Source organism: Paenibacillus sp. FSL R10-2796, assembly GCF_037965315.1.
Classification (GTDB): Bacteria; Bacillota; Bacilli; order Paenibacillales; family Paenibacillaceae; genus Paenibacillus_AQ; species Paenibacillus_AQ odorifer.
The window spans coordinates 6627849-6684032 of sequence record NZ_CP150178.1 but is presented as its reverse complement, the minus strand read 5'-3'; the positions used below and the strand labels follow the sequence as shown (position 1 = coordinate 6684032).

71 protein-coding genes and 1 other annotated feature (2 of these 72 running past the window's edge) are annotated in these 56184 nt (G+C 45.1%); all 71 genes read left to right on the top strand.

The genetic code is table 11. The features are described 5' to 3' along the window. Nucleotides 1-230, top strand: partial view of a CtsR family transcriptional regulator gene (locus NST58_RS29975; protein ID WP_036680465.1) — the end only. 232 nt of this gene lie to the left of the window's left edge; 230 of the gene's 462 nt are visible here — the last part of the coding sequence; the start codon falls outside the window, past its left edge; it ends in the stop codon at nucleotides 228-230. A 30-nt stretch (nucleotides 231-260) separates the two neighbouring features. Continuing rightward, a complete protein-coding gene (locus NST58_RS29970; protein ID WP_036680467.1) occupies nucleotides 261-785 on the top strand; it encodes a UvrB/UvrC motif-containing protein in 525 nt (174 codons plus the stop codon). Between the two features lie 28 nt (nucleotides 786-813). Then, a complete protein-coding gene (locus tag NST58_RS29965) occupies nucleotides 814-1878 on the top strand; it encodes a protein arginine kinase (RefSeq protein ID WP_076218760.1) in 1065 nt (354 codons plus the stop codon). A gap of 35 nt (nucleotides 1879-1913) precedes the next feature. Beyond that, the gene (clpC, locus tag NST58_RS29960) at nucleotides 1914-4382 is read left to right on the top strand and encodes an ATP-dependent protease ATP-binding subunit ClpC (protein ID WP_036680471.1); all 2469 of its coding nucleotides are present in this window, start codon (nucleotides 1914-1916) and stop codon (nucleotides 4380-4382) included. A gap of 186 nt (nucleotides 4383-4568) precedes the next feature. Then, nucleotides 4569-5936 (top strand): DNA repair protein RadA, encoded by a 1368-nt coding sequence (gene radA / locus NST58_RS29955; protein ID WP_036680472.1) that lies wholly within the window; start codon nucleotides 4569-4571, stop codon nucleotides 5934-5936. Between the two features lie 13 nt (nucleotides 5937-5949). Continuing rightward, entirely contained in the window at nucleotides 5950-7026 is a 1077-nt protein-coding gene (disA, locus tag NST58_RS29950; protein ID WP_036680475.1) for a DNA integrity scanning diadenylate cyclase DisA, read from the top strand. 64 nt (nucleotides 7027-7090) lie between these two features. Further along, nucleotides 7091-7828: a CDP-diacylglycerol--serine O-phosphatidyltransferase gene (gene pssA / locus NST58_RS29945; RefSeq protein WP_339245176.1), complete on the top strand. Its 738-nt coding sequence runs from the start codon at nucleotides 7091-7093 to the stop codon at nucleotides 7826-7828. A 177-nt stretch (nucleotides 7829-8005) separates the two neighbouring features. Then, nucleotides 8006-9094: a PIN/TRAM domain-containing protein gene (locus NST58_RS29940; protein ID WP_036680481.1), complete on the top strand. Its 1089-nt coding sequence runs from the start codon at nucleotides 8006-8008 to the stop codon at nucleotides 9092-9094. Nucleotides 9095-9189: 95 nt separating this feature from the next. Continuing rightward, nucleotides 9190-9888 carry a 2-C-methyl-D-erythritol 4-phosphate cytidylyltransferase gene (gene ispD / locus NST58_RS29935; RefSeq protein ID WP_076218759.1) on the top strand — a complete coding sequence of 233 codons (699 nt, stop codon included), beginning with the start codon at nucleotides 9190-9192 and terminating at the stop codon, nucleotides 9886-9888. Then, on the top strand, nucleotides 9885-10373 hold the full coding sequence (gene ispF, locus NST58_RS29930) for a 2-C-methyl-D-erythritol 2,4-cyclodiphosphate synthase (RefSeq protein ID WP_036680486.1): 489 nt from the start codon (nucleotides 9885-9887) through the stop codon (nucleotides 10371-10373). Before ispD ends, ispF begins: the two co-directional genes overlap by 4 nt. Before the next feature lie 51 nt (nucleotides 10374-10424). After that, entirely contained in the window at nucleotides 10425-11888 is a 1464-nt protein-coding gene (gltX, locus tag NST58_RS29925; protein WP_036680487.1) for a glutamate--tRNA ligase, read from the top strand. A gap of 553 nt (nucleotides 11889-12441) precedes the next feature. Then, complete coding sequence (cysE, locus tag NST58_RS29920) at nucleotides 12442-13134, top strand: serine O-acetyltransferase (protein ID WP_036680489.1); 693 nt, start codon at nucleotides 12442-12444, stop codon at nucleotides 13132-13134. A gap of 49 nt (nucleotides 13135-13183) precedes the next feature. Next, a complete protein-coding gene (gene cysS / locus NST58_RS29915) occupies nucleotides 13184-14590 on the top strand; it encodes a cysteine--tRNA ligase (protein WP_339245173.1) in 1407 nt (468 codons plus the stop codon). Next, the gene (locus tag NST58_RS29910; RefSeq protein ID WP_339245169.1) at nucleotides 14587-15021 is read left to right on the top strand and encodes a ribonuclease III domain-containing protein; all 435 of its coding nucleotides are present in this window, start codon (nucleotides 14587-14589) and stop codon (nucleotides 15019-15021) included. Before cysS ends, NST58_RS29910 begins: the two co-directional genes overlap by 4 nt. 36 nt (nucleotides 15022-15057) lie before the next feature. Beyond that, nucleotides 15058-15822: a 23S rRNA (guanosine(2251)-2'-O)-methyltransferase RlmB gene (gene rlmB / locus NST58_RS29905; protein ID WP_076105935.1), complete on the top strand. Its 765-nt coding sequence runs from the start codon at nucleotides 15058-15060 to the stop codon at nucleotides 15820-15822. Nucleotides 15823-15824: 2 nt separating this feature from the next. Then, nucleotides 15825-16346 carry an NYN domain-containing protein gene (locus NST58_RS29900; RefSeq protein ID WP_036680494.1) on the top strand — a complete coding sequence of 174 codons (522 nt, stop codon included), beginning with the start codon at nucleotides 15825-15827 and terminating at the stop codon, nucleotides 16344-16346. Nucleotides 16347-16504: 158 nt separating this feature from the next. Continuing rightward, entirely contained in the window at nucleotides 16505-17149 is a 645-nt protein-coding gene (gene sigH, locus NST58_RS29895; RefSeq protein ID WP_036680496.1) for an RNA polymerase sporulation sigma factor SigH, read from the top strand. Between the two features lie 391 nt (nucleotides 17150-17540). Further along, nucleotides 17541-17690 (top strand): 50S ribosomal protein L33, encoded by a 150-nt coding sequence (gene rpmG / locus NST58_RS29890; protein ID WP_076099620.1) that lies wholly within the window; start codon nucleotides 17541-17543, stop codon nucleotides 17688-17690. A gap of 20 nt (nucleotides 17691-17710) precedes the next feature. Then, a complete protein-coding gene (gene secE / locus NST58_RS29885) occupies nucleotides 17711-17902 on the top strand; it encodes a preprotein translocase subunit SecE (protein WP_036680497.1) in 192 nt (63 codons plus the stop codon). Nucleotides 17903-17923: 21 nt separating this feature from the next. After that, entirely contained in the window at nucleotides 17924-18457 is a 534-nt protein-coding gene (gene nusG, locus NST58_RS29880) for a transcription termination/antitermination protein NusG (protein WP_036680499.1), read from the top strand. 74 nt (nucleotides 18458-18531) lie between these two features. Next, the gene (gene rplK / locus NST58_RS29875) at nucleotides 18532-18957 is read left to right on the top strand and encodes a 50S ribosomal protein L11 (RefSeq protein WP_036680502.1); all 426 of its coding nucleotides are present in this window, start codon (nucleotides 18532-18534) and stop codon (nucleotides 18955-18957) included. A gap of 82 nt (nucleotides 18958-19039) precedes the next feature. Beyond that, complete coding sequence (rplA, locus tag NST58_RS29870) at nucleotides 19040-19732, top strand: 50S ribosomal protein L1 (protein WP_036680504.1); 693 nt, start codon at nucleotides 19040-19042, stop codon at nucleotides 19730-19732. Nucleotides 19733-19799: 67 nt separating this feature from the next. Next, nucleotides 19800-19952, top strand: a sequence feature (ribosomal protein L10 leader region). Between the two features lie 64 nt (nucleotides 19953-20016). Then, nucleotides 20017-20520 (top strand): 50S ribosomal protein L10, encoded by a 504-nt coding sequence (gene rplJ, locus NST58_RS29865; protein WP_076099619.1) that lies wholly within the window; start codon nucleotides 20017-20019, stop codon nucleotides 20518-20520. 65 nt (nucleotides 20521-20585) lie between these two features. Continuing rightward, on the top strand, nucleotides 20586-20945 hold the full coding sequence (gene rplL, locus NST58_RS29860; protein ID WP_036680508.1) for a 50S ribosomal protein L7/L12: 360 nt from the start codon (nucleotides 20586-20588) through the stop codon (nucleotides 20943-20945). A gap of 111 nt (nucleotides 20946-21056) precedes the next feature. Then, a complete protein-coding gene (locus NST58_RS29855) occupies nucleotides 21057-21656 on the top strand; it encodes a class I SAM-dependent methyltransferase (RefSeq protein ID WP_076186625.1) in 600 nt (199 codons plus the stop codon). 422 nt (nucleotides 21657-22078) lie between these two features. Next, nucleotides 22079-25624 (top strand): DNA-directed RNA polymerase subunit beta, encoded by a 3546-nt coding sequence (rpoB, locus tag NST58_RS29850; protein WP_038573461.1) that lies wholly within the window; start codon nucleotides 22079-22081, stop codon nucleotides 25622-25624. A 116-nt stretch (nucleotides 25625-25740) separates the two neighbouring features. After that, nucleotides 25741-29352: a DNA-directed RNA polymerase subunit beta' gene (gene rpoC, locus NST58_RS29845; protein ID WP_076130019.1), complete on the top strand. Its 3612-nt coding sequence runs from the start codon at nucleotides 25741-25743 to the stop codon at nucleotides 29350-29352. Nucleotides 29353-29532: 180 nt separating this feature from the next. Next, on the top strand, nucleotides 29533-29784 hold the full coding sequence (locus NST58_RS29840; protein WP_038573459.1) for a ribosomal L7Ae/L30e/S12e/Gadd45 family protein: 252 nt from the start codon (nucleotides 29533-29535) through the stop codon (nucleotides 29782-29784). A gap of 133 nt (nucleotides 29785-29917) precedes the next feature. Then, nucleotides 29918-30337 (top strand): 30S ribosomal protein S12, encoded by a 420-nt coding sequence (gene rpsL, locus NST58_RS29835; protein WP_036680518.1) that lies wholly within the window; start codon nucleotides 29918-29920, stop codon nucleotides 30335-30337. Nucleotides 30338-30382: 45 nt separating this feature from the next. Then, on the top strand, nucleotides 30383-30853 hold the full coding sequence (gene rpsG, locus NST58_RS29830; protein WP_036680520.1) for a 30S ribosomal protein S7: 471 nt from the start codon (nucleotides 30383-30385) through the stop codon (nucleotides 30851-30853). Nucleotides 30854-30900: 47 nt separating this feature from the next. Then, nucleotides 30901-32979 (top strand): elongation factor G, encoded by a 2079-nt coding sequence (gene fusA, locus NST58_RS29825; RefSeq protein ID WP_036680521.1) that lies wholly within the window; start codon nucleotides 30901-30903, stop codon nucleotides 32977-32979. A gap of 109 nt (nucleotides 32980-33088) precedes the next feature. Continuing rightward, nucleotides 33089-34279 carry an elongation factor Tu gene (gene tuf / locus NST58_RS29820; protein ID WP_036680523.1) on the top strand — a complete coding sequence of 397 codons (1191 nt, stop codon included), beginning with the start codon at nucleotides 33089-33091 and terminating at the stop codon, nucleotides 34277-34279. Between the two features lie 261 nt (nucleotides 34280-34540). Next, nucleotides 34541-35890, top strand: coding sequence for a globin-coupled sensor protein (locus NST58_RS29815; RefSeq protein ID WP_076130018.1), 1350 nt, complete (start codon nucleotides 34541-34543; stop codon nucleotides 35888-35890). Between the two features lie 225 nt (nucleotides 35891-36115). Next, nucleotides 36116-36424, top strand: a complete 309-nt coding sequence (gene rpsJ, locus NST58_RS29810) for a 30S ribosomal protein S10 (protein WP_017692074.1) — start codon at nucleotides 36116-36118, stop codon at nucleotides 36422-36424. 42 nt (nucleotides 36425-36466) lie between these two features. Further along, nucleotides 36467-37090, top strand: coding sequence for a 50S ribosomal protein L3 (rplC, locus tag NST58_RS29805; RefSeq protein ID WP_036680532.1), 624 nt, complete (start codon nucleotides 36467-36469; stop codon nucleotides 37088-37090). 25 nt (nucleotides 37091-37115) lie between these two features. Then, entirely contained in the window at nucleotides 37116-37739 is a 624-nt protein-coding gene (rplD, locus tag NST58_RS29800; protein ID WP_312149940.1) for a 50S ribosomal protein L4, read from the top strand. Continuing rightward, nucleotides 37739-38032 carry a 50S ribosomal protein L23 gene (gene rplW, locus NST58_RS29795; protein ID WP_036680537.1) on the top strand — a complete coding sequence of 98 codons (294 nt, stop codon included), beginning with the start codon at nucleotides 37739-37741 and terminating at the stop codon, nucleotides 38030-38032. The genes rplD and rplW overlap by 1 nt, the downstream gene beginning before the upstream one ends. A 29-nt stretch (nucleotides 38033-38061) precedes the next feature. After that, nucleotides 38062-38892: a 50S ribosomal protein L2 gene (rplB, locus tag NST58_RS29790; protein ID WP_036680541.1), complete on the top strand. Its 831-nt coding sequence runs from the start codon at nucleotides 38062-38064 to the stop codon at nucleotides 38890-38892. A gap of 76 nt (nucleotides 38893-38968) precedes the next feature. Continuing rightward, nucleotides 38969-39247: a 30S ribosomal protein S19 gene (gene rpsS, locus NST58_RS29785; RefSeq protein ID WP_036652940.1), complete on the top strand. Its 279-nt coding sequence runs from the start codon at nucleotides 38969-38971 to the stop codon at nucleotides 39245-39247. Between the two features lie 33 nt (nucleotides 39248-39280). After that, on the top strand, nucleotides 39281-39613 hold the full coding sequence (gene rplV / locus NST58_RS29780; protein WP_036680546.1) for a 50S ribosomal protein L22: 333 nt from the start codon (nucleotides 39281-39283) through the stop codon (nucleotides 39611-39613). 13 nt (nucleotides 39614-39626) lie between these two features. Further along, nucleotides 39627-40292, top strand: a complete 666-nt coding sequence (rpsC, locus tag NST58_RS29775; protein ID WP_038573452.1) for a 30S ribosomal protein S3 — start codon at nucleotides 39627-39629, stop codon at nucleotides 40290-40292. A gap of 2 nt (nucleotides 40293-40294) precedes the next feature. Further along, nucleotides 40295-40729: a 50S ribosomal protein L16 gene (gene rplP, locus NST58_RS29770; RefSeq protein ID WP_036680552.1), complete on the top strand. Its 435-nt coding sequence runs from the start codon at nucleotides 40295-40297 to the stop codon at nucleotides 40727-40729. Then, nucleotides 40719-40916, top strand: coding sequence for a 50S ribosomal protein L29 (gene rpmC / locus NST58_RS29765; RefSeq protein WP_019908232.1), 198 nt, complete (start codon nucleotides 40719-40721; stop codon nucleotides 40914-40916). The genes rplP and rpmC overlap by 11 nt, the downstream gene beginning before the upstream one ends. A gap of 43 nt (nucleotides 40917-40959) precedes the next feature. Continuing rightward, nucleotides 40960-41226 carry a 30S ribosomal protein S17 gene (rpsQ, locus tag NST58_RS29760; RefSeq protein ID WP_036680554.1) on the top strand — a complete coding sequence of 89 codons (267 nt, stop codon included), beginning with the start codon at nucleotides 40960-40962 and terminating at the stop codon, nucleotides 41224-41226. A gap of 38 nt (nucleotides 41227-41264) precedes the next feature. Next, complete coding sequence (rplN, locus tag NST58_RS29755; RefSeq protein ID WP_036680556.1) at nucleotides 41265-41633, top strand: 50S ribosomal protein L14; 369 nt, start codon at nucleotides 41265-41267, stop codon at nucleotides 41631-41633. A 48-nt stretch (nucleotides 41634-41681) separates the two neighbouring features. After that, nucleotides 41682-42035, top strand: coding sequence for a 50S ribosomal protein L24 (gene rplX / locus NST58_RS29750; protein WP_076099615.1), 354 nt, complete (start codon nucleotides 41682-41684; stop codon nucleotides 42033-42035). Between the two features lie 31 nt (nucleotides 42036-42066). Then, a complete protein-coding gene (gene rplE, locus NST58_RS29745) occupies nucleotides 42067-42609 on the top strand; it encodes a 50S ribosomal protein L5 (RefSeq protein WP_036680558.1) in 543 nt (180 codons plus the stop codon). A gap of 49 nt (nucleotides 42610-42658) precedes the next feature. Further along, nucleotides 42659-42844 (top strand): type Z 30S ribosomal protein S14, encoded by a 186-nt coding sequence (locus tag NST58_RS29740; protein ID WP_013312154.1) that lies wholly within the window; start codon nucleotides 42659-42661, stop codon nucleotides 42842-42844. 32 nt (nucleotides 42845-42876) lie between these two features. After that, nucleotides 42877-43275, top strand: a complete 399-nt coding sequence (gene rpsH / locus NST58_RS29735; protein ID WP_036680560.1) for a 30S ribosomal protein S8 — start codon at nucleotides 42877-42879, stop codon at nucleotides 43273-43275. A 30-nt stretch (nucleotides 43276-43305) separates the two neighbouring features. Next, the gene (rplF, locus tag NST58_RS29730) at nucleotides 43306-43848 is read left to right on the top strand and encodes a 50S ribosomal protein L6 (protein ID WP_036680562.1); all 543 of its coding nucleotides are present in this window, start codon (nucleotides 43306-43308) and stop codon (nucleotides 43846-43848) included. An 84-nt stretch (nucleotides 43849-43932) separates the two neighbouring features. Continuing rightward, nucleotides 43933-44301, top strand: coding sequence for a 50S ribosomal protein L18 (gene rplR / locus NST58_RS29725; protein ID WP_036680564.1), 369 nt, complete (start codon nucleotides 43933-43935; stop codon nucleotides 44299-44301). Nucleotides 44302-44328: 27 nt separating this feature from the next. Beyond that, nucleotides 44329-44826 carry a 30S ribosomal protein S5 gene (gene rpsE, locus NST58_RS29720; RefSeq protein ID WP_036652980.1) on the top strand — a complete coding sequence of 166 codons (498 nt, stop codon included), beginning with the start codon at nucleotides 44329-44331 and terminating at the stop codon, nucleotides 44824-44826. A 14-nt stretch (nucleotides 44827-44840) separates the two neighbouring features. Continuing rightward, entirely contained in the window at nucleotides 44841-45026 is a 186-nt protein-coding gene (rpmD, locus tag NST58_RS29715) for a 50S ribosomal protein L30 (protein WP_036680567.1), read from the top strand. Between the two features lie 40 nt (nucleotides 45027-45066). Continuing rightward, nucleotides 45067-45507 carry a 50S ribosomal protein L15 gene (gene rplO / locus NST58_RS29710; protein WP_036680569.1) on the top strand — a complete coding sequence of 147 codons (441 nt, stop codon included), beginning with the start codon at nucleotides 45067-45069 and terminating at the stop codon, nucleotides 45505-45507. Further along, nucleotides 45507-46805: a preprotein translocase subunit SecY gene (gene secY / locus NST58_RS29705; protein ID WP_076130016.1), complete on the top strand. Its 1299-nt coding sequence runs from the start codon at nucleotides 45507-45509 to the stop codon at nucleotides 46803-46805. The genes rplO and secY overlap by 1 nt, the downstream gene beginning before the upstream one ends. 96 nt (nucleotides 46806-46901) lie before the next feature. After that, nucleotides 46902-47546, top strand: coding sequence for an adenylate kinase (locus NST58_RS29700; protein ID WP_038573451.1), 645 nt, complete (start codon nucleotides 46902-46904; stop codon nucleotides 47544-47546). A gap of 4 nt (nucleotides 47547-47550) precedes the next feature. Continuing rightward, complete coding sequence (gene map / locus NST58_RS29695; RefSeq protein WP_038573450.1) at nucleotides 47551-48303, top strand: type I methionyl aminopeptidase; 753 nt, start codon at nucleotides 47551-47553, stop codon at nucleotides 48301-48303. 11 nt (nucleotides 48304-48314) lie between these two features. Beyond that, nucleotides 48315-48623, top strand: a complete 309-nt coding sequence (locus tag NST58_RS29690) for a KOW domain-containing RNA-binding protein (RefSeq protein WP_036680581.1) — start codon at nucleotides 48315-48317, stop codon at nucleotides 48621-48623. 2 nt (nucleotides 48624-48625) lie between these two features. Then, nucleotides 48626-48841: a translation initiation factor IF-1 gene (infA, locus tag NST58_RS29685; protein ID WP_036652996.1), complete on the top strand. Its 216-nt coding sequence runs from the start codon at nucleotides 48626-48628 to the stop codon at nucleotides 48839-48841. A gap of 53 nt (nucleotides 48842-48894) precedes the next feature. Then, complete coding sequence (gene rpmJ, locus NST58_RS29680; protein WP_003322638.1) at nucleotides 48895-49008, top strand: 50S ribosomal protein L36; 114 nt, start codon at nucleotides 48895-48897, stop codon at nucleotides 49006-49008. 19 nt (nucleotides 49009-49027) lie between these two features. Next, nucleotides 49028-49396, top strand: a complete 369-nt coding sequence (gene rpsM, locus NST58_RS29675; RefSeq protein WP_036680583.1) for a 30S ribosomal protein S13 — start codon at nucleotides 49028-49030, stop codon at nucleotides 49394-49396. A gap of 19 nt (nucleotides 49397-49415) precedes the next feature. Beyond that, entirely contained in the window at nucleotides 49416-49811 is a 396-nt protein-coding gene (rpsK, locus tag NST58_RS29670) for a 30S ribosomal protein S11 (RefSeq protein WP_019908251.1), read from the top strand. A gap of 130 nt (nucleotides 49812-49941) precedes the next feature. Further along, on the top strand, nucleotides 49942-50886 hold the full coding sequence (locus NST58_RS29665) for a DNA-directed RNA polymerase subunit alpha (RefSeq protein ID WP_036680585.1): 945 nt from the start codon (nucleotides 49942-49944) through the stop codon (nucleotides 50884-50886). Nucleotides 50887-50920: 34 nt separating this feature from the next. Next, entirely contained in the window at nucleotides 50921-51286 is a 366-nt protein-coding gene (gene rplQ, locus NST58_RS29660; RefSeq protein ID WP_019908254.1) for a 50S ribosomal protein L17, read from the top strand. A 317-nt stretch (nucleotides 51287-51603) separates the two neighbouring features. Next, entirely contained in the window at nucleotides 51604-52386 is a 783-nt protein-coding gene (gene truA / locus NST58_RS29655; RefSeq protein ID WP_036680587.1) for a tRNA pseudouridine(38-40) synthase TruA, read from the top strand. 229 nt (nucleotides 52387-52615) lie between these two features. After that, nucleotides 52616-53053: a 50S ribosomal protein L13 gene (rplM, locus tag NST58_RS29650; RefSeq protein WP_036680589.1), complete on the top strand. Its 438-nt coding sequence runs from the start codon at nucleotides 52616-52618 to the stop codon at nucleotides 53051-53053. Nucleotides 53054-53073: 20 nt separating this feature from the next. Further along, nucleotides 53074-53466 carry a 30S ribosomal protein S9 gene (rpsI, locus tag NST58_RS29645; RefSeq protein ID WP_025706574.1) on the top strand — a complete coding sequence of 131 codons (393 nt, stop codon included), beginning with the start codon at nucleotides 53074-53076 and terminating at the stop codon, nucleotides 53464-53466. A gap of 196 nt (nucleotides 53467-53662) precedes the next feature. Then, nucleotides 53663-54232, top strand: a complete 570-nt coding sequence (locus NST58_RS29640; RefSeq protein WP_339245163.1) for a matrixin family metalloprotease — start codon at nucleotides 53663-53665, stop codon at nucleotides 54230-54232. 12 nt (nucleotides 54233-54244) lie between these two features. After that, nucleotides 54245-54883 carry a hypothetical protein gene (locus NST58_RS29635; RefSeq protein WP_339245160.1) on the top strand — a complete coding sequence of 213 codons (639 nt, stop codon included), beginning with the start codon at nucleotides 54245-54247 and terminating at the stop codon, nucleotides 54881-54883. A 228-nt stretch (nucleotides 54884-55111) separates the two neighbouring features. Next, nucleotides 55112-55804 carry a phosphoadenylyl-sulfate reductase gene (locus NST58_RS29630; RefSeq protein WP_036680616.1) on the top strand — a complete coding sequence of 231 codons (693 nt, stop codon included), beginning with the start codon at nucleotides 55112-55114 and terminating at the stop codon, nucleotides 55802-55804. Between the two features lie 37 nt (nucleotides 55805-55841). Then, nucleotides 55842-56184: the 5' portion of a sulfate adenylyltransferase gene (sat, locus tag NST58_RS29625; protein ID WP_076305238.1), read on the top strand. Its footprint extends 827 nt past the window's final position; the window shows 343 of its 1170 coding nt (coding positions 1-343); the start codon lies at nucleotides 55842-55844; its stop codon lies off the right edge, out of view.

Here is a 56184-nt window from a genome sequence, read left to right as displayed (position 1 = left end):
ACGTGGCACTGCATGCCCATTTAAACCATACTATAGGTGGCGGGATAGATCAAAACGCTGCCGAAGGGTTGATTTATCAACTGGAGGAAGCTGGTTTTCTAAGCAAGCGTGAGGCGTGTCTTATGCGCGCTGCTGTTTCTCGGGATTGCCTAACGGTTAAGATTCCATATCGGGATGAGATTCGGGCCAAGATTATGAAGGCGATGTTAATCTCTTTGTTAGGCAAATAATTGTCAATCATAAGGGAGGGGCTTTCGCTTATGCAATGTCAGGAATGTGGCGTCAAGCCAGCAACACTCCATTTCACCAAGATCGTGAATGGAGAGAAGACAGAATTTCATATCTGCGAGAGCTGTGCGCGGGAGAAGGGTGAACTGATCCCGGGAACTGCTGGAGGATTCTCCATTCACAGCTTGCTGTCCGGTCTGCTTGATCTTGAAGGGGCCGGTAAGGAAAAGACGGCTGCTACGAAGACTACGCAGAGTCTGCAATGTGAGAATTGTGGAATGACGTACTCGCAGTTTAGCAAATTGGGTCGTTTTGGCTGCAGCTCCTGTTATAAATATTTTAACAGTGCACTGGACCCGCTCTTTAAACGGGTGCATGGCAGCACTTCGCATGTAGGCAAGATTCCTAAACGTGCTGGAGCACAAATTGTGTTCAAGCGGCAAATTGATGAATTGAAGCTGGAATTACAGCAAAGTATCGCACAGGAGGAATTCGAAACTGCGGCAGAGCTGCGGGATCAAATTCGCCAACTTGAAAAAGAAATGGCACAAGAGTAAAGTCTTTGATATATAGGGGGGATATGACATGTCAAGTCTCCGATTTACTGAACAAGCGCTTAGTGATTGGATGCGCTCGGGAGGCAGTCACTCCGAGATTGTAATTAGCAGCCGTATGCGTATTGCACGTAATTTAGAGCATCTTCCATTCCCTATGCTTGCTTCCTTAGAGCAATCGGAAGAAGTATTAGAGCTGCTGGCCCCTGTGTTTCATGGGGAAACTGCTGCCGTATTCGGATCTTTTCAACTGATAAAGCTTGCTGAAGTGAATGAACTGGATAAAAAGGTATTGGTCGAGAAACATCTCATCAGTCCTAATCTGGCTAATGATTCACGTGGCGCAGCTGTGATATTAAATGAAGATGAGTCGGTCAGCATCATGATTAACGAAGAAGACCATCTGCGGATCCAATGTCTGTTCCCGGGTCTTCAGGTAAGAGAAGCATGGGAACGTGCGACAGCCATCGATGATATCTTCGAATCGGCTGTGAATTACGCTTTTGATGATAAAAGAGGATACTTGACCAGTTGTCCCACCAATGTGGGTACAGGGCTGCGTGCCTCAGTAATGCTGCATTTGCCAGCACTAGTAATGACCCAACAGATCAATCGCATATTGTCAGCAGTGAACCAAGTGGGATTGACTGTAAGAGGAATTTATGGTGAGGGCAGCGAAGCAGTAGGGAACATCTTTCAAATTTCCAATCAGATTACTCTCGGTCAAACAGAAAGTGAAATCATCGAGAACCTTCACAGTGTAGTCACCCAGATTATAGAGCATGAACGAAATGCCCGTGAAAGGCTGCTTGTAGATTCCGCTTTAAGAATTACAGACCGAGTGAAAAGATCTTATGGGATTTTGTGTTACGCTGCTCTAATGGAGCTTAAAGAATCCGCACAACGGCTGTCTGATGTGAGACTTGGGGTTGACCTTGGTATACTGGAAGGCCCTTCGATTTCCGTGCTTAATGAGCTTAACGTTAAGACACAGCCAGGATTTCTGCAAAAAATGTTCGGTGACGAGATGAACGCCACTGAACGGGATATGTATCGGGCGAAACTGCTCCGAGAAACACTGGGAACACAACATTAATATAGATATTTATTATTCATGGAGGTGCAGGAGATATGATGTTTGGAAGATTTACGGAACGCGCACAAAAAGTGCTAGCGCTAGCGCAGGAAGAAGCTGTTCGTTTAGGACACAACAATATTGGCACAGAACATATTTTGCTAGGACTTATTCGTGAAGGAGACGGCATTGCTGCTAAAGCATTAATCGCTTTGGGTCTGGGTCTTGAAAAAATCCAGGACGAAGTGGAGACACTGATTGGCAGAGGCCAAGAACAACCTACGAACATTGCTTATACTCCTCGCGCCAAAAAAGTAATCGAGTTGTCGATGGACGAAGCCCGCAAGCTGGGACATACGTATGTCGGCACTGAGCATATTCTGCTAGGACTTATTCGTGAAGGAGAAGGTGTCGCGGCTCGTGTGCTTAATAACCTAGGCATCAGCTTGAACAAAGCTCGTCAGCAAGTGCTTCAGCTTCTGGGAAGCAGCGAGGCTGCATCCAGTCATAGCGGAACACCTGCTAATGTCAGCACACCGACTCTAGACGGTCTAGCACGCGATTTGACGGCTTATGCCAAGGATGGCAACCTGGATCCAGTTATCGGTCGTAGCAAGGAAATTGAACGTGTTATTCAGGTACTGAGCCGCCGGACGAAGAACAACCCGGTGTTGATAGGTGAACCTGGGGTTGGTAAAACAGCTATTGCTGAAGGCTTGGCCCAAAAGATCATTAATAATGAAATTCCAGAAACACTGCGCGACAAACGCGTAATGACGCTCGATATGGGCTCGGTAGTGGCTGGTACTAAATATCGCGGTGAGTTTGAAGACCGCCTCAAGAAAATCATGGATGAGATTCGCCAAGCGGGGAATATCGTACTCTTTATCGATGAGCTTCATACGCTGATCGGTGCTGGTGGCGCAGAAGGTGCTATTGATGCTTCCAACATTCTTAAGCCGGCTTTAGCCCGCGGAGAACTTCAGTGCATCGGTGCGACTACGCTGGATGAATATCGTAAATATATTGAAAAAGATGCAGCTTTGGAGCGCCGTTTCCAACCCATTACGGTGGATCAGCCATCTCCAGAAGAAGCGGTACAAATTCTATTTGGACTTCGCGATCGTTATGAAGCACATCACCGTGTGAAAATTACGGATGAAGCTATCGTGGAAGCTGTAAAGCTGTCTGATCGTTACATTCCGGATCGTTTCCTGCCGGATAAAGCCATTGACCTTATCGATGAAGCAGGGTCTAAAGTAAGGCTTCACTCTTACACTATCCCGCCAAATCTGAAGGAACTAGAAATGCGCTTGGATGATATCCGCAAGGAGAAGGATTCCGCTGTTCAGAGCCAAGAGTTTGAGAAAGCGGCTGCCCTGCGTGATACGGAGCAAAAAATCCGTGAAGAGCTTGATACGACTAAGAACCAGTGGAAAGAAAAACAAGGACGCACCGATTCTGAAGTTACACCTGAAGATATCGCACAGGTTGTTGCAAGCTGGACGGGAATCCCTGTAAGCAAGCTGAAGGAAGAAGAGACCGACCGTCTGCTTAACATGGAAGCTCTGCTGCATGAACGAGTGATTGGTCAGGACGAAGCTGTTAAGGCTGTCAGCCGGGCATTGCGCCGGGCGCGTGCGGGTCTTAAAGATCCGAAACGTCCAATGGGCTCCTTTATCTTCCTCGGTCCTACGGGTGTAGGTAAAACTGAGTTGGCACGTGCGCTTGCTGAAGCCATGTTCGGCGATGAGAATGCGGTCATCCGTATTGATATGTCGGAATACATGGAAAAGCACTCCACGTCCCGTTTAGTTGGTGCCCCTCCTGGATATGTCGGCTATGAAGAAGGCGGCCAATTAACAGAGAAGGTACGTCGTAAACCATACTCGGTAGTACTGCTTGATGAAATTGAAAAAGCACATCCGGAAGTATTCAACATTTTGCTGCAAGTGCTTGAAGATGGTCGCCTTACCGACTCCAAAGGCCGGGTAGTTGACTTCCGCAATACACTTATCATTCTGACCTCTAACGTAGGCGCACAGGCAATCAAGAAGAATTCAACGCTTGGATTCACGGCTGTGCAAGATGCAGGAGCAGAATACGGCAATATGAAGGGCAAGGTTATGGAAGAGCTCAAGAAGAGCTTCCGTCCAGAGTTCTTGAACCGGATCGACGAAATCATCGTCTTCCACTCACTCGATGAGAAACATATCGCTGAGATCGTTACGTTGATGTCTGATGAGCTGCGCAAGCGCCTGCGTGAATATGATGTTGATTTCGTACTCACGGATGCAGCGAAGGCCTTCTTGGCTAAAGAAGGTTATGACCCAGCCTTTGGTGCACGTCCATTGCGCCGGGCAATTCAGAAGCATATTGAGGACCGTCTTTCTGAGGAATTGTTGAGAGGAAATATCCAAAAGGGTGATTCCCTCAATATTGATGAGGTCGGGGGAGAACTTGTGGTGACTAAAGTGGACGCTCCAGTAGCGCCAGCGCTTGAAAAAGAAGTAGAATCCGAATAAAATAAACAAGGCTTTCGCTCCTTATTTATAGAGGAGCGGAAGCTTTTTTTATTGGAAATAGATCAATTTAAAATATACATTTAATGCAAATACCGAATGACCTTTCGTTAAAGGGGTAGAAATGGTAAACTTTCATTAGAAGAAAATGATCCGAATTGTAAACAGTTCGGACCGTAAGGAGAACAAATGGCTAAAGCAAAAACAAAATTTTTTTGCACCGACTGTGGATACGAATCGCCAAAATGGTTCGGGAAATGCCCAGGGTGCCAGGCTTGGAACTCCATGGTGGAGGAAACGGAAAGCGTAGTCAAAACACAGGGAATGAATGCCCCTATTTTTCATAGTAAAGAAAAGGCACAGTCGATCATAAGTATAGAAAGTGACAAGGAACCGCGCATACTGACAGGTATAGGTGAGCTTAACCGTGTTCTCGGTGGGGGGATCGTACCAGGATCGCTGGTACTAGTAGGGGGAGACCCAGGAATCGGTAAATCTACGCTCTTATTACAGACCTCGCACGCCCTTACAACACAGGGATTGCGAGTATTGTATATCTCGGGCGAAGAATCGGTAAGGCAAACTAAGCTGCGCGCGGATCGCCTCGATGCGTTGTCAACGGAGCTTTATGTACTATGTGAGACAAATATGGAAAGCATAGAAGAAGCGATCGAACAAATCCAGCCACAATTTCTTGTCATCGATTCTATTCAGACCGTATTTATGCCAGAAGTAACGAGTGCGCCAGGCAGCGTGACCCAGGTTCGGGAGTGTACGACAAGATTTATGCGTATCGCTAAGATTCGTGGAATTGCAACAGTTCTCGTTGGTCATGTTACCAAGGAAGGGGCTATTGCTGGACCACGGATGCTTGAACATATGGTGGACTGCGTGCTGTATTTTGAGGGTGAGCGGCATCATACGTATAGACTTTTGCGGGCTGTAAAAAACCGCTTTGGCTCTACGAATGAAATCGGCATTTTCGAAATGGGTGAAGCGGGACTTACCGAAGTAGAGAATCCATCGGAGCTCTTTTTATCGGAACGTCCGCTTGGCGTGGCTGGTTCTACTGTGGTGGCAAGTATGGAGGGAACTAGACCTGTGCTTGTAGAACTTCAGGCACTTGTTGCTGCCACCCACTTCCCTTCCCCACGGCGAATGTGCACAGGCATGGATCACCAGCGGATGGCACTTATTATCGCTGTACTCGAGAAACGGATGGGCATGTTCCTGCAAAATCAGGATGCATACCTGAATGTTGCCGGGGGAGTAAAGCTGGATGAACCGGCGATTGATCTAGCTGTAGCTATTAGTATCGCCTCCAGTTTTCGTGATATTTCAACAAAACCTTACGACGTTTTCTTCGGAGAAGTAGGACTTACCGGTGAGGTAAGAGGCGTTTCGCGCGCGGAAATGCGCGTTAAGGAGGCCGCAAAGCTTGGCTTCCGGCGGGTGATTATGCCTGAAAAGAGCATGAAGGGATGGAAGCACCCGCAAGATATCCAGATTATTGGCGTCAGTACCGTAGCAGATGCACTATCGGTCGCGTTAGATTAGGGGGCACAGGGATATGAAAGAATATAACCAATTAGAGAATATGAATGATCTGCTCAGACTGGCGGCACCGGGTACACCTTTTCGGGAAGGTTTGGAGAATGTGCTGCGCGCTAAGACAGGGGCACTTATTGTCGTAGGGTACAGTCCTGAGGTGATGGACGTAGTGGATGGCGGATTCTCCATTAACTGCGATTTTTCGCCCAATTATTTATATGAGCTAGCTAAAATGGACGGAGCTATTATTCTAAGTGAGGATTTAAAGCGTATATTGTATGCTAATACACAACTTATACCGGATTCCTCTATCTCATCCATCGAGACGGGGATCCGTCACCGCACCGCGGAGCGGGTAGCGAAGCAAACGGGTAAGCTGGTGGTTTCCATTTCACAACGCCGCAATATCATCACGCTTTATCAAGGCTCGATACGTTATGCACTCAAAGAGATCGGGGCTATTTTGGCAAAGGCTAACCAAGCGATTCAGACACTCGAGAAGTATAAAGCAGTGCTCACGCAAGGACTGACGAATTTGTCAGCTTCAGAATATGAGGGCATTGTTACCGTTGCTGAAGTAGTGGGCGTTATCCAGCGTGTAGAGATGGTTTTGCGCATAAAAATGGAGATCAAACGCTATATCAACGAATTGGGCAACGAAGGACGCCTGATCAGCATGCAGATGGAAGAACTGGTTGGAAATACAGAGGAAGAAGCATGGCTTCTATACAGAGACTATGCTAAGGAAGAGCAGGAAGATAAAATCCGTGAAATTATCGCCGGTCTCAAACGGATAAGCGATGATGATCTGATGGATGACAACCATATTGCCCGTATACTGGGTTATTCTTCTACGGCAATTACCTCTGAAGAAGTGGTGACTCCACGTGGTTATCGCCTGCTTAACAAAATTCCGCGGCTTCCGAATGTGATCATTCACAATCTGGTGGAGCGGTTTGAAATGCTGCCTAATTTGATGTCCGCAAGCATAGCTGAATTGGATGAAGTGGACGGAATTGGGGAGGTGCGGGCCCGTAATATTCAGGATGGGCTCAAACGTTTACAGAAGCAAGTTCTTATTGACAGGCAAATGTAAATAACATACAATCACGTAATATTGGGGACGTTAAAGGCCAAAGTTAGAAAATTGAGGTGAAGAAATGATACAAAAATCAATTCCGAGTCTTTTTACGATAGGTAATTTGATGCTCGGAATGTTTGGTATCATGATGGCGTTTGACGGTAAGATTAGCATGGCCGCTATCATGGTTATTATTGCTATGCTGTTAGACGGCTTAGATGGTCGAGTAGCTCGCGCTCTAAAATGCGAAAGCGAATTTGGCAAGGAGTTGGACTCCTTATCTGATGTCGTTTCTTTCGGAGTCGCACCGGCCGTTATTTTGTACGTCTCAAGCCTGCAGGATTTGAGCTCTGCATTAGGCTGGACAGTAACTGCGATTTTTCCGGTGTTTGGTGCTTTGCGCTTAGCCCGTTTTAATGTTCGTCCGGGGGTTCCGGGTTATTTTATCGGTTTGCCAATTCCTGCTGCAGGTGGTGTACTGGCCACATTAGCTCTTTTTAATAAAGATGTTTCGGCTCCGTTTATGATCGTTGCTACACTGCTCTTATCCTATTTGATGGTCAGCACTGTTAAATATCCTAATTTCAAAAAGATTGGATTGCCGAAAAAAGCGGTGGTTGGAGCGCCAGTGGTTATTGTTGTTGCAGTGGCTGTAGCTGTAGTGTTCCCAGAGCAAATCGCTAAGCTGATCTTTGTCTTACTTGGAATTTACGCATTATACGGCTTTAAGCAAAATATTGATCGGTTGACTGCCAGACGCCGTCATCGTCGTCGTAGCCGTTCAGAAGATAAAGTGTATCACTCCAAGAACGGTTAATCGGTCCATAAGGTAAGGTAACTGAATAAATTATGACCAAAGGTTTTGTCTTCCCTAGGGGATGGCAAAGCCTTTTTGCATTTCCAGCGCTACCCCAAGTTTATCGTCTTGAAAATTGGAACATACTGGTGAGGAATAGATCCATTTAGGATGAATAAAAAGGAGGTGCGTTAGGTTATGTGGAAAAAAGTGATTTTGTCTTTTGCCTTAATATGTGGTGCTTGGTCAGGTTTTTCGCTATACCATGCGCTCGAAAGAGGATTCCCCAAGGGGATGGAAAAGCTGGGTGAAAGCTTACCTGTAGAAGGAAGCATTTTATTTACGGTGCTGGGTGCCATTATTTTTTTGTTTGCGGGGTCTTTATGCGCGGAATGGGGAGGTTCAAAACTGCGGGAGGCGGTTCACTACTGTTCGCGTATTCCAATGAATGAATTAGCTGCAAGTGCAGCTGGGCTAACAGGGGGGCTTCTGTTATCTCTCCTGTTATACCCTGCAATGATCTGGCTTGGGAAAGCTGGGCAGCTGCTGCAAGTGCCAGCTACGTTAGCTTTTGGATATCTGGGGCTGCGGATCGGTTTGGAGAAAAAAGAGGAGCTTGCTGCGCTGTGGACATCTGGACGCTGGGGCCAAGCGGCTGAGCCGGAAGGCCGCGGGCTTGAGGAACATAAAATCCTCGACACAAGTGTTATTATCGATGGAAGAATCGCTGACATTTGTAAGACGGGATTTATTGAGGGAACCATTGTCATACCTGAATTCGTGCTTGAAGAGCTCCAGCATATTGCTGATTCTTCGGATTTGTTGAAGCGGAACCGGGGACGGCGTGGGCTTGATATACTCAATAAAATTCAAAAAGAGCTTGATGTGAAGGTATTGATCTATGAGGGAGATTTTGAAGAAATCTCTGAGGTTGACAGTAAGTTAGTGAAGTTAGCGAAGGTACTGCAAGGTAAAGTAGTCACTAATGATTTCAACTTAAATAAGGTTTGCGAATTGCAGGGTGTTTCCGTTCTGAATATTAACGATCTGGCGAATGCTGTGAAGCCTGTAGTGCTGCCTGGTGAGGAAATCGTAGTTCAGGTCATTAAGGATGGCAAAGAACATGGGCAAGGGGTAGCCTACTTAGACGATGGAACGATGATTGTTGTAGAAGGCGGACGTGAATATATCGGGACTACGATGGAGGTTCTGGTCACTAGCGTGCTGCAAACTTCGGCTGGCCGAATGATATTTGCTAAGCCAAAACTTTTGGAAAAAGCGCAATAAGTGAAGATAAAGTGTATGGGGACTGTCCTATGGGTTGGAAATGCCCGCCAAACACGTTATGATGGGATTATACGTGAAAGACAGGAGCCAGATTAATGTCAAACAGTGTGGGCGTCGTCATTGTGGCGGCAGGCAGAGGAACGCGAATGGGAACTGCGGAGAGCAAGCAATATTTGTTACTGCAGGGGAAGCCGATTATCGTTCATACGCTGGAGGTATTCCAGCAGCACGAATTGATCTCTGAAATCGTGCTCGTAACCGGTGAAGAGGATATTAAACGCTGCCGGGAATGGATACAGCTCTATAAGCTGGACAAGGTTAAGGCTATAGTAACTGGTGGATCTGAGCGTCAGCATTCCGTACATAAAGGGTTGTTGAAACTTACGACACAGTGGGTAATGGTACATGATGGTGTTCGTCCGTTTGTACAGCCAAATGAAATTGAGGCTTGCTACGAACGAGCGAAGCAGATGGGTGCTTCGGTTCTTGCTGTACCCGTCAAGGATACGATCAAACAGGTGGATAATGAAGGACAAGTACTGTCTACGCCGGATCGGCGAAGTCTGTGGGCGATTCAAACCCCGCAGACTTTTCGTCTTTCTGATTTGCTGGAGGCTTATGCAGCGGCAGAGCGGGATGGCTTTCTGGGCACCGATGACTCCAGCTTGGCGGAGCGTGCGGGGATTCCGGTTTCTGTGGTAGAGGGAAGCTACAGAAATATTAAGATTACGACACCTGATGATTTGGATTATGCAGAATTCACAGAAAGAAACAGGGGAGAGGGACAATCATGATCGCTGTAGGACAAGGATTTGATGTGCATCAGCTGGTAGAGGGCAGGCCTTGTATTATTGGGGGAGTTACGATTCCTTATGAAAAAGGATTGCTTGGGCATTCCGATGCAGATGTGCTGCTGCATGCAGTTAGTGACGCGATTCTAGGCGCACTTGGACTTGGTGATATTGGCAGACATTTTCCGGATACAGATCCAGCTTTTAAGGACGCAGATAGCTTGAAGTTATTAGAAGAGGTATGGGCACTTGCTCGTGAGCGAGGATATAAGCTGGGAAATATTGATTCAACGATTATCGCCCAAAAGCCTAAGATGGCTCCGTACATTCCACAAATGACCGAGATTATCGCACGTGCGCTTAATGCCGACCCGTCCAAGGTGAATGTTAAAGCTACTACAACTGAGCAGCTTGGTTTTGCCGGACGCGGCGAAGGAATTGCCGCACAATCTATTGTCTGTCTACTCCAAGATGTGATATCATCTTGAGATGGTCTAAGTAGTAAATTAAGTTCAACCATATGAAGCGGAGGGAATACAATGACGGATGAAGTCCGGGTGCGTTACGCACCGAGCCCTACGGGACATTTACATATAGGTAACGCCAGAACGGCGCTGTTTAACTATCTGTTCGCCCGTAATAAAGGCGGTAAATTCATTATCAGAATTGAAGATACAGACGTAAAGCGCAATGTCGCTGGTGGTGAAGAGAGCCAGCTTAAGTATTTGAAATGGCTGGGTATGGATTGGGATGAGAGCGTTGATGTGGGCGGAGAGTACGGACCTTATCGTCAGACAGAACGTCTTGACTTATATCGTGTACATTGGCAGGATTTGCTGGACAGAGGTTTGGCTTACCGCTGCTATTGCACAGAGGAAGAGCTGGAAGCGGAACGTGAAGAACAGACTGCTCGCGGAGAAACGCCTCGTTATTCTGGCAAACACCGTGATCTGACTGAAGAGCAACGTTTAGCTTTTGAAGCTGAGGGACGAGTGGCCAGCATTCGCTTCCGTGTGCCAGAAGATCGTACGTATGCGTTTGATGATCTCGTAAAAGGCAGTATTTCTTTTGACACAAAAGAAATGGGTGACTTTGTTATTGTGAAGAAGGACGGAATTCCGACCTATAACTTCGCGGTAGCTGTTGACGATCATCTGATGGCTATTACCCACGTATTGCGTGGAGAAGACCATATTTCCAACACACCCCGCCAGCTTATGATCTATGAAGCGCTTGGCTGGGAGCCACCTTTATTTGGTCACATGACGCTTATTGTTGGCGACAACCACAAGAAGCTCAGCAAACGGGATGAATCCGTTATTCAGTTTATCGAGCAATATGATGAATTGGGTTACTTGCCTGAGGCTCTGGTTAACTTCATTTCTCTGCTTGGCTGGTCTCCAGAGGGAGAAGAAGAGATCTTCAGTAAAGAAGAACTTATTTCTATTTTTGATGCGGACCGTTTGTCCAAAAGCCCGGCTGTGTTCGATAAAAACAAGCTGGCGCATCTGAATAATCATTATATTAAACATGCTGATCCTAAACGGATCTCTGCACTAGCTATTCCGCATTTGCAAAAAGCGGGTAAAATACCTGCTGAGCTGAACGAAGAGCAACAAGCATGGGCGGAAAGCCTTGTCGCGTTGTATCAAGAGCAGATGACTGCAGCTTCTGACATCGTGGCGCTATCGGAACTGTTCTTCCGCAGTCACCTAGAATTAGAAACGGAAGCAGCACAGGTTCTGGCTGAAAGCCAAGTTCCTGAGGTATTGTCTGCTTTTCTGGCTAAGGTTGAAGCCTGTCAGGATTTCAGTGCAAGCAACATGGCTGTTCTGATTAAGGAAGTACAGAAAGAAACAGGTCATAAGGGCAAAGCACTCTTTATGCCAATTCGTGTGGCTCTGACCGGACAAACGCACGGACGTGATCTTAATATAACCATTGCTTTGCTCGGCAAAAACCGGGTCATCGAACGTTTGAAATCACAAATTAAGGGCGCTTAAGGTCGTATTTCATACGACTAAACCCCCTTGTCAGTATCTTGTCTTTTGCGCTAAGATAGAATTATATGATAATAGCTGTGATCAGGAGAAGTACGTCCATTGAAGACAATTGCCAGAGAGAATAACCGAGAAAGGGACACCCTTTCGGGCTGGGAGTTATTCATTTGTCCGGGGCAGAACATGCGCCTGTGAGCTGCACGGTTGAATGACCTTTTTAAGGCTCATTAGATCGCGCCGGGAACGTCGCCGTTAATGATGCCAAGTGGAACGAAGAAATTCTGCCGTTTGTTACAATAGCGGCTCATTTGATTCGTTCAAGCAGAGTGGAACCGCGGTTAAACGTCTCTGCAGCATTATGCTGCAGGGGCGTTTTTTGTCTAAATATAAGCAAAAATAATTTTCATACAATACTCTTTGTCTTATATTTCTACGAGATAACAAACCAAGCGAACACTCACCGCATATGTATGATAAGGATGATGGGCCTGGAGACAATACCTTTCTTGTGTACCTGTAAACAGGAGATAAGGAAGTTAAGAAGAGAGGAACCGTGATGTTTAAGCATATTAAGTCGGACATTCGGGCGGTATTTGATAACGATCCTGCTGCCCGCAGCTGGTTCGAGGTTGTCTTCACATATGCCGGCTTGCACGCCATTTGGGGTCACCGGATCGCCCACTCTTTTTTCAAACGCCGCTGGTATACAATGGCTCGTATGGTTTCGCAGTTTAGCAGATTTATGACTGGTGTTGAGATCCATCCTGGAGCTGTCATCGGAAATAGGCTGTTTATCGACCATGGTATGGGGATTGTTATTGGAGAAACCTGCGAAATCGGTGATGATGTTATAATCTATCAAGGGGTTACGCTTGGAGGAACAGGAAAAGAAAAAGGTAAGCGACATCCCACGGTCGGCAACAATGTAGTTATTGGTTCCGGTGCGAAGGTTTTAGGATCTTTTCGTATTGGTGACAATTCAAATATAGGTTCGAATGCAGTTGTGTTGCGTGAAGTGCCTAACAACAGTACAGTAGTAGGGAATCCAGGTCGTGTGGTAAAACGTAATGGAGAACGGGTATCCGATCGGCTCGATCATACGAAGATGCCTGACCCGCTTGTCGATTCACTGCGGTTTTTGCAGAAAGAAATCGAAGAAATTAGGGAAAAGCTTGGCGCAGAAGATAAACAAAAAACCGCACAGCGGATAGCAGAAGCTCAGCAGTATATTGGTGACTACGAAATTTAAGCATCCCGGTATTAAGGAATCCGGAAGAACAGAAAGGGCTGGAATAAGGATGGCTTTACAAATATATAACACAATGACACGCAGCAAGGAGCAGTTTGTGCCCCAGGAGCCGGGCAAAGTTAAGATGTATGTGTGTGGTCCAACCGTTTATGGATATATGCATATCGGAAATGCTAGACCTATAATTGTTTTTGATATGGTCCGGAATTACTTGGAGCAGTTAGGTAATGAGGTGCGGTATGTTACGAATTTCACGGATGTCGATGATAAACTGATTCGCAAAGCCGAAGAAATGAACACTACTGTAGCAGAGGTAGCGGAAACTTTCATTGCTGCTTACCGTGACGACCTGGAAGGGCTTGGTGTTAAACCGGCAACCTTGAATCCCCGTGTAACGGAAAGCATGGAGCTGATCATTGGATTTATTAAAGAGCTTGAGGAAAAAGGATACGCATACGAAAGCGGCGGCGATGTATATTACCGCACTTCAAAATTTGAAGACTACGGTAAATTATCTCGTCAGAATCTGGATGAGCTGCAGTTTGGTATCCGTGTTGAGGTGGACTCACGTAAGGAAAAACCGGAGGATTTTGTGCTTTGGAAAGCAGCCAAACCTGGTGAAGTGCACTGGAGTAGCCCTTGGGGAGACGGACGTCCCGGCTGGCATATTGAATGCTCGGCTATGGCGCGCGAGTTCTTGGGAGATACGATTGATATCCATGGTGGTGGACAAGATTTGCAGTTCCCGCATCATGAATGTGAATGCGCTCAGACCGAAGCTCTGACTGGTAAACCACTCTCTAATTACTGGATGCATAATGGATTCATCAACATCGGAGACGAGAAAATGTCGAAATCGCTCGGTAATGGCTGGCTTGTAAAAGACATCCGTGAGCGTTTTAAAGCAGGAGCTATCCGCTATTTCATGCTATCGACCCATTACCGTAACCCGCTGAATTTCTCAGAGGATTCTATGACTTCCGCCGAAAAGAGCGTTGAACGGATCATGCTTGCAGAGAGTAACGTTAAACATCGGCTTGAACTCGCTGCTGATGGTGCTCAAGGTGAGGTCAACTCAGAGATTAATGATAAGCTGTCAGCTATAGTGGCCAATTTCCATGCTAGAATGCAGGATGACTTTAATACGCCTGATGCGATCACGGCTATGTTCGATTGGGTGAGCCTGGCAAACCATACGCTTGCGAATAACGAGGCTGCTCCTGCTGATTTTGCTGCATTACTGCAAGCTTTTGGCGAAATGAATGCTGTGCTGCGTTTGACGCCTGAACTAGAAGAGGAAATTGCAAGTGAAGAAGTTGAACGGTTGATCGCCGAGCGGGTTGAAGCTCGTAAGAATAAGAATTGGAGCCGGTCTGACGAGATCCGTGATGAATTAGGCCGCTTGGGCATATTGCTTGAGGATACTCCACAAGGAATGCGGTGGCGTCGTAAATGAGTGAGGAACGCAAGTTTGATAACGGATGGTTTCCTTATGAGCCTTCCAAACCTGCGCGACTACTTTCGCCTATTGTTCTAGCTTATGTAGGAGATGCTATCTATGAGGTGGCTGTTCGCCAGTATTTAGTATCTCTTCCGAATTTGCGTCCGAACCATTTGCATCGTTCTGCTACAGGGCTGGTATCCGCTAAAGCACAGTGTGCGATTCTGAACTTTTTGGAGCCTAGTCTCAAGGAAGAAGAGAAGGATGTCGCCCGTCAGGGAAGAAATGCGAAATCGGGAAGTGTTCCTAAGAATGCGGATGTGCTTGAATACCGTCATGCTACAGCTTTTGAGTGCTTGATTGGTCACTTGTACTACACAGGACAACAGGAGAGAATAGAAGAAATTGTGCACAAGGGTATACAGTTTATGTTGAAACAGCCGTGATAGGCTTTGGCGAAATAGAAAATAGGAGAAGTGAACATGGAAGAAGAATTGAAGACTGAAGAGGAAATATTGGCAGGGAAGCATTCTGTGCTTGAAGCGCTTCGTGCTGGTCGTACATTAAATAAAATTTGGATTGCAGAGACAGCCCAGAAGCATCTGACAGCACCCATCGTTGCCGAAGCCCGGAAAGCGGGAATTGTCATTCAGCATGTGGACAAGCGTAAGCTGGATCAACTGGCACCAGGCGTGCAGCATCAAGGGGTGGTTGCACAAGCAGCACCATTTGCCTATGTTGAAGTGGATGATCTGTTAGCTATAGCAGAAGCCAAAGGAGAACCGGCATTCCTTATTTTGCTTGATGAAATTGAAGATCCTCATAACCTGGGCTCGATTCTGCGGACGGCGGATTGTACTGGAGTACATGGGGTAATCGTACCTAAACGCCGTTCGGCTCAGATAACTGCGACCGTGTCCAAAACATCCGCGGGTGCTGTGGAGTATGTTCCGGTTGCCCGGGTTACAAACCTGGGTCAGACCATTGACCGTCTAAAAGAGCAGGGAGTCTGGGTAGTAGGAACAGACGTGGATACCGATCAGAATCTATACCAATCCGATATTTTCACGGGTCCGGTAGCTGTTGTAATCGGCAATGAGAATAAAGGAATGGGACGCCTGATTCGTGAAAAATGTGATGTACTTCTTAAGCTGCCGATGGCCGGAAAGATCAATTCATTAAATGCCTCTGTCGCCGCAGGAGTCATTATGTATGAAGTGATACGCCGCCGGCAACAGCAGGGATAGCTATGGCCGACTGGCGCGATGTGCTGCTTGTGGATGGATATAACATGATCGGTGGCTGGCCGGAACTTGTGGCACTGTCCCAGATTGGTATGCAGGAAGCACGCGACCGCTTGATGGATTTGCTGGCAGATTACCAGGCTTTCTCTGGACGAAGAGTTATTGCTGTTTTTGATGCATACCGTGTTCCGGGGTTGGGAAGGTCTTTTGTTCAGGGTAAGGTCCAGGTGTACTTCACCAAGGAAAAAGAAACCGCAGATGAATGCATTGAGCGACTGGTTGGGGAATATAGCAATCGGCGCCGGCAGATCTATGTGGCTACGAGTGATTTTATAGAGCAGCATATTATTTTTGCACAAGGTGCATTGCGAATTTCGGCAAGGGAATTGCATCTGGAAATTGAAGAGAATCAGAAACAAGTAAAAAAAGCTATTGAACCTGGCGGTGTCAGTTCTACTCGTCATTCTTTGGAAGACAAACTGCCTCCCGATGTGCGCAGTAAGTTGGAAAAATGGCGCAGACAGTGAGATCGAGGAAGAATCAGGAAATATTTTATTCCAATTTATGCTATTCTAGATTGATTTTGGACAAACTCCGGTTGACGGTGGAAGGTAACATAATATATACTGATCCTATATTTCGCGAAGTAACGATGTGTCTTGCGTTGCAGCCGGGGGGATTCTTGGTGAGTGTCGACCTCAAGGAAATAATGCTGTCTGAGTATGATTTCATAAGTGATGAAGATATTGTCGAGGCTTTCCGTGGTGGCGACAGTGGCGCATTAGAACACTTGATTAATAAATACCGTAACTTTGTACGTGCTAAAGCCCGCTCTTATTTCTTGATCGGGGCAGACCGTGAAGATATTGTACAAGAAGGAATGATTGGTCTATACAAGGCTATTCGTGACTTTAAAGGTGACAAGCTCTCTTCATTCAAGGCTTTTGCTGAGCTCTGCATTACACGACAGATTATAACGGCTATTAAGACGGCCACTCGTCAGAAACATATTCCGCTGAACTCTTATGTTTCCTTGGACAAGCCCATTTATGACGAAGATTCTGATAGAACACTTATGGATGTCATTTGTGGAACACAGGTTCTAGATCCAGAAGAGCTAATTATTAATCAAGAAGAATTCATTGGTCTTGAAGATAAGATGGCGGAGATTCTAAGTGACTTGGAGCGCAAGGTTCTGATGTTGTATTTAGACGGAAGATCCTATCAAGAGATTGCTGAAGATCTTAAGCGGCATGTAAAGTCTATTGATAACGCTCTACAACGAGTAAAAAGGAAATTAGAAAGATATCTAGAAGTACGTGACAATTGATGATATAATGAACAAGAGAGGGCTCGGACATCGAGTTCTTTTTTTTAGTCTTTTTGAAATCACTCGGATAGAATTAGGTGCTTGCACCATAAATTACTATTTGAGCCGATTTTAGTCGTTGCCGTTGAAGGTAGGTTTATACACAGACGGAATACCCCATAATGGTAAGGAAGACAGCGAAGTGTGAGGAAGAGATAGACCCAAAGACAGGGTACGGCCATATGACTACTAAACCCGGAATTACCCAGTGCAGAACGGAATTCTTTCGTTGACACAGACCTTGACATTATGCTAAAGTGTTTTAGGTAGGCCTAAATTCGCGGCTTTTTTTTAGGATCAATATTTGCGTCTTCTAATGTGAATTAGAAGGACGTCTCGGGAGGTGCACATCATGCGGGTAATTATCACTTTGGCTTGTACAAGTTGCAAACAAAGAAACTATGCGACTACCAAAAACAAGCGAAATCACCCCGACCGCATGGAGATGAAGAAATTTTGCAAGTATTGTAACTCGCAAACTCCTCATCGCGAAACCAGATAGTCTGTGGAGGTGTAGTCGGCATGAAACGTAGTTTCAAGTCTATGTTTTCCTTTTTCACTGAGAGCTGGAGTGAACTCAAAAAGGTTCGCTGGCCAAGTCGTAAAGAATTGACCAACTATACATTGATCGTTCTCGGTACGATTGTAGTTGTCGCTATTTACTTCTGGGTTCTGGACATCGGTATTTCCGCTGTGATTGAAGCGATTATTTAGAGAGGTCCCAGGTGGCTTGATATGGAAAAAAGATGGTATGTCGTTCATACCTATTCTGGGTATGAGAATAAGGTCAAAGCCAATTTGGAAAAGCGTGTTGAGTCCATGGGCATGGAAGACAAAATATTCCGCGTTCTTGTTCCTATGGAAGAAGAAATCGTAAACAAAGACGGTAAGAAAAAAACCGTTATGCGTAAAGTTTACCCCGGATATGTTTTGGTGGAAATGGTTCAGACTGATGATTCCTGGTATGTTGTCCGCAATACTCCGGGCGTTACTGGATTTGTTGGTTCGACAGGCTCAGGGTCTAAACCAACAGCTTTGCTTCCGGAAGAGGTAGAACAAATTCTGAAGCATATGGGCATGGTTGAACCTAAAGCGAAGATTGATTTCGAAATCAAGGAATCCGTACGTATTATGGTTGGTCCGTTTGCGAATTTTGTGGGCTCCGTGGAAGAGATTTTGGCTGACAAGAGCAAGATCAAAGTGCATGTTAACATGTTTGGACGGGAAACCCCGCTAGAGTTGGATTTCACTCAAGTGGAGAAAATATAACATAAGCTAGGGTTTCTTGTGGGAGAGCGCTATTGGCGTTCGAAGACCACTATTTTTGCAAGGAGGTGTCACTCATGGCTAAAAAAGTTATTAAAATGGTGAAACTGCAGATTCCTGCAGGGAAAGCGAATCCAGCGCCTCCAGTAGGTCCGGCGTTAGGTCAAGCAGGTGTCAACATCATGGCATTCTGTAAGGAATTTAATGCTCGTACTGCCGACCAGGCTGGCTTGATCATTCCGGTTGAAATTACAGTATTTGAAGACCGTTCCTTTACTTTCATCACTAAAACTCCTCCGGCTGCTGTTCTGCTTCGCATCGCTGCTAAAGTAGAAAAAGGATCCGGCGAACCAAACAAGAAAAAAGTAGCAAAAATCGGCCGCGCTGCGGTACGTGAAATTGCTGAAACAAAAATGCCTGACCTTAACGCTGCAACTGTTGAAGCTGCAATGCGTATGGTTGAAGGTACTGCCCGCAGTATGGGTATCACAATCGAAGACTAGTAGTTTTCGAAGAATCGGTCATTCGTGACCCGCAAGTATGTGGGAGGAATTTCCGCTAACACCACAAAGGAGGAACATTTTCATGGCTAAACATGGTAAGAAATACCAAGAAGCTGCTAAGCTGATCAACAGCGAAGCAACTTACGAGCCTTCAGAAGCTGTAGAGCTTGTGAAAAAGGCAGCGACTGCTAAGTTCGACGAAACCGTTGAAGCAGCAGTTCGTCTGGGTGTAGACCCGCGTAAACAAGACCAAGCAGTTCGTGGTGTTGTTGTCCTGCCTCACGGCACTGGTAAAACACAACGCGTGCTTGTATTTGCAAAAGGTGAAAAAGCGAAAGAGGCTGAAGCTGCTGGCGCTGATTTTGTTGGTGATCAAGACATGATCAACAAAATTCAACAAGGCTGGTTTGAATTTGATGTCTGCGTAGCTACACCTGATATGATGAGTGAAGTCGGTAAACTGGGTCGTCTGCTTGGTGGTAAAGGTCTTATGCCTAACCCTAAAGCTGGCACAGTTACATTCGATGTTTCCAAGGCTGTGCAAGAAATCAAAGCCGGTAAAATCGAATACCGTCTCGACAAAGCAGGTCAAATTCACGCGCCAATCGGCAAAGTGTCCTTTGATGCTGCACAATTGAACGATAACCTTAAAGCTCTTATCGACGCTTTGAACCGTGCGAAACCAGCTGCTGCTAAAGGTGTATACCTTAAAGGCATCTCGATTTCTTCCACAATGGGACCTAGCGCTCGTGTGAACACAACCGTCTTCAGATAATTAAGGGTTGACTCTTTGAGTCAATTTTGATAATCTATAACAGTTGTGAAACTTAAGGTATCAATCTTAACCTTGAATATGCTTACCGTAGACAGTAGGTGCCTTAGTGCTTAATTTCCTACCGAGGTGTTGTGATAGAAACAAGAAGTAACGAGCTCGCTCGTATAACTTTCGTTTTATCAAGCCTTCGTGATTCTGCGGAGGCTTTTCTACTGCCTGCGTAGGAGCGGTGAAGCTTTCCTTGGAAAGAACGCCGACACATAAATTTTCAGGAGGTGTATACATTGGCAAATGCAAAAGTAATTCAAGCAAAACAAGACGCGGTTGACGTCGTTACTGCAAAACTGCAAAACAGTCTTTCGACTGTTGTAGCTGACTACCGTGGATTGAACGTTTCCCAAGTGACTGAACTGCGTAAGCAACTTCGTGAAGCTGGCGTTGAGTTTCAAGTCCTGAAGAACACATTGCTGCGTCGCGCAACTGCTGCGGCTGAGTTGAGTGAATTGGATGAAGTTTTGACTGGTCCAACAGCTATCGCATTCAGCACAACTGATGCAGTAGCACCAGCTAAAATTTTGAACGATTTCGCCAAGAAAAACGACGCTTTGAAATTGAAAGGCGGCGTAGTTGAAGGTCGTGTCATTGACGCGGAACAACTGAAAGCACTGGCTGAGCTTCCATCCCGCGATGGTTTGCTGTCCATGCTGCTTAGCGTACTTCAAGCTCCAATGCGCAACTTCGCGCTTGCAGTTAAAGCTGTTGCTGAAAAAGAAGAACAAAGCGCGTAAGCCTTTGACTCTTGCAGCATAATCAATACCACAAATAAATTTAAATATAAAATGGAGGTTCAATCATGAGTAAAGAAGCAATCTTGGAAGCAATTAAAGGCATGAGCGTATTGGAACTGAACGACCTGGTTAAAGCAATTGAAGAAGAATTCGGCGTAACTGCAGCAGCTCCAGTAGCAGCTGGCGGTGCAGTAGCAGCAGTAGCTGAAGAGCAATCCGAATTTGACGTAATTTTGACAGGCGCTGGCGCTTCCAAAATCAACGTTATCAAAATCGTTCGCGAAATCACTGGTCTTGGCTTGAAAGAAGCTAAAGATCTTGTAGACAACGCACCAAAAGCAATCAAAGAAAAAGTAAGCAAAGACGAAGCCGAAGCTACTAAAGCAAAATTGGAAGAAGCAGGCGCAGCTGTAGAAGTGAAGTAATTCCTTCTATTACTGAAAACCCCTTGAACTTGTTCAAGGGGTTTGTTTTATAAATAGAGTTAGTAGGGCGTATATACCAACTGCTAACATAATAGGAAAGGGAGGAAAGAGATGTCGCAACATTATTATTCGCAGCAGCCGGAAGTACGTCATGACAGACGTAGCATTGATACCGTACTAAGAGGCAAAAGCTTTCGTTTTACGAGCGATGCCGGTGTATTCTCTAAAGGGGACATCGATTACGGTAGCCGAGTTCTTATTGAAGCTATGATAATTCCGGACGGTTCAGCGGTGCTTGATGTAGGTTGTGGTTATGGGCCGATTGGATTAAGTGCAGCATACCTAGCTCCCAAAGGACATGTAACCATGATTGATATTAACAGTCGTGCGGTAGAACTGGCGCGTGAGAATGCTCAGCACAATGGAATCCGGAATGTTACGATAATGGAAAGCGATGTACTCGGCGCATTGAATGAGCAGCAGAAGTTCGATGTGATTCTAACTAATCCTCCGATTCGTGCAGGAAAAGCTGTAGTGCATAAGATTTTTGAAGATGCGTATGAACATTTAAATGAGGGTGGCTATCTGTGGATTGTGATTCAGAAGAAGCAGGGCGCTCCATCCGCAGTGGCAAAACTAGAAAGCTTGTTCTCAATGGTGGAAGAAGTGGGGAAAGACAAAGGCTATCGTATTATTAAAGCGCAAAAATAAAATACAATAGGTTATTGACATGTGATAGTGATAATGGTATTATTATAAAATGTCAGTATTAAGATAGGCTCCATGTCTTTAGTTTGCTGAAATGTCAAGCAATATATTGTCGCCCGGCTAGCGCATGCCGCACGGCAAGTTTTTGCGAGTTGGTTGTCTATGCTCTAACGCAGCGAATGCTGCGTGGTAATAGATAATAGCGCATAAACTATTGCTTGGTGACGTATAATATGTACGTTTTGGGCAAATCTACTTGATAAGGAGTATTTTGGTCATGGATAAATGCGCTCTTTTTTCGAAGATTTCGATAAGGGCTTTTCTTTTATTTATGACTGAATCCTTGTAGTATGGTTCCATTATACGGTTCCAAACAAGGGTTCGCAATCAATTTTTAAGTGAGTAGACATGAGGGGTGAGTAAAGTTGGCAGGACATCTTGTTCAGTATGGTCGACGCACTCGGCGGAGCTATGCGAGAATTAACGAGGTACTCGAGGTCCCGAACCTGATCGAGATCCAACAAAAATCTTATGATTGGTTTTTGGAGGAAGGATTGCGGGAAATGTTTCAGGACATCTCGCCGATCCAGGATTTCACAGGTAATTTGGTACTAGAGTTCATTGATTACAGCCTGGGTGAACCGAAATATACGGTTGACGACGCTAAAGAGCGGGACGTAACGTATGCGGCTCCTCTGCGTGTAAAGGTGCGGCTCATTAATAAAGAGACCGGTGAGGTTAAAGAGCAGGAAGTGTTCATGGGAGATTTCCCGCTGATGACGGAGACCGGCACTTTTATTATTAATGGTGCGGAACGGGTTATTGTCAGCCAGTTGGTTCGCTCTCCAAGCGTCTATTTCAGCACAAAAGTGGATAAGAACGGCAAAAAAACCTACACCGCCACAGTAATCCCGAACCGCGGAGCCTGGTTGGAACTTGAAACCGATGCTAAGGACATTATGTATGTTCGTATCGATCGGACTCGTAAAATTCCTGTTACCGTACTTTTGCGTGCTCTCGGTTTCGGTAGTGATGCCGAAATTCTGGAATTGCTTGGCAATGATGAATATATTCGCAATACGCTGGATAAAGACAACACGGACTCCACGGAGAAGGCGCTTATTGAAATTTATGAGCGTTTGCGTCCGGGCGAACCGCCGACACTAGACAATGCCAAAAGTTTGCTGGTTGCGCGTTTCTTTGATCCAAAACGCTACGACCTAGCTAATGTAGGCCGTTACAAAATCAATAAAAAGCTACACATTAAGAACCGTCTTTTCAATCAACGTCTTGCTCAGCCTTTGGTTGACGACTCTACTGGAGAAATCCTGGCAGAATCCGGCCAAATGGTCGATCGTAGACTGCTTGATGAATTGATTCCATATTTCGAAAAGAATGTTGCCTTTAAAAACTACCGTGTTACTGGTGGAGTTATGGACAGCGAAGATATTCCTCTTCAAACAATTGACGTATTCTCGCCAATTGAAGAAGGCCGGGTTATTAAGCTGATCGCTAACGGCAATATCGACAAATCTGTTAAGCATATTACTCAAGCTGATATTATATCCTCAATCAGCTACTTTATTAATTTGCTTCACGGAATTGGCAATACCGATGATATTGACCACTTGGGTAACCGTCGTCTGCGTTCTGTAGGTGAACTCTTGCAGAATCAGTTCCGTATCGGTTTGTCCCGGATGGAACGTGTTGTACGTGAAAGAATGTCGATTCAGGATGCTAATGCGATTACGCCTCAGGCTCTGATCAATATTCGTCCGGTCATCGCGTCTATTAAAGAGTTCTTCGGTAGCTCCCAGCTGTCTCAATTTATGGATCAGACGAACCCGCTTGCGGAACTTACCCATAAACGTCGTCTGTCCGCCCTCGGACCTGGTGGTTTGACACGTGAACGCGCGGGCTTTGAAGTTCGTGACGTCCATCACAGTCACTACGGTCGGATGTGTCCAATTGAAACGCCGGAAGGTCCAAACATCGGGTTGATCAACTCCTTGTCTACCTTTGCCCGCATCAATGAATACGGCTTTATTGAAGCTCCGTATCGTTGGGTGGATCCGAAGACTGGTAAGGTGACTGAGCAAATTGACTATCTGACTGCTGATGAGGAAGATAATTATGTAGTTGCTCAGGCTAACGTGTTGATCGAAGAAGATGGCACCTTTAAAGAAGACATGGTAATCGTTCGTTACAACAAAGACTCAGACAACATTACAACGATGCCAAGTAATCGTGTCGATTACATGGACGTTTCGCCTAAACAGGTTGTATCTGTCGCTACGGCGCTCATTCCGTTCCTTGAGAACGATGACTCCAACCGCGCACTGATGGGATCTAACATGCAACGTCAAGCTGTTCCGCTTCTAATTCCAAAAGCTCCGCTGGTGGGAACAGGAATGGAACATAAATCCGCTAAGGATTCTGGCGTATGTATCGTTTCCAAGTATGACGGTATTATCGAACGTTCTTCAGCTAATGAAATTTGGCTGCGTCGCGTTGAGACTGTCGAAGGCAAGGAAGTTAAAGGCGATATCGTTAAATATAAATTACACAAATTTATGCGTTCTAACCAAGGTACCTGTATTAACCAACGTCCTCTAGCTAAAAGAGGGGACATTGTTAAGAAGGGTGATATCCTGGCAGACGGTCCTTCCACAGAAATGGGCGAACTTGCTCTTGGCCGTAACGTAGTCGTTGCGTTCATGACTTGGGAAGGTTACAACTACGAGGATGCGATCCTGTTGAGTGAAAAGCTGGTTAAGGAAGATGTATATACTTCGATTCATATCGAAGAATACGAATCTGAAGCTCGCGACACTAAATTGGGACCTGAAGAAATTACGCGCGATATTCCGAACGTCGGCGAAGAAGCTCTGCGCAATCTTGATGAGCGCGGAATCATCCGCATCGGTGCGGAAATCAGCGCTGGTGACATTCTGGTGGGTAAGGTTACTCCTAAGGGTGTAACTGAACTGACAGCAGAAGAACGTCTCCTGCACGCTATCTTTGGGGAGAAAGCTCGTGAAGTACGGGATACCTCTTTACGCGTTCCTCATGGTAGTGATGGTATTATCGTGGACGTTAAAGTCTTTACACGTGAGAACGGCGATGAGCTGCCTCCTGGTGTGAATCAATTGGTTCGTGTCTACATCGCTCAGAAACGTAAGATCTCTGAGGGTGACAAGATGGCCGGACGTCACGGTAACAAGGGTGTCGTTGCCCGTATCCTGCCAGAAGAAGATATGCCGTTCCTTCCGGACGGTACGCCAGTACAGGTTGTTCTTAACCCTCTCGGCGTTCCTTCTCGTATGAACATCGGACAGGTGCTCGAGGTCCATATTGGTATGGCTGCATTGCGTCTGGGAATTCACATTGCAACGCCGGTATTTGACGGAGCGCGTGAGTACGACGTGTTTGATACGATGGAAGAAGCAGGTATGCAGCGTAATGGTAAAACTGTACTGTATGATGGCCGTACAGGTGAACGCTTCGAACGTGAAGTTACTGTTGGTGTCATGCACATGATCAAACTGGCGCACATGGTTGATGATAAGATTCACGCCCGTTCAACAGGACCTTACTCACTAGTTACGCAGCAACCATTGGGTGGTAAAGCTCAATTTGGTGGACAGCGTTTCGGGGAGATGGAAGTGTGGGCGCTTGAAGCTTACGGTGCTGCATATACATTGCAAGAAATTTTGACCGTGAAATCCGATGACGTGGTTGGTCGCGTGAAGACGTACGAATCTATTGTCAAAGGTGAAAATGTACCGGAACCAGGTGTTCCTGAGTCGTTCAAGGTATTGATCAAAGAACTGCAGTCCCTGGGTATGGATGTTAAGATTCTTAGCGGTGACGAGCAGGAAATTGAAATGAGAGAATTGGACGATGAGGACGAGACGTCAGGCGACAAACTAAGCCTCAATTTAGAAGGTTCAGAAGTCGGAGTAGAATAATCAAGCTGGAGCTTAAAAGTTCCATTTTATAAAGGACCGCACGCCCTCTTTTGATGTAACAGTCAGAAGAGGGCAAAGCGGTACTAAATCAGGATTAGGTTAAGGAGGGTTGCTCCTTGTTGGACGTTAACAATTTTGAATTTATGAAAATCGGACTCGCTTCTCCGGAGAAGATTCGTTCATGGTCCCGCGGAGAAGTTAAGAAACCGGAAACCATTAACTATCGTACGTTGAAACCGGAAAAAGAGGGTCTTTTCTGTGAGCGTATCTTTGGACCACAAAAAGACTGGGAATGTCATTGCGGTAAATACAAACGTGTCCGTTATAAGGGCGTAGTCTGCGACCGTTGTGGCGTTGAGGTTACCCGTGCTAAAGTTCGTCGTGAACGTATGGGTCACATTGAATTGGCTGCTCCGGTATCTCATATCTGGTATTTCAAAGGTATCCCAAGCCGCATGGGGCTTGCACTAGATATGTCTCCAAGATCACTTGAAGAAATTATCTATTTCGCATCTTATGTTGTAACGGATCCAGGTGAAACTCCACTGGAAAAGAAACAACTTCTGTCCGAGAAAGAATATCGTAGCTACCGTGAAAAATACGGTTACGGTTTCCAAGCCGGCATGGGTGCTGAAGCTGTTAAAAAGCTTCTTCAAGATATCGACATTGATAAAGAGCTGGAATTCCTCAAAGAAGAACTGCGTACGGCCCAAGGCCAACGCCGTAACCGGGCGATCAAACGTCTGGAAGTCATTGAAGCATTCCGTAACTCCGGCAACAAGCCTGATTGGATGATCATGGATGTTCTTCCGGTTATTCCTCCGGAGCTTCGTCCGATGGTTCAATTGGATGGTGGCCGTTTTGCTACGTCCGACTTGAATGATCTCTATCGCCGTGTTATTAACCGGAACAACCGTCTGAAAAGACTGCTTGATCTCGGTGCTCCTGACATTATCGTGCAGAACGAAAAACGGATGCTCCAGGAAGCTGTCGATGCTCTCATCGATAACGGCCGTCGGGGACGTCCGGTAACCGGTCCTGGTAACCGTCCGCTTAAATCGCTCAGCCATATGCTGAAAGGTAAACAAGGACGTTTCCGCCAGAACTTGCTCGGTAAACGGGTTGACTACTCTGGACGTTCCGTTATCGTAGTAGGACCGTACCTCAAGATGTATCAGTGCGGACTTCCTAAGAAAATGGCGTTAGAATTGTTCAAGCCTTTTGTTATGAAAGAATTGGTTAATAAGGGCCTTGCCCACAACATAAAGAGCGCGAAACGTAAAGTTGAACGCGTAAGTCCTGAAGTTTGGGATGTACTCGAAGAAGTAATTAGAGAACACCCAGTACTTCTAAACCGCGCACCAACACTTCACCGTCTCGGTATTCAAGCATTTGAACCGATCTTGGTGGAAGGTCACGCTATTCGTCTTCACCCACTCGTATGTACGGCGTACAATGCCGACTTTGACGGTGACCAAATGGCTGTGCACGTTCCTCTGTCTGCAGAAGCTCAAGCGGAAGCACGCATTCTCATGCTTGCATCTGGTAATATCTTGAACCCTAAAGACGGTAAGCCAGTTGTAACACCTTCCCAGGATATGGTCCTTGGTACTTTCTACTTGACCATGGATAACAAGGAAGAAAAGGGTAGTGGTATGATTCTGCGTACCGTTAACGAAGCTGTATCAGCTTACCAACGCGGAACTGCAGGGCTTCATGCTCGTGTTGCTATTCCGGCTAAAGCACTTGGCAAAACATGCTTTACGGAAGAACAACAAAATGCAATGTTGATTACTACGGTCGGTAAGATCATTTTTAATGAAATCTACCCAAGTAGTTTCCCTTATATCAACGAAGCAACCAAAACTAACTTGCTGCACGGCACACCTGAGAAATACTTTATCTACGAAAAAGGCGCGAACATTCGCGAGCTGATTGAATCCGCTCCAGAAGCCAGTGCTGTAGGTAAAGAATATCTGGGTCTGATTATTGCTCGTTGTTTTGAAACTTATCACACAACCAAAACTTCTATGATTTTGGATAAAATCAAACAACTCGGATTCACTTACTCCACACGTTCTGGTGTTACAGTTGCCGTGTCGGACGTTATTGTTCCTGAGGAAAAAGTAACCATCCTGAAAGAATCTGAAGCTAAGGTTGATGTGGTTGCTAACCAATATCGCCGTGGTTTGATCACCAATGACGAACGGTATGACCGTGTTATTGAGATCTGGTCGAAGACTAAGGATGATCTTACGAACATCCTGCTTAAGTCGATGGACCGTTTCAACTCTATCATGCTCATGGTTGACTCTAAAGCGCGTGGTAACAAATCGCAGATCACTCAGCTGGGTGGTATGCGTGGTCTGATGGCAACACCTTCAGGTCGGATTTTTGAATTGCCAATCAAGGCGAACTTCCGTGAAGGTCTTACCGTCTTGGAGTACTTTATCTCCACTCACGGAGCGCGTAAAGGTCTTGCCGATACCGCACTTCGTACCGCTGACTCAGGGTATCTGACTCGTCGTCTTGTTGACGTTGCCCAGGACGTTATTGTCCGTGAAGAAGATTGTGGAACCGATAAAGGCTTCACAGTTAGTCGTATTCAGGATGGTAAAGAAGTTATCGAAGATCTGTATGACCGTATTGAAGGTCGTTACTGCTTCGAAACTGTTCGTCACCCAGAAACAGGCGAAATCATTGTTCACCGCAATGATTTGATTGACTCCGATAAAGCGGAGGCAATTGTAAACGCAGGTGTAACTAAGCTGCAAATTCGTTCTGTACTGAGCTGCCGTGCCCGTCATGGTGTTTGTAAGAAATGTTACGGACGTAACTTGGCAACTGGTAAACACGTTGAGATTGGTGAAGCAGTTGGTATTATTGCCGCACAATCTATCGGTGAACCAGGAACCCAGCTTACAATGCGTACGTTCCATACCGGCGGTGTTGCCGGTGATGACATCACTCAAGGTTTGCCGCGTATTCAGGAGTTGTTTGAAGCTCGTAACCCTAAAGGTCAAGCTACAATCAGTGAGATCGATGGCGTAATCAAGGAAATCCGTGAAACCAAAGACCGTCGCGAAATCGAGGTTCAAGGTGAAGCAGAATCCAAGACTTATTCCATTACTTATGGTTCACGTCTACGTGTTAGCGAAGGCCAAGAAATCGAAGCCGGCGATGAGCTGACAGACGGTTCGATTGACCCTAAAGAAATGCTGCGTATCAAAGGGATCCGTGGGGTACAAAACTACATTCTACAAGAAGTACAGCGTGTATACCGTAACCAAGGCGTTGAGATCAATGATAAGCACATTGAAGTTATGATCAAGCAAATGCTTCGGAAGATCCGTATCATTGACGCAGGTGACACAAGTCTGTTGCCAGGTGCATTTGCGGATATTCATGAGTACGAAGGTGCTAACAAGGAAGCTATCTTGTCTGGTAAAGAGCCTGCTGTTGCTAAACCAGTCTTGCTCGGTATTACTAAGGCGTCTCTTGAAACGGATTCCTTCTTGTCAGCTGCATCATTCCAAGAAACTACTCGTGTCCTAACAGACGCTGCTATCAAAGGTAAAGTAGATAAGTTGCTTGGACTTAAAGAAAATGTTATTATCGGTAAGTTGATTCCTGCAGGTACTGGGATGAACCGTTACCGTAACGTTAAGCTAAGTGATCCAAATGCAGAAAGCGAACTTGAATCTTTAGAGACGGTTCCTGCTGAATAAATTAGCAATCATGGTAGTGTGCTCATGTCATACCTACTCATAGGTGTGGCATGAGTGTTCTGCTGTGTATAATTTCTATAAAAATTGTTGCTGAATTTCTTGACACCATCTATTGATAATGCTAAAATGTCTAAGGTGCGTGAGTAGCCATGTTATCCTTGTTCATTGGAGGTAAAGAGAATGACTGATGATAGAGGACTACAGGATGCTCAGGTCAAGATCGGTACCAAACAAACCGTCAAGGCGGTAGAGTTGGGCCTAGCCGCAGAAGTCTATGTGGCAGAGGACGGAGATCAAAGGCTTACTTCCAGGATAGTTTTGCTTTGTAACAAACAAGGTGTTAAGATCACATATGTGGATACGATGCTGAATTTGGGCAAGGCCTGCGGAATAGAAGTTGGCGCTGCGATGGCAGCCGTCTTAAAACAATAGCTACAGAAATGTTTTTGTACTGGGGTGAACACCAGCGGCAAGAACTTTTCATTTGTCTTTTTATGAACCGCCTGGGTCTGTGGGCTTAGAGTTCTTAAATCGACTATCATTTCAGGAAGGGGGTGGCAACAACATGCCAACAATTAACCAATTGGTTCGTAAAGGCCGTCAAGCCAAAATCGAAAAATCTAAATCTCCCGCTCTTCAAAAAGGGTATAACGCCCTCAAGCGTGAGGCTACAAATTTGAGCGCTCCGCAAAAACGCGGTGTGTGCACTCGTGTAGGCACAATGACTCCACGTAAACCAAACTCAGCGCTTCGTAAATATGCCCGTGTTCGTTTGACGAACCGTCTCGAGGTAACAGCTTATATCCCGGGTATCGGACATAACTTACAAGAGCACAGTGTTGTATTACTTCGCGGAGGTAAAGTAAAGGACCTTGCAGGGGTTCGTTACCATATCGTTCGTGGTGCTTTGGATACAGCAGGTGTAGCTAACCGGATGCAAGCTCGTTCTAAATACGGTGCAAAACGTCCTAAAGCTAAGAAGTAAGATAACAATATCTGAATAATAAACATTTAAGAAAGGGGGATATCCATGCCACGCAAAGGTCCAGTTACAAAGAGAGACGTATTGCCAGATCCGTTGTATAATAGCAAGTTGGTTACTCGTTTGATTAACCGCATTATGCTGGGTGGTAAAAGAGGTGTCGCTCAAAGCATTCTGTACAATTCATTCAAATTGATTGAAGAACGTACGGGTAAAGATCCGATGGAAGTTTTCGAAGCTGCCATCAAGAATATCATGCCGGTTTTGGAAGTCAAAGCTCGTCGTGTCGGTGGTGCTAACTATCAAGTACCTATCGAGGTTAAACCAGAGAGACGTACTGCTCTGGGATTACGTTGGCTCGTAAACTACTCTCGCAACCGCGGTGAGAAGACTATGGAAGAGCGTTTGGCGGCTGAGATCATCGACGCTTCCAACAACACAGGCGCTTCTGTTAAGAAACGTGAAGATACACACAAAATGGCTGAAGCAAACAAAGCGTTCGCTCACTACCGTTGGTAGGATAAAGGTCATTCAAATAACTTATATTTTGAAGGGAGATCCATTTCATGGCTAGAGAGTTCTCCTTAAAAAATACACGTAACATCGGGATCATGGCGCATATTGATGCTGGTAAAACAACTACCACAGAGCGGATTCTTTTCTATACAGGCCGTACGCACAAAATCGGTGAAGTTCACGAGGGTGCTGCTACAATGGACTGGATGGAGCAAGAACAAGAGCGCGGAATCACGATTACGTCCGCTGCTACGACTGCTGCGTGGAAAGGTCACCGCATCAATATCATTGATACCCCAGGACACGTTGACTTCACTGTTGAAGTTGAACGTTCCCTGCGTGTATTGGATGGGGCAGTTGGTGTATTTAGTGCAAAAGAGGGCGTTGAGCCTCAGTCTGAAACCGTATGGAGACAGGCTGACCGTTATAACGTTCCCCGGATTGCATATGTAAACAAAATGGACATTATCGGTGCGGATTTCCTTAACGTAATCGAAACTATGCGTGATCGCCTTCAAGCCAATGCAGTTGCTATTCAATTGCCAATTGGTGCAGAAAGTGATTTCACTGGTATTATCGACCTAGTTGAGCAAAAAGCACACATGTTCAGAGATGATCTGGGCCAAAACATCGAAGTAACGGATATTCCGGAAGAATATTTGGCCAAAGTTGAGGAGCTGCGTCTCGAGTTGATCGAGAAAGTTGCTGAACTTGATGAGGATCTGACTATGAAGTATTTGGAAGGCGAAGAAATTACAATTCCGGAAATTAAAGCTGCAATTCGCAAAGGCGTAGTTGAAGTTAAATTGTTCCCTGTAATTGCTGGATCTTCCTACCGAAACAAAGGGATTCAACTTATGCTGGATGCTGTTGTTGATTACTTGCCATCTCCTCTTGACGTTCCAGCTATTACTGGACATCTTGATGACGGTACAGAAGCTGTTCGTCACTCTTCGGATGAAGAGCCGTTTGCAGCTTTGGCATTTAAAATCATGACAGACCCTTATGTTGGTAAACTTACGTTCTTCCGTGTTTACTCAGGCGTACTTGAGTCCGGATCATACGTAGTTAATGCTACTAAGAACAAGCGTGAACGTATTGGTCGTATCCTTCAAATGCATGCGAACAGCCGTCAAGAAATTTCCATCGTGTATTCTGGCGACATCGCAGCTGCTGTTGGTTTGAAAGATACCAGTACAGGTGATACACTGTGTGATGAGAAGAATCCAGTAATTCTGGAATCAATGAACTTCCCTGATCCAGTTATCGAGATCGCTGTTGAACCAAAAACTAAAGCTGACCAAGATAAAATGGGCGTTGCTCTCGGAAAGTTGACTGAAGAGGATCCAACTCTTCGTGCTCACACTGATGAAGAAACAGGCCAAACAATCCTGGCTGGTATGGGTGAACTTCACTTGGACATCATCATCGACCGTATGCGTCGTGAGTTCAAAGTAGAAACCAATGTGGGTAAACCACAGGTAGCTTACCGCGAAACGTTCAAGGCACCTGCTCGCGTCGAAGGTAAATTTGTACGCCAATCTGGTGGTCGTGGTCAATACGGTCACGTATGGGTTGAATTTGAACCCCTCGAACCAGGTACTGGTAGCAAATTCGAAAGTAAAGTTGTTGGTGGCTCGGTTCCTAGAGAGTACATCGCTCCTGCACTTGCGGGTATTGAAGAACAAATGAAAAACGGCGTACTTGCTGGCTTCCCGCTAGTAGACGTTAAAGCTACCATCGTAGATGGTTCTTATCATGATGTCGATTCCAACGAAATGGCATTTAAAATTGCCGGTTCGATGGCACTCAAAGCAGCTAAAGACAAGTGTAAGCCTGTCCTGCTTGAGCCAATCATGAAAGTAGAAGTAACTGTTCCTGAGGAATATATGGGTGATGTAATGGGTATGCTGAACTCCCGCCGTGGCCGTATCGAAGGTATGGATTCCCGTGGTGGAGCGCAAATTATCCGTGCTAAGGTGCCTCTTTCCGAAATGTTCGGATACTCTACAACACTTCGTTCTGGTACACAAGGACGTGGCGTATTCTCAATGGAGCTTTCTCACTATGAAGAAGTTCCTAAATCCATTGCGGAAGAGATCGCTGCAAAGAACAAAGGCGCTGAATAATTACCAGTTTTAACTTGCCGTCCCGGGTATAAACACTCAGTCATCTAAGATTACAGGTATGCGGGCGGCTCAAATATAAGGAACCCCACATTAAGGAGGAACTGTTCAAATGGCAAAGGCAAAGTTTGAACGTAACAAACCGCACGTTAACATCGGTACTATTGGTCACGTCGACCATGGTAAAACGACTCTGACTGCTGCAATCACTACTGTATTGTCCAAAACTTACGGTGGCGCAGCTATCGCATTCGATCAAATCGACAAAGCTCCTGAAGAGCGCGAACGTGGTATCACAATCTCCACTTCCCACGTTGAATATGAAACTCCTAACCGTCACTACGCTCACGTAGACTGCCCTGGTCACGCCGACTATGTTAAAAACATGATCACTGGCGCAGCGCAAATGGACGGAGCTATCCTGGTTGTATCCGCAGCTGATGGCCCAATGCCACAAACTCGCGAGCACATCCTGTTGTCCCGTCAAGTAGGCGTTCCTTACATCGTTGTCTTCTTGAACAAATGCGACATGGTTGAAGACGAAGAGTTGTTGGAATTGGTTGAAATGGAAGTTCGCGACTTGCTTAGCGAGTATGACTTCCCAGGCGACGATACTCCAATCATCCGTGGTTCTGCTCGTGAAGCTCTGCAAAACCCAGATGGCGATTACGCTAAAAAAATCATCGAAATGTTTGAAACAATCGATGAGTACATTCCACTTCCTGAGCGTCAAACTGACAAGCCTTTCTTGATGCCTGTCGAAGACGTATTCTCCATCACTGGCCGCGGTACTGTGGCAACTGGTCGCGTAGAACGCGGAACAGTTAAAGTCGGAGAAGAAATCGAAATCGTTGGTATTCACGAAGATACTAAGAAATCCGTAGTTACGGGCGTAGAAATGTTCCGTAAATTGCTGGATTCCGCTCAAGCTGGGGACAACATCGGAGCATTGCTTCGTGGTGTTGACCGTAACATGATCGAGCGTGGTCAAGTATTGGCTAAGCCAAACTCCGTTAAACCACACACTGAGTTCACTGCTCAAATTTACGTTCTGACAAAAGAAGAAGGTGGCCGTCACAAGCCTTTCTTCACTGGATACCGTCCACAGTTCTACTTCCGTACAACTGACGTAACTGGTATCATCAACTTGCCAGAAGGTACTGAAATGGTTATGCCTGGTGATAACATCTCCGTAACCGTACAACTGATCTCCCCAATCGCTATTGAAGAAGGTACTAAATTCTCCATTCGCGAAGGTGGCCGTACAGTTGGTGCTGGTAGCGTAGCTTCTATCCAAAAATAATAATTCGACTTCTATCTGCGGGTAGATTCCGAATTACAAACACCCCTGATTCTTCTTGCGGAGAATCAGGGGCTTTTTTGTTTTTTTTCTGAGAATAATGTATTATTCGACATCAATTGATAATAAAGCATAACAATATGATCTTTTTCTACATAATTCGTCAAATTACAACAATCAATTGTTTACAATTATACTAATGATAGAGTAAAATGAAGGAGGAATAATAATGTAAAATAATAGGAATTGTGGGAGAGTGGTAATATGGGGAAATGTCCTTTTTCCTTCATGCATGCGTTAACTGCACGTAATAATAATGTGGATTCTCCTGCCTCTCATTCCTTAGACTTCAAGGATCAGAATCATTCTGTGGCAGAGTCTTTTCATAAGCTGGATGGACATGGTGAGCTTAACGAGCAGATGAGAATGATTGATCTAACTGAAGCAGATTTGAACTTACTACGCAGGGTGAAACCTGTTGTTGAGCAAAATATAGACTATATCATTGATCAATTTTACAATTCGGTATTAGGCGTAAATAAACTTGAAGCTATTATTTTAGAGCATAGCAGTATAGACAGGTTAAAAACTACTCTTCGTGGGCATATTCTAGAGATTTTTAATGGAAAGGTTGATGATGAGTACATAGCAAAGCGTCTAATGATCGCTAATATTCATAAAAAAGTTGGGCTTGAGCCCAAATGGTACTTATCTGCTTTTCAGAATCTTCAGAACGTATTTATACGCGTTATATATAATGAAACAAACGATGATAATACACGCCTTCGAGTGGTTCAGACCGTGACCAAACTCCTTAACCTTGAGCAGCAGCTGGTTCTAGAAGAATATGAGAAGGAGAACATAAAAGAGAAGGAAGAGCAATATCTATTGGTGAAAAATGAATTAAAACAAAAAATTTCAGAGTTTAGCGTTGAATTGATAGATTATAGCATCGATACTAATGCTGCTGTAAAGCAGCTAGTGGCAAGCAGCAATGAAGTAAGTAGAACATTCCAACGTACGGCTGCATCCGCCCTGGAGTCACAGGGATTAGCTACAGATGGGCATGAACACTTGGGTGATTTGACTGAGCAAATTAATCTTATATATCAGACCACCAGTGAGATGGAAGACTCGATCATTGAGTTAAGCGATTCCTCTAAGCAAATTCAAAAAATTGTGAACTCAGTAAGGGAAATTGCCGATCAGACTAAAATCCTCTCACTTAATGCAACGATTGAAGCCGCTAGAGCCGGTGAGCATGGTAGAGGTTTTAGTGTGGTTGCTCAAGAAGTTAGCCGGCTTGCAGAGGATACTAAGAGTACTGTAATTCAGATCGTAGAGCTAACAAATAAATCAGGTCTACTCACTCAGCAGGTTGTAGAAGAGATTCGTAAGGTGCAGGAGTTAACTAAGAATGGGAAGCACCAATCGGTCGAGACTAGTCTTTTGTTCTCTGATATTGTAGACGCTATGCGTAGCAGTACACAGGAGATTGTAATAGTGGAAGAAGAAATAAGAACCTTAATCCAAACCATTGAGGGGATCGGAACAGCAACGGCTCAGACTGCTTCCTCCGCAGAGTTTTTTAAGTCTGCCACAGAGAATCTTTAACATATATATAGTAGAAGAACAGCGCATGAAAAAAATATGCGTTGTTTTTCTATTTTCGCTTGCAATACTGCTGCCTATTATATATAATAATAAATGTTGTTCTGAGACGTTGCGATGATGTGAGAGGTTACTGACACACCCGGCCCCTTTGCCATGGGGACGAGGTCAGAAAATTTTCACGGAGTATGTCCGATACCAAATTGGGCGATAGAAGGAGGGACTAAAATGGCAAAGCAAAAAATTCGTATTCGCTTGAAAGCATACGACCACAGAATTCTTGATCAATCCGCTGAGAAGATTGTTGAAACAGCAAAACGTTCGGGTGCAGGTGTGTCCGGGCCGATTCCGTTACCAACTGAGAAGCAAATCATTACTATTCTCCGTGCGGTACACAAGTACAAGGATTCCCGTGAACAGTTTGAACAACGGACTCACAAACGTTTGATCGATATTGTGAACCCAACACCACAAACTGTGGATGCCTTGATGCGCTTGGATCTACCGTCCGGTGTAGATATCGAAATCAAATTGTAATTCTATTTTAAGTAATTTAGGAAAAGAAAAGAGGTGTCAACATTGAAAGGTATCTTAGGAAAAAAACTCGGTATGACTCAAGTGTTTACTCCAGAAGGTAACGTAATTCCTGTTACTGTTATCGAAGCAGGCCCTTGTGTAGTACTGCAAAAGAAAGACCTGAATATCGACGGATATGAAGCAGTGCAATTGGGCTTTTCTGATAAAAAAGAAAAACGCTCCAATAAGCCTGAACAGGGTCACGCCAAAAAGGCAAATGCAACACCTAAGCGCTACGTTCGTGAAATTCGCGGTGTTGATCTCGGGTCTCTCGAGGTTGGACAAGAGCTGAAGGCTGATATCTTTGCTGAGGGCGAATTTGTTGACGTAACTGGTACATCTAAAGGTAAAGGTTTCCAAGGTAACATCAAACGTTGGGGACAAAGCCGCGGACCAATGGCACACGGATCGCGTTACCACAGAAGACCGGGTTCCATGGGTTCTATCCAAGCTAACCGTGTTCCTAAGGGCAAACGCCTTCCAGGACATATGGGTCACACGACTATTACGGTTCAAAAGCTTGAAATTATCAAGGTTGATGTTGAACGTAACGTATTGCTGGTTAAAGGCGCTATCCCAGGTCCTAAAAACAGCTTCGTGAAAGTTAAACAAACCGTTAAGAAATAATTATTGAAGAAAGGAGGAACATGAAATGCCAAAAGTAACACTTTTTAATATTAGTGGCAACGAAGTTGGTGAAGTGGAACTGAGCGATTCAGTATTCGGTATTGAACCGAATGAGCACGTTCTACATGAAGCTGCGCTTATGCAAAGAGCTTCCCTACGTCGTGGTACACACAAAGTAAAAGGACGTTCTGAAGTTCGTGGCGGTGGACGTAAACCTTGGAAACAAAAAGGTACAGGTCGCGCTCGTCAAGGCTCCATTCGTTCTCCACAATGGAAAGGCGGCGGCGTTGTCTTCGGACCAACACCACGTAGCTATTCCTGGAAACTGCCTAAGAAGGTTCGTCGTTTGGCGATCAAATCCGCTTTGTCCTCGAAAGTACTCGAGAATGACATTATCGTATTGGATAGCTTGACAATGAATGCTCCGAAGACGAAAGAATTCGCAGCAATCTTGAACAACCTGAAAGTAGATCGTAAAGCGTTGATCGTAGCTACTAGCTATGATGATAACGTAGCACTTTCCGCTCGTAACATCCCTGGGGTGAAATTCGTAGCGGCTGACGGCATTAATGTTCTTGACGTACTGACGTACGACAAACTGATCATCACTAAAGAAGCAGTTCTGAAGGTAGAGGAGGTGTTCGCGTAATGAAAGATCCTCGTGATATTATCAAACGTCCGGTGATTACGGAACGTACTTCCGACTACATGAGCGAAATGAAATACGCTTTTGAAGTGGATATCCGTGCTAACAAAACCGAAATCAAAAAAGCTGTCGAGGCTATTTTCAAAGTAAAAGTAACTAATGTGAACACAATGCGCGTACCTGGCAAACTGAAACGTTATGGTAAATATTCTGGTTACACTCCAGAATGGAAAAAAGCCATCGTTAAGCTTAGCCCGGACAGCAAACCGCTTGAATTTTTTGAAGCGGTAGAATAATACTCTGTTGAAGTAAGGAGGGAACTACAGTGCCAATCAAAAAGTACAAACCGACCTCTCCGGCAAGACGCGCTATGTCCGTGTCTACGTTTGAAGAAATTACAACAAACCAGCCAGAGAAATCGTTGCTTTCTCCGCTGTTCAAACATGCGGGACGCAACAACCAAGGTAAAATTACGGTTCGTCACCATGGCGGCGGACATAAACGTAAATACCGTATTATCGACTTCAAGCGGACTAAAGACGGCATACCAGGTAGCGTTGCTACAATCGAGTATGACCCGAACCGCACATCTAATATTGCTTTGATCCACTATGCTGATGGAGAGAAACGTTATATCATCGCTCCTAAAGGACTAAGAGTTGGGGATAAAGTAGAGTCCGGTCCTGCGGCCGACATCAAAATTGGTAACAGTCTTCCACTGGAGAACATTCCAGTAGGTACAGTTATCCACAACATTGAGTTGAAACCAGGTAAAGGCGGACAATTGGTTCGTGCAGCTGGTACAGAAGCTCAATTGCTTGGTAAAGAAGAAAAATACTGTTCCGTTCGTTTGTCATCCGGTGAGGTTCGTAAGATCCTTAGCGTATGCCGTGCTACTATCGGTTCCGTAGGTAACGAAGATCACGAATTGATCAAAATCGGTAAAGCTGGACGTAGTCGCTGGCTCGGCCGTCGTCCTGAAGTTCGCGGGGTAGTAATGAACCCTAACGATCACCCACACGGTGGTGGTGAAGGTCGCGCTCCAATCGGACGTAAATCGCCAATGTCTCCATGGGGCAAACCAACCCTTGGTTACAAAACGCGTAAGAAAAACAAGGCATCTGATAAATATATCGTTCGCCGCCGCACTAAATAAGACGCTTCTGGCAAGTTAATAAAGCGCGAAGCGTCGATTCGCGGTTTGAAGAACCGGATGAAGGGAGGATTCACACATGGGTCGCAGTTTAAAGAAGGGGCCGTTTATCGATGGCTACCTGCTTAAAAAAGTTGAGGAACTGAACGAGGCTGAGAAAAAGGTTGTAGTTAAAACTTGGTCCCGTCGCTCAACCATTTTCCCTCAGTTTATCGGACATACGTTTGGTGTATATGACGGCCGTAAACACGTGCCTGTATACGTAACAGAAGATATGGTAGGTCACAAGTTGGGCGAGTTCGCGCCAACACGTACTTACAAAGGCCACGCGGGTGACGATAAGAAAACAAGAAGATAATAATAAGGTCTCTGTTTGAAAGGAGGTTAAACAATGGAAGCAAAAGCACATGCAAGATCGGTGCGAATTTCCGCTCGTAAAGCGAAACTGGTTGTTGACTTGATTCGCGGTAAGCAAGTGGGGGAAGCAATTGCTATTCTTCGCCACACTCCGAAATCCGCTTCTCCGGTCGTTGAAAAGTTGCTTAATTCGGCAATTGCGAATGCTGAGCATAACTATTCTTTGGACGTGAACAGTTTGTTCGTTAGCGAGGTTTTCGTTAACCAAGGACCTACTATGAAACGTTTCCGTCCGCGCGCCATGGGCCGCGCAAGTCGGATCAATAAACGCACGAGCCACATTACACTGGTGGTATCTGAGAAATAAGGAGGGATAACACGTGGGTCAAAAGGTAAATCCAATCGGACTCCGAATCGGTATTATTCGCGATTGGGAATCTAAATGGTATGCAGGAAAAGATTTCGGTACTCTTCTGATGGAAGACGTCAAAATCCGGGAATACCTTAAAGGCAAATTGAAGGATTCCGCTGTTTCCCATATCGAGATCGAAAGAGCGGCTAGCCGCGTGAACGTTACAATTCATACAGCTAAACCAGGTATGGTTATTGGTAAAGGCGGAGCAGAAGTAGAAGTACTTCGCAGCGCAGTTACAGCAATCGCTGGTGGCAAAAAAGTACACATCAACATCAATGAAATCAAGCACCCTGAATTGGATGCAATTCTTGTAGCTGAGAGCATTGCTCAACAATTGGAACGTCGTGTATCGTTCCGTCGTGCCCTCAAACAAGCGATTCAAAGAACTATGCGTTCTGGCGCAAAAGGGATTAAAACTCAAGTGGGCGGACGTCTTGGCGGAGCTGAGATTGCTCGTTCAGAAGGTTATAGCGAAGGAACAGTTCCACTTCATACGCTTCGTGCCGATATCGATTACGGAACGGCTGAAGCACATACAACTTACGGTCTTATCGGCGTAAAAGTATGGATTTACCGTGGAGAAGTTCTTCCCCCAGCTAAGAAACAAGCTGCTCAGGAAGGAGGCAACTAATCATGTTGGTACCAAAACGCGTAAAACACCGCAAGCAACAACGCGGACACATGAAGGGTATGGCAAAAGGCGGTACTGAATTGAACTTCGGCGAATTCGGCCTGGTTGCACTTGAACCGTCTTGGATCACTAACCGTCAGATCGAAGCTGCTCGTATCGCGATGACACGTTATATCAAACGTGGCGGTCAAGTTTGGATCAAGATTTTCCCAGATAAACCTATTACTCAAAAGCCTCTCGAGGTTCGTATGGGTAGTGGTAAAGGTAACGTTGAGAAATGGGTAGCCGTAGTTAAACCGGGCAAGATTATGTTCGAACTCGGAGGCGTGTCGGAAGAAATCGCTCGTGAAGCGATGCGTCTTGCCGCTCACAAGCTGCCTGTAAAGACTAAGTTTGTGAAACGTGAAGAATTGGGTGGTGAAGCAAATGAAAGCTAATGAACTTCGCAACTTAACCACTGCTGAGATTGAACAAAAGATCGCTGGATTCAAAGAGGAACTTTTTAATCTCCGTTTTCAATTGGCAACTGGCCAATTGGACAACCCAACTCGGATTCGTGACGTGCGTAAGGAAATAGCTCGTGCTAAAACCGTGATCCATCAAAGAGTGCTTGGGATTAGTTAAGTGAGACGGATCGCAGATCCGTATTCAGGAAGGAGGCTAACTAATGAGTGAAGAACGTAATGCACGTAAAGTGCTAATCGGTAAAGTGGTCAGTGATAAAATGGATAAAACCATCGTAGTTGCTGTTGAAACCTATAAGAAACACAATTTGTACCACAAACGCATCAAGTCTACGAAGAAATTCAAAGCACATGATGAGGGAAATGTTGCAAAGATTGGCGATACCGTAAAACTCATGGAAACTCGTCCGTTGTCTAAGGACAAACGTTGGAGACTAGTTGAAGTGGTAGAAGCAGCGGTTATCATCTAAGATAATCAAGAGAGTTTTTCCGGAAGGAGGAAATTATAATGATTCAACCATTTACACGTTTGCATGTGGCTGACAACTCTGGTGCGAAGGAACTGATGTGTATCCGCGTACTGGGTGGTACTGGACGCCGTACAGCAGCAATCGGTGATTTGATCGTTTGTTCCGTTAAACAAGCAACACCAGGCGGCGTTGTCAAAAAAGGTGATGTTGTTAGAGCGGTAGTTGTTCGTACGAAACGTTCCGTTCGTCGTAAAGATGGATCTTACATCGCATTCGACGAAAATGCAGCTGTTGTTGTTAAAGACGACAGAAGCCCTCGTGGAACACGTATCTTTGGACCAGTTGCTCGCGAACTTCGCGATAAAGACTACATGAAGATCGTTTCCTTGGCACCGGAAGTTATCTAATAAACACGGCACCAATAAGTTGAAGGTTAGTTATAGGAGGTGTAATAAATGCCTAGAGTGAAAAAAGTTCTGGAATCCCATAACAATAAACTGCACGTGAAGAAAGATGACGTGGTGCTTGTGATCAGTGGTAAAGACAAAGGCAAAAAAGGCCGTGTCATCGCTGCTTATCCTCGTGAAAACCGCGTTCTGGTAGAAGGCGTCAATATGGTGAAAAAACACCAAAAGCCGAACCAGCTGAATCCACAGGGTGGAATTATTGAGCAGGAAGCTTCGATTCATGTGTCCAACGTAATGCACATCGATCCGAAGACCGGCAAAGTAACCCGTATCGGTTACAAAGTTTTGGACAATGGTAAAAAAGTTCGGATTGCTAAAAGATCCGGAGAGATTATCGACTAATCTAGCCCTTAAGAAAGGAGGTTAAATCTTCATGGCAGCAAGAATGAAAGAACGTTTTCTTAACGAAATTACACCTGCTTTGATGCAGAAGTTTAACTATACAACTGTTATGCAAGTGCCTAAGATCGAGAAGGTTGTCATCAACATGGGTGTGGGTGACGCTGTTCAAAACTCCAAAGTACTTGATGCTGCAGTTAATGACATGCAGTTGATCGCTGGTCAAAAACCAGTAATCACTAAAGCTAAAAAATCCATCGCTGGTTTCAAACTACGCGAAAATATGCCGATTGGGGTTAAAGTAACACTGCGCGGAGAGCGTATGTATTACTTCTTGGACAAATTGTTCAACGTAACACTTCCACGTGTACGTGACTTCCGTGGTGTTTCCACTAAAGCCTTTGACGGCCGTGGTAACTACACACTTGGTCTTAAAGAACAATTGATCTTCCCCGAGATCGAATATGACAAAGTGGATAAAGTCCGCGGTATGGACATCGTTATTGTAACGACTGCTAAGACGGACGAGGAATCCCGCGAGCTGCTGGGTCAGCTGGGAATGCCTTTCGCAAAATAAAGTCGGTTAATCCATTTTCTCCGAAAATGTTTAGGAGGTGTCAGGCTAAGTGGCAAAAACTTCGATGAAAGTTAAACAACAACGTACGCCTAAGTTTAAAGTACGTGCATATACACGTTGCGAACGTTGTGGTCGTCCACATTCGGTACTGCAAAAGTTCAAAATTTGCAGAATTTGTTTCCGTGAATTAGCTTATAAAGGCCAGATCCCTGGCGTGAAAAAAGCAAGTTGGTAAGAAGTTTATAAACGGGAAGGAGGTTTACACACATGACTATGTCTGATCCTATTGCAGATATGCTTACTCGTATTCGTAACGCTAACATTGTGCGTCACGAGACGGTAGAAATGCCTGCTTCTACTATGAAGAAACAAATCGCTGACATTTTGAAGCGTGAAGGTTTCATCCGCGATGCGGAATTCGTTGAAGATAGCAAACAAGGGATTATCCGTATCTTCTTGAAATACGGCCCTAACCAAGAGCGTGTTATTTCTGGTTTGAAAAGAATCAGTAAACCAGGCCTTCGCGTATACACGAAGAGCAATGAAGTGCCTCGTGTACTCGGTGGTCTAGGAATCGCGATTATCTCCACATCTAAGGGAGTTATGACCGACAAAGAAGCTCGTCAATCAAAATCTGGCGGAGAAGTTGTCTGCTACATTTGGTAATAAACGTCACAAGATAAGGAGGTGCAACACATGTCTCGTATTGGTCGCAAACCAATCGCAGTACCTAGCGGTGTAGATGTCACTTTGGACAACGCCGTTATTACAGTAAAAGGTCCAAAAGGTTCTTTGACTCGTGAGCTTCATAAAGACATGAAGGTTACAGTTGAAAATAACGAAATTACCGTTGTTCGCCCGTCGGATAACAAATTGCATCGTTCACTTCACGGCACAACCCGCTCCGTTGTCAACAACATGGTAGCAGGTGTGACTGAAGGTTTCTCGAAATCTCTGGAACTGGTTGGGGTCGGATATCGTGCAAGCAAATCCGGAGATAAAATCGTTCTGAACGTTGGTTATTCCCACCCGGTTGAAATTACACCGGAAGCTGGTATCGAGTTCGAAGTTCCTGCGAACACGAAGATCATCGTTAAAGGTATCGATAAAGAACGCGTTGGCGCATACGCTGCTAAAATCCGTTCCGTTCGTGAACCAGAACCGTATAAAGGTAAAGGTATCAAATATGAAGGCGAGCGTATCATCCGCAAAGAAGGTAAAGCTGGTAAGAAGAAATAACCAGTTTAAACTTAATTGTAAGATACCCCGTGCATCTTAAAGTGAAGCTGTTTACGGCAAACTGAAGGGAGTGAAAGGGAAGTCATGATTACAAAAGAAGATAAAAACAAGGCTCGTCTCAAAAGACACCTGCGTGTTCGTAAGAAGATCCAGGGAACTACTGAGCGTCCACGTTTGAACGTATTCCGTTCTTCGAAACACATCTACGCTCAACTGATCGATGATGTTAAAGGGGTTACTATCGTATCCGCTTCTACACTTGATAAAGATCTGAGCGCTAACATCGGTAATGGCGGTAGCGTTGAAGCTGCAGCGAAAGTTGGCCAATTGGTCGCTGAGCGTGCCAAAGAAAAAGGATATGCAGTGGTCGTATTCGACCGCGGAGGTTACTTGTACCATGGACGGATTCAAGCATTGGCTGATGCAGCTCGTGAAGCTGGTCTTGAATTCTAGAATAATTCTTAAAAGGAGGTTAACGACTTGCGTGTAGATCCGAACAGTTTAGAACTGACAGAAAGAGTTGTACACATTAACCGTGTTGCAAAAGTTGTAAAAGGCGGACGCCGTTTCAGCTTTAGTGCACTTGTTGTTGTGGGCGACGGCAACGGCTACGTCGGTGCTGGTATCGGTAAAGCCGGCGAAGTTCCGGATGCCATCCGTAAAGGCATTGAAGACGCCAAGAAAAACCTGATTCACATCCCAATCGTAGGAACTTCGATTCCCCATCTCGTTACTGGACACTTCGGCGCAGGACGCGTGTTGTTGAAACCAGCATCAGAGGGTACTGGCGTTATCGCTGGCGGTCCAGTTCGTGCGGTATTGGAATTGGCAGGCGTTGGCGACATTTTGACAAAATCACTGGGTTCTTCGAATTCCATGAACATGGTCAATGCAACTTTGGAGGGACTTTCCCGTCTGAAACGCATTGAAGAGGTCGCGAAACTTCGCGGCAAATCTGTCGAAGAATTGCGCGGTTAAGGAGGGGAACGTCAATGGCAAAATTGCAAATTACCCTCGTACGTAGTGTAATCGGACGTCCAGAAACACAACGTGTTACTGTTAAGACGCTCGGCCTGCGTAAACTCAACACGACAGTGGTTCACAATGACAGTCCTGCAATTCGCGGAATGATCAATAAAGTGAGTCACTTGCTATCTGTAACTGAAATTGAAGGCTAATCGCCTCGCATAAATTAACAAACATAAGGAGGTGCAAACGATGAAGTTACATGAACTTGCTCCAGCTCCTGGTTCCCGCAAAGAACGCAATCGCGTTGGTCGTGGTCCTAGTAGCGGAAATGGTAAAACTTCCGGTCGCGGTCACAAAGGTCAAAACTCACGTTCTGGCGGTGGTGTTCGTCCGGGCTTCGAGGGTGGACAAAATCCGCTCTATCGTCGTCTGCCTAAACGTGGTTTCGTCAATCCTACCCGTAAAGAGTATGCGATTGTGAACCTGGAAGATCTGAATAGCTTTGCAGAAGGAACTGAAGTGACTCCGCAGTTGTTGCTTGAAACTGGTGTTGTCAAGAATTCCAAAAGCGGCATCAAGATTCTCGGCAACGGTGAGTTGACCGTAAAATTGACTGTACAAGCAAATAAGTTCTCTCAATCTGCGGTAGAGAAAATCGAGGCTGCCGGCGGTAAAACCGAGGTGATCTAATGTTCAAGACGCTTAAGAATATCTGGCATGTTGAAGATTTGCGCAAAAAGATCCTGTTTACCTTGTTCATTCTGATTATCTACCGTATCGGTTCGTTTGTTCCGGTTCCTGGTGTGAACAAAGATGTACTGCAAACAGCAAATCAGAGCGGTGACGCTTTGATGGGACTCTTGAACACCTTTTCGGGCGGAGCGCTCAAAAACTTCTCGATATTTGCGATCAGTATTTACCCGTACATTACAGCATCCATCATCGTGCAATTGCTGTCGATGGATGTTGTTCCTAAGTTTGCTGAATGGGCTAAACAAGGGGAGCACGGGAAAAAACAATTGGCGCAAATCACTCGTTACGGTACAGTGATATTAGCCCTGATCCAAGGTTTTGCTACGTCGATAGGGTTTAACCGGATATATAATACTCAAATGATGCCGAATGCGACATTTGCTGATTACTTGCTGGTTGCCATTATCTTGACGGCGGGTACTTCTTTCTTGATGTGGCTTGGTGAACAGATTACCGAAAAGGGAATCGGGAACGGGATTTCGATCCTGATTTTTGCGGGAATCGTCGCCGCCATTCCGGGATATATCACAAGTACGGCTAACTCAAGTTTTATTCAGCCGGATCAGGTGTTCCTGAATATTCTTAAAGTCGTTATCGTGCTGATTGTGATTGTAGCGATTATTACAGCAGTTATCTTCGTACAGCAAGGTATTCGGAAGATTCCTGTTCAATACGCTAAACGCGTAGTCGGCAATAAAATGTACGGTGGACAGAATACACATATCCCATTGAAAATTAATGCGGCAGGTGTAATTCCGGTAATCTTCGCCGTATCATTGCTTCAGTTCCCAGTTGTTCTCTCCAGTTTCTGGTCAACACATGCCTGGGCTCAATGGATTGCTAAGTATTTAGCAACCGATGCTCCACTTGGTATGCTTCTGTATGTAGTGATGATCATCGGGTTCACGTTCTTCTATACGTTCGTGCAGATGAATCCTCAGCAGATGGCCGATAACATGAAGAAGAATGGTGGTTACATTCCAGGTATCCGTCCTGGTAAAGCTACAGAGAAATATCTGACTAGAGTAATGTCTCGTCTGACTATGTCCGGCGCTTTGTTCCTAGCTTTGATCTCTGTTCTGCCGATGTTCTTCGGTGCTTTATCTGGATTGCCTAAAGAAGTTCGAATTGGCGGTACATCACTGCTGATCGTAATCGGTGTGGCATTGGATACTATGAAGCAGATCGAGAGCCAATTGATCAAACGCCATTACAAAGGCTTCATCAATAAATAGGTGATAGGTTCCGGTGAAGCTTAAGTTTTTATTCTTCCCGGCACCTATTATGCTGTTTCTTGCTTGGTGGCGAACTTTTGGGGGGAGAGAGAAATCGTGAACATTTTATTCATGGGCCCTCCTGGGGCAGGCAAGGGAACACAAGCGGCAGAAATCGTTAAAGAATTTGGTATTCCTCATATTTCAACAGGAGATGCTTTCCGTTTGGCAATCAAACAGGAAACTCCGGTAGGATTGAAGGCCAAATCGTTTATAGATCAAGGTTTGCTTGTACCAGATGATGTGACCATTGGGATAGTCGAAGAACGGCTGCAGCAGTCCGATTGCGAAAAAGGATTTCTATTGGATGGTTTTCCAAGAACTCTTTCGCAAGCGGAAGCGCTGGATGATATTCTTAGCCGTTTGAACACTTCTTTGGATCATGTCATCAACTTGAATGTTGACCGTGGATTGCTAATGGCGCGTCTTACTGGACGTCGTATCTGCAGCGTTTGCGGAGCATCCTACCATTTAATCTTCAACCCGCCGAAGCAAGATGGCATTTGCGACATTGATGGCGGTGAATTATATCAACGTCCGGATGACAACGAAGAAAGTGTAGGCAAGCGCCTGGATGAGTATGATAATAAAACAGCGCCGCTGCTTGCGTTTTATGATAATAAAGGTCTTTTGCGTCAGGTAAACGGGGAAAACGAAATTAATGTCGTTACTTCTGAAATCGTGTCTTTAATGCGGGGTTAATGTAATGATCATTTGTAAATCCGAACAGGAACTTGCCTTTATGAGGGAAGCTGGTCGAATTGTTGCCGAGAGTCACCGTCTTATTGCTCAGGCCATTGAGCCTGGCATTACAACGGGCGAGCTCGACAGAATCGCCGATCAATACATTCGCAGTCAAGATGCTGTGCCGTCTTTCAAAGGCTACAACGGTTTTCCTGCCAGCATTTGCGCTTCAGTCAACGAACAATTGGTGCATGGATTTCCAGGTAAACGTAAACTGATCGAAGGCGATATTGTTACGCTGGATATCGGTGCAGAGTACCGCGGTTATCACGGTGATTCCGCCTGGACCTACGGTGTGGGCAGCATTTCCGAAGAGGCTCAGCGTTTGCTGGACGTTACGGAAGGCTCCTTGTACGCGGGACTGGCGTTAGTTAAGCCGGATGTGCGCTTGTTTACAATCTCCCATGCTATTCAGCAATACATCGAAGAGGCTGGTTTCTCAGTCGTACGTGAGTATGTTGGTCATGGTATTGGGGCAAAACTGCATGAAGAACCGCAAATTCCGAATTATGGCATAGCGGACCGCGGACCACGTCTGAAACCGGGTATGGTGCTCGCGATTGAGCCGATGGTAAACGCAGGAAAGAGACATGTCAGAACACTGGAAGATAACTGGACTGTCGTTACGGTTGATGGCTCACTATGTGCTCACTTCGAGCATACAGTAGCAGTTACTCCGGACGGCATGGAAATTTTCACAAAACTGAATGCGTAGGTGATCTCCACTTGAATACTGTGAGCAGCCCGCAGGTTGGTCAATTAGTGAGAATTCTCAAAGGCAAAGATGCCGGAGAGGCAGCCGTTGTTATCGCAGTTGTTGATAGCAGATTTGTATACATTGCAGATGGAGACAAACGTAAGTTTGATGGGCCAAAGAAGAAGAATATTCTTCATCTTGAGCTCATACCCTTCATCAGCAGTGAGGTTGTGGACAGTTTGAAGGAAACTGGGCGGGTAACAAACGGAAAGCTGCGATTCGCAGTCATGAAGTATGCTGGACCCACCGGAATAAGTGCTGATGAGAAAGGAGACTAACTGTGGCTAAGGAAGATGTCATTGAAGTAGAAGGTACTGTCCTTGAACCGTTGCCAAACGCAACGTTTAAGGTTGAGCTTGAGAACGGTCATCAAATACTTGCCCATGTATCCGGTAAATTGCGGATGCACTTTATCCGTATTTTGACCGGAGACAAAGTGGTCGTGCAGTTATCGCCTTATGATTTATCAAAAGGTCGTATAACTTACCGTAAATAGATGGGAACTACGAAAAAAGTTTTGCTTCGCAAAACTTTGAGGAGGTAATTAACATGAAGGTAAGACCTTCTGTAAAGCCCATTTGCGAGAAATGTAAAGTAATCCGCCGCAAAGGGACTGTTATGGTGATTTGCGAAAATCCGAAACACAAACAAAAACAAGGTTAAGAAGGGGGTGTAGCGTAAAATGGCTCGTATAGCTGGAGTGGATTTGCCACGTGACAAACGCGTTGAGATCGCCTTGACTTATATTTTCGGAATCGGTAAAACGACTTCTCAGAAAATTCTTAATGAAACAGGCATTAGCGCTAATACACGTGTCCGTGATTTGACGGAAGATGAAGTCAGCAAACTGCGTGAAACGATCGACAAAACGGTTAAGGTTGAAGGTGACCTGCGTCGTGAAATTTCCTTAAATATTAAACGTCTTACTGAGATCGGCTGTTACCGCGGTGTTCGCCATCGTCGTGGATTGCCTGTTCGCGGTCAACGTACTAAAACGAATGCCCGTACCCGGAAAGGCCCGCGTCGTACGGTAGCAAACAAAAAGAAATAATAAGGGGGGATAAGAGACAATGGCTAAACCGAAAAAAGTCGTACGTACCAAACGTCGCGACCGTAAAAATATCGAATCCGGCGTGGCACATATTCGTTCCACGTTCAACAACACCATCGTTACCATCACGGATCCTCACGGAAATGCAATTTCCTGGGCAAGCTCCGGCGGCCAAGGATTTAAAGGTTCCCGTAAGTCCACTCCATTCGCAGCGCAAATGGCAGCTGAATCAGCAGCTAAAGCAGCTATGGAGCACGGCATGAAGTCGGTTGAGGTTATGGTTAAAGGACCGGGCGCGGGCCGCGAAGCAGCCATCCGTTCCCTTCAAGCTGCAGGGCTTGAAGTTAACCTTATTAAAGACGTAACTCCGGTTCCTCACAATGGATGCCGTCCGCCTAAGCGTCGTCGCGTATAGTGAAATCAGTATTGTGAATGTGGTATAATTCTGACGCATCTGCTAATAATAGGTGTTTAGGCATACTACATGATGCACCTGATGGGGTGACAGTTTCATATAGGAGCGACGTTGAAGGAGGGGTAAACTCGTGATAGAAATCGAAAAGCCGAAGATTGAGACCGTAGAAGCTAATGATGAAGGTACCTATGGGAAATTCGTAGTTGAACCGCTGGAACGTGGGTATGGCACGACTCTGGGGAACTCGCTTCGCCGGATATTGCTTTCTTCGCTTCCAGGAGCCGCAGTGACTTCGGTCCAAATTGACGGCGTTCTGCATGAGTTCTCGACCGTTCCAGGCGTAATGGAAGATGTGACGGAAATCATTCTGAACCTTAAAGCCTTGTCTCTGAAGATTCATTCAGACGAGGAAAAAGTGTTCGAGATTGATGCTGAAGGGGAAGGCATCGTTACCGCAGGTGATATCCGTGCGGACAGCGATGTTGAGATCCTCAATCCGGATCTTCACATTGCAACGCTGGGACCTGGTGCGAGACTTCATATGCGTATTTTTGCAGGCCGTGGTCGCGGCTATGTCCAAGCGGACCGGAACAAACGTGACGATCAGCCAATTGGTGTTATTCCAGTTGACTCCATCTACACTCCAATTTCACGCGTTAACTACGGCATAGACAATACACGTGTTGGTCAAGTGACTAACTATGACAAATTGACGCTTGAAATTTGGACGGATGGAAGTATCAGACCGGAAGAGGCTGTAAGCCTTGGAGCCAAAATTTTGAACGAGCACCTCGTTCTGTTCGTAGGTCTTACGGACGAAGCGAAAGACGCCGAAATTATGGTTGAAAAAGAAGAAGACAAAAAAGAAAAAGTACTTGAGATGACAATCGAAGAGCTTGATCTTTCTGTTCGTTCCTACAACTGCCTCAAACGTGCTGGTATTAATACCGTACAAGAGCTTACCACGAAGACTGAAGAAGATATGATGAAGGTGCGTAACCTTGGTCGCAAATCTTTGGAAGAAGTTCAGGAAAAGCTTGAGGAACTTGGTTTGGGTCTCCGCACAGAAGAATAGCTGCAGATTGCTTTAGTAAAGGAGGGAAAACACAATGGCATACCAAAAATTGGGCCGTGATTCCAGTGCGCGTAAAGCGTTATTTCGCGACATGGTAACGGATCTGTTTTTATACGAGCGCATCCAAACAACGGAAGCTAAAGCGAAAGAAGTTCGTTCTATCGCTGAAAAGCTGATCACTAAAGCTAAAAAAGGTGATCTTCATGCTCGTCGTCAAGTAGCTGCATTTGTTCGCCGCGAGACTGTTGATGGTGAACAAGATGCAATTCAAAAATTGTTCTCTGACATTGCTCCTCGTTACACTGAGCGTCCAGGTGGATACACTCGTATCCTTAAACTAGGACCTCGTCGTGGCGACGCTGCGCCTATGGTTTATCTTGAATTGGTAGACCGCGCGTAGTATCACAAGTATTGATTTCCGATGCTTCCCTTTCATCCAGCCCTCTTTGGAGTAAAGATGGGGGAAATATCAGCGTTATTGTGCTGCAGAGGCGCAAGACTCTGCTGTACTAATAACCGTGGGAATCACCTTGGTTCAATTGAAGGAGCTCCCGCAGGGGCTCTTTTTTTTGAAATTAAGGATCCTATAGGACTTGTAGTTCTATATATGAAAAATGGATGCCGTCCTACTAGGGACGGCGAAGCCATTTCTTCAAATAGAAGATCAGACAGTGCTTCGATCGACGTTCTGCTGACCGGTTTAAAAAGGAGAACGGAATGCGTAATCTATTGATGAAGGTCAATTATGACGGAACGAATTATGATGGCTTTCAGACCCAGCCTCAGGGCAATACGATTCAGGATCGGCTGGAGCAAGCCATACTCCATCTGACAGGTGAGAAGCTTAAGATTACTGCTTCAGGCCGCACAGATGCCGGAGTACATGCCTATGGCCAGCCTTTTAACTTTACAACCTCCTCTCGAATCCCAACTGAACGTTGGTGTCTAGCGCTTAATGCCCGGCTGCCACAAGACATCGTGGTTACAGAGGCTAGGGAAGTTCCGCTAACGTTTCACTCTCGTAGAGGGGCTAAGCGTAAAACTTACCGATACACGATCAATGGCAACAGGTTTCCAGATCCGTTTCAGCGGCGCTGGCAGCTTCACCATCCAGTGAAGTTGGATATTCCTGCGATGCAGCAAGGCTTAACGCAAATTATAGGGACACATGACTTCACTTCGTTTGCATCACGACGGTCTACGAAGACTTCTCATGTACGAACGATCTTTGAAGCTCATATGGAAGTAGACCGCAGTATGTGCCGACCCTCTTCATCAGATCAAGGAGTTATCCATACTTATATAACGGGTAGTGGATTTCTTCAGCACATGGTTCGCATTATTATGGGGACTTTGATCCATGTGGGGGAAGGTAAAATACCTGCTGATAAGGTTGCTGAAATATTGGCAGCATGTGATCGATCACATGCCGGTCCAACAGCTGTGGCCATGGGGTTAGCTTTGTGGAGTGTTGAATATGACGAGATTGAAAGTGAATAGTTTTTTCTATAAATTTCTTCCTGATTAATAGGCTAAATGTTTAAAAATCACTTGCACTTGTTATGTTTATACTGTAATATAAAAGTTGTGTTTTCTTGATGGCTATCCCACAGCCCCGATCGAGAAAATGCCAAAAAAATGCTTTGCTTAACTCACATAATCGTAATTCAATGAGAAACAAGATATACGAAACAGAAGATTTTCGTACGAGAACAAGGAGGAAACATTCATGCGTACCACCTATATGGCGAAGCCGAACGAAGTTGAACGCAATTGGCACATTATTGATGCCGAAGGCAAAACACTCGGTCGTTTGGCCAGCGAAGCCGCTGCTTTGATCCGTGGCAAACACAAACCGCAATTCACTCCACACGTTGATACAGGAGATTTCGTTATCGTAATCAACGCTGAGAAAATTCACTTGACCGGTAAGAAATTGCAAAACAAAAAATACTACCGTCACTCGATGCACCCAGGTGGTTTGAAAGTTACTAATGCTGAAACTCTGCTGAATACTAAACCAGAACGCGTAATTGAATTCGCGGTTCATGGTATGATTCCTAAGACTCGTCAAGGGGACCACATGAAGCTGAGATTGAAAGTATATGCAGGCGCCGAGCATCCACATGCAGCACAAAAACCTGAAGTTTACGAACTTCGCGGATAAGAATAGAGGAGGACAGTTTCATGGCACAAGTACAATACTATGGGACAGGTCGTCGTAAACATTCGGTAGCACGTGTTCGCCTTGTACCGGGTGAAGGACGCATTGTCATTAACAAACGTGAGATGGACGAATATTTCGGTGTGGAAACACTGAAAATGATCGTAAAACAACCTTTGAACCTGACTGAAACACTGGGCAACTACGATGTAATCGTTCTTGCACATGGTGGCGGCATTTCCGGTCAAGCTGGAGCAATTCGTCACGGTATCTCCCGTGCATTGCTTAAAGTTGACCCTGAATATCGCGGTGCATTGAAGAAAGCCGGCTTCCTGACTCGTGACCCACGTATGAAGGAACGTAAGAAATACGGCTTGAAGGCTGCACGTCGTGCGCCTCAGTTCTCGAAACGTTAATATCTACAGAATTCAACCCTTGGCCATATGGCCAAGGGTTTTATTTTTTTATATCAGAACAGAATTATATTTAGAACTGTGTTCCAAAAAAACCTAATTCTTTCGGGAATAGGTTTTTTTTATTAATATTTTTATTTAATCATAGAAACTTTTTCCAATTATAGGCGTTTGAGGTTATAAAGGAGGAGTTGAATTTATGGAAATTGAGAGTTCTTTGAGTAAGAGGAAATTTATTTTGTCTTCAATCGTTCTAATGGTTGTTGCTTCGATTTTTATCTCACAGGTAGATGCTTATGTACTTCGCGGAAACAGAGTGGATAGACCTAACCAAGTTAAATATTGGCTTGATGCCTCTATATCATCAATTGGCTACAATTCCGCTGCCATACATGGAAGTACAGCGTGGAATGGTCTTACTGCTGGTAGACTGTCTATTAACGTTACTTCAACAACTTCAGCCTCTGCTGCTGACGTAAAGTGGTACGCTTCGTCAGAAACAAATGATCTTGGACAATTTTATGCGCAAACCTCTACTTCAGGTACACTAACCTCTACATCAATCGTTAGAATTAACACGGTAAGATTCAAGACAGTAGATGGAAATAGACAAAAAGAAACCACTGCTCATGAAATGGGACATGTACTAGGCTTAACTCATGAAGATACAGTTCCGTCCATTATGCTTTCTGGACCAGCTTGGTTATATGGAACTTACCCAGTACAAGATGATAAAGATGGTATAGCGCATATTTACCAATTTGATTAAGGGGGTCAATATATGAAAAAACAAAATAAGTTTCTTTCAATAGGTGTGTTGGCTTTCGTATTGGTTGTCGGTGCTGCAGGATTCATTAACAATAACAAAGCTGTAAAGGGAGATAATTCTCCTGCATTTATCAGTTCTGAAGCAAAAGTTATTGGTTATCGTGATTTTAATGAGCTAGACAACACGGCTGAATTGATACTGAAAGGCACAAAAGCTAAAGTCATAAGTACATTTATCGATAAAAATGAATTTGGTGAAACGATTGATTATCATACGCAATCTGCAATAAAGATTAATCAGATTTTCAAATCTGATAATCAAGATATTGTAGAGGGCTCTGAAGTTACAGTGCAAGAAAATGGAGCTATCGAAACAACAGAAGATGGAACATTGATCTATGGAATTGAAGGTTATCAGTTAATGAATGAAAATGAAGAGTATTTATTATTCTTAGATAAAAGTTTAACCGATCCTAATGTTTATTTTGTTAAAGGAGTTTACTACGGTAAAATTCCTTTGAGTGAACCCAAAGTGAATAAGATATTGGAACAGTCTGAGGAAGAGTCTTCTCAAGATTTAGAAATCTATGGTGAATATCCTGAAGCGTTAAATATTATATTTAAAGAAGCCTTAGAAAAATACGGGAGATAAAAAAGCACATAAGAAACCTTTAACCTTTATGGTTAAGGGTTTTTCTTGTTTAGCCCCTTTCCACAAGAAATGGGCTTTTTTTGCATCTATTTACTAATTCTAACGGATGAAACGCATTGACTTCCTCAGTAAAAGTTATATACTATTTCATATAGAATTAGTTGGTTTTATTACTTCTTTTACCTCATTTATTCATACGATTAATATTTTGGATGGAGGAATACCTTAATGAACCTGCTCGAGAAAGAGGATTTAATCAAAGTTAAGGCCGAAGAATTAGAAACTGCTTCACCCGAGGAAATTATCCGCTGGGCTGTAGAAACATTTCCTAACATTACTTTTGCCTGCAGCTTTGGTGCCGAAGATGTAGTGCTAGTTGATATGCTTCACAAAGTTAGTCCGTCTACAGACGTCTTTTATCTCGATACAGATTATCATTTTAAGGAAACCTATGAGACCCGAGATTTGATGGCAGATAAATACGGGCTAGAGTTCGTACGAGTGTCTCCACAAATCACTCCGCAGGAGCAAGCACTTCAACACGGTGATGCGTTATGGACAGTAGATCCTAACCAATGCTGTGGGATTCGTAAAGTAGAGCCGCTGACTCGTATCCTATCTCAATATGAAGCTTGGATTACAGGCATTCGTCGTGACCAAGCGCCTACCCGTGCTAATGCCAAAAAGGTTGAGTATGATTATAAATTTGGTTTGGTTAAGTTTAATCCAATTGCGGATTGGACAACCGAAGATGTATGGAACTATATTCGTGAAAATGATGTAATTTATAACCCTCTACATGACCGTAACTATCCAAGTATCGGCTGTGAGCAATGTACACGTCAGGTTATGCCTGGTGAAGATCCGCGTGCTGGACGTTGGGCTGGATCAGAGAAGACTGAGTGCGGATTACACAAGTAGGACCTATCCCCGTGAGAACACAGAAGGAGAGACGATAATGACTTCAATACGTCCGCATGGCGGAACATTAGTTAACCGTGTAGTAGAGGGTACAGAAAGAGAAGAATTACTGCAGCTTGCACGTGATTATAAGGCGATTGCCGTGAACACCTGGACTTTATCTGATTTGGATCTAATTGCGGTAGGTGCATTTTCTCCACTGACTGGATTTTTGAATGAACAAGATTATCACTCCGTAGTCAAAAACATGCGTTTAGCAGATGGCACAGTGTGGAGCATTCCAATAACACTTGCTGTAGAAGAGGATGTGGCCTCTGGTTTAGCTATTGGAGACAAGGTATCTCTAATCGGTGAAGAGGATGGCGAGATCTACGGTTTAT

Excerpts from the sequence above, each read along its gene's own strand:
- NST58_RS29635 (WP_339245160.1), top strand. The coding sequence starts at position 54,245 with ATGAAAAAACAAAATAAGTTTCTTTCAATAGGTGTGTTGGCTTTCGTA.
- NST58_RS29640 (WP_339245163.1), top strand. The coding sequence starts at position 53,663 with ATGGAAATTGAGAGTTCTTTGAGTAAGAGGAAATTTATTTTGTCTTCA.
- rplQ (WP_019908254.1), top strand. The coding sequence starts at position 50,921 with ATGGCATACCAAAAATTGGGCCGTGATTCCAGTGCGCGTAAAGCGTTA.
- NST58_RS29965 (WP_076218760.1), top strand. The coding sequence starts at position 814 with ATGTCAAGTCTCCGATTTACTGAACAAGCGCTTAGTGATTGGATGCGC.
- NST58_RS29910 (WP_339245169.1), top strand. The coding sequence starts at position 14,587 with ATGAGTGAGGAACGCAAGTTTGATAACGGATGGTTTCCTTATGAGCCT.
- rlmB (WP_076105935.1), top strand. The coding sequence starts at position 15,058 with ATGGAAGAAGAATTGAAGACTGAAGAGGAAATATTGGCAGGGAAGCAT.
- rplL (WP_036680508.1), top strand. The coding sequence starts at position 20,586 with ATGAGTAAAGAAGCAATCTTGGAAGCAATTAAAGGCATGAGCGTATTG.
- gltX (WP_036680487.1), top strand. The coding sequence starts at position 10,425 with ATGACGGATGAAGTCCGGGTGCGTTACGCACCGAGCCCTACGGGACAT.
- rpsI (WP_025706574.1), top strand. The coding sequence starts at position 53,074 with ATGGCACAAGTACAATACTATGGGACAGGTCGTCGTAAACATTCGGTA.
- tuf (WP_036680523.1), top strand. The coding sequence starts at position 33,089 with ATGGCAAAGGCAAAGTTTGAACGTAACAAACCGCACGTTAACATCGGT.
- rplE (WP_036680558.1), top strand. The coding sequence starts at position 42,067 with ATGGCAGCAAGAATGAAAGAACGTTTTCTTAACGAAATTACACCTGCT.
- cysE (WP_036680489.1), top strand. The coding sequence starts at position 12,442 with ATGTTTAAGCATATTAAGTCGGACATTCGGGCGGTATTTGATAACGAT.
- secY (WP_076130016.1), top strand. The coding sequence starts at position 45,507 with ATGTTCAAGACGCTTAAGAATATCTGGCATGTTGAAGATTTGCGCAAA.
- rplN (WP_036680556.1), top strand. The coding sequence starts at position 41,265 with ATGATTCAACCATTTACACGTTTGCATGTGGCTGACAACTCTGGTGCG.
- radA (WP_036680472.1), top strand. The coding sequence starts at position 4,569 with ATGGCTAAAGCAAAAACAAAATTTTTTTGCACCGACTGTGGATACGAA.
- rpsJ (WP_017692074.1), top strand. The coding sequence starts at position 36,116 with ATGGCAAAGCAAAAAATTCGTATTCGCTTGAAAGCATACGACCACAGA.
- rplX (WP_076099615.1), top strand. The coding sequence starts at position 41,682 with ATGCCTAGAGTGAAAAAAGTTCTGGAATCCCATAACAATAAACTGCAC.
- rpsH (WP_036680560.1), top strand. The coding sequence starts at position 42,877 with ATGACTATGTCTGATCCTATTGCAGATATGCTTACTCGTATTCGTAAC.
- rpsS (WP_036652940.1), top strand. The coding sequence starts at position 38,969 with ATGGGTCGCAGTTTAAAGAAGGGGCCGTTTATCGATGGCTACCTGCTT.
- NST58_RS29630 (WP_036680616.1), top strand. The coding sequence starts at position 55,112 with ATGAACCTGCTCGAGAAAGAGGATTTAATCAAAGTTAAGGCCGAAGAA.
- NST58_RS29900 (WP_036680494.1), top strand. The coding sequence starts at position 15,825 with ATGGCCGACTGGCGCGATGTGCTGCTTGTGGATGGATATAACATGATC.
- clpC (WP_036680471.1), top strand. The coding sequence starts at position 1,914 with ATGATGTTTGGAAGATTTACGGAACGCGCACAAAAAGTGCTAGCGCTA.
- nusG (WP_036680499.1), top strand. The coding sequence starts at position 17,924 with ATGGAAAAAAGATGGTATGTCGTTCATACCTATTCTGGGTATGAGAAT.
- map (WP_038573450.1), top strand. The coding sequence starts at position 47,551 with ATGATCATTTGTAAATCCGAACAGGAACTTGCCTTTATGAGGGAAGCT.
- cysS (WP_339245173.1), top strand. The coding sequence starts at position 13,184 with ATGGCTTTACAAATATATAACACAATGACACGCAGCAAGGAGCAGTTT.
- rplV (WP_036680546.1), top strand. The coding sequence starts at position 39,281 with ATGGAAGCAAAAGCACATGCAAGATCGGTGCGAATTTCCGCTCGTAAA.
- rplR (WP_036680564.1), top strand. The coding sequence starts at position 43,933 with ATGATTACAAAAGAAGATAAAAACAAGGCTCGTCTCAAAAGACACCTG.
- rplP (WP_036680552.1), top strand. The coding sequence starts at position 40,295 with ATGTTGGTACCAAAACGCGTAAAACACCGCAAGCAACAACGCGGACAC.
- truA (WP_036680587.1), top strand. The coding sequence starts at position 51,604 with ATGCGTAATCTATTGATGAAGGTCAATTATGACGGAACGAATTATGAT.
- rpmD (WP_036680567.1), top strand. The coding sequence starts at position 44,841 with ATGGCAAAATTGCAAATTACCCTCGTACGTAGTGTAATCGGACGTCCA.
- pssA (WP_339245176.1), top strand. The coding sequence starts at position 7,091 with ATGATACAAAAATCAATTCCGAGTCTTTTTACGATAGGTAATTTGATG.
- rpmG (WP_076099620.1), top strand. The coding sequence starts at position 17,541 with ATGCGGGTAATTATCACTTTGGCTTGTACAAGTTGCAAACAAAGAAAC.
- rplD (WP_312149940.1), top strand. The coding sequence starts at position 37,116 with ATGCCAAAAGTAACACTTTTTAATATTAGTGGCAACGAAGTTGGTGAA.
- rpsM (WP_036680583.1), top strand. The coding sequence starts at position 49,028 with ATGGCTCGTATAGCTGGAGTGGATTTGCCACGTGACAAACGCGTTGAG.
- rplO (WP_036680569.1), top strand. The coding sequence starts at position 45,067 with ATGAAGTTACATGAACTTGCTCCAGCTCCTGGTTCCCGCAAAGAACGC.
- rpmJ (WP_003322638.1), top strand. The coding sequence starts at position 48,895 with ATGAAGGTAAGACCTTCTGTAAAGCCCATTTGCGAGAAATGTAAAGTA.
- rpsQ (WP_036680554.1), top strand. The coding sequence starts at position 40,960 with ATGAGTGAAGAACGTAATGCACGTAAAGTGCTAATCGGTAAAGTGGTC.
- rplA (WP_036680504.1), top strand. The coding sequence starts at position 19,040 with ATGGCTAAACATGGTAAGAAATACCAAGAAGCTGCTAAGCTGATCAAC.
- rplF (WP_036680562.1), top strand. The coding sequence starts at position 43,306 with ATGTCTCGTATTGGTCGCAAACCAATCGCAGTACCTAGCGGTGTAGAT.
- rplW (WP_036680537.1), top strand. The coding sequence starts at position 37,739 with ATGAAAGATCCTCGTGATATTATCAAACGTCCGGTGATTACGGAACGT.
- NST58_RS29815 (WP_076130018.1), top strand. The coding sequence starts at position 34,541 with ATGGGGAAATGTCCTTTTTCCTTCATGCATGCGTTAACTGCACGTAAT.
- rpsL (WP_036680518.1), top strand. The coding sequence starts at position 29,918 with ATGCCAACAATTAACCAATTGGTTCGTAAAGGCCGTCAAGCCAAAATC.
- disA (WP_036680475.1), top strand. The coding sequence starts at position 5,950 with ATGAAAGAATATAACCAATTAGAGAATATGAATGATCTGCTCAGACTG.
- rpsK (WP_019908251.1), top strand. The coding sequence starts at position 49,416 with ATGGCTAAACCGAAAAAAGTCGTACGTACCAAACGTCGCGACCGTAAA.
- ispF (WP_036680486.1), top strand. The coding sequence starts at position 9,885 with ATGATCGCTGTAGGACAAGGATTTGATGTGCATCAGCTGGTAGAGGGC.
- NST58_RS29840 (WP_038573459.1), top strand. The coding sequence starts at position 29,533 with ATGACTGATGATAGAGGACTACAGGATGCTCAGGTCAAGATCGGTACC.
- rpmC (WP_019908232.1), top strand. The coding sequence starts at position 40,719 with ATGAAAGCTAATGAACTTCGCAACTTAACCACTGCTGAGATTGAACAA.
- fusA (WP_036680521.1), top strand. The coding sequence starts at position 30,901 with ATGGCTAGAGAGTTCTCCTTAAAAAATACACGTAACATCGGGATCATG.
- rpsG (WP_036680520.1), top strand. The coding sequence starts at position 30,383 with ATGCCACGCAAAGGTCCAGTTACAAAGAGAGACGTATTGCCAGATCCG.
- NST58_RS29970 (WP_036680467.1), top strand. The coding sequence starts at position 261 with ATGCAATGTCAGGAATGTGGCGTCAAGCCAGCAACACTCCATTTCACC.
- NST58_RS29855 (WP_076186625.1), top strand. The coding sequence starts at position 21,057 with ATGTCGCAACATTATTATTCGCAGCAGCCGGAAGTACGTCATGACAGA.
- NST58_RS29940 (WP_036680481.1), top strand. The coding sequence starts at position 8,006 with ATGTGGAAAAAAGTGATTTTGTCTTTTGCCTTAATATGTGGTGCTTGG.
- rplK (WP_036680502.1), top strand. The coding sequence starts at position 18,532 with ATGGCTAAAAAAGTTATTAAAATGGTGAAACTGCAGATTCCTGCAGGG.
- ispD (WP_076218759.1), top strand. The coding sequence starts at position 9,190 with ATGTCAAACAGTGTGGGCGTCGTCATTGTGGCGGCAGGCAGAGGAACG.
- secE (WP_036680497.1), top strand. The coding sequence starts at position 17,711 with ATGAAACGTAGTTTCAAGTCTATGTTTTCCTTTTTCACTGAGAGCTGG.
- rplM (WP_036680589.1), top strand. The coding sequence starts at position 52,616 with ATGCGTACCACCTATATGGCGAAGCCGAACGAAGTTGAACGCAATTGG.